The 57,671-nt window shown below is 74.0% G+C and carries 49 protein-coding genes and 1 tRNA gene (2 of these 50 running past the window's edge); 24 read left to right on the top strand and 26 right to left on the bottom strand.

Translation table 11 applies throughout. From position 1 onward, the window contains the following. The 4 genes in view from J7523_RS03135 to J7523_RS03120 are tightly spaced (at most 48 nt apart) and all read right to left on the bottom strand, a layout consistent with a single transcriptional unit that may run on beyond the window. Positions 1-4,173, bottom strand: partial view of an amino acid adenylation domain-containing protein gene (locus tag J7523_RS03135; protein ID WP_291882120.1) — the 5' portion only. 264 nt of this gene lie to the left of the window's left edge; 4,173 of the gene's 4,437 nt are visible here — the first part of the coding sequence; it begins with the start codon at positions 4,171-4,173; the stop codon falls past the left edge of the window. Then, positions 4,170-7,526 carry an amino acid adenylation domain-containing protein gene (locus tag J7523_RS03130; RefSeq protein ID WP_291882117.1) on the bottom strand — a complete coding sequence of 1,119 codons (3,357 nt, stop codon included), beginning with the start codon at positions 7,524-7,526 and terminating at the stop codon, positions 4,170-4,172. The genes J7523_RS03135 and J7523_RS03130 overlap by 4 nt, the downstream gene beginning before the upstream one ends. 48 nt (positions 7,527-7,574) lie before the next feature. Then, positions 7,575-8,141, bottom strand: coding sequence for a hypothetical protein (locus J7523_RS03125; RefSeq protein WP_291882113.1), 567 nt, complete (start codon positions 8,139-8,141; stop codon positions 7,575-7,577). Next, the gene (locus J7523_RS03120; RefSeq protein ID WP_291882110.1) at positions 8,138-10,222 is read right to left on the bottom strand and encodes a S53 family peptidase; all 2,085 of its coding nucleotides are present in this window, start codon (positions 10,220-10,222) and stop codon (positions 8,138-8,140) included. The genes J7523_RS03125 and J7523_RS03120 overlap by 4 nt, the downstream gene beginning before the upstream one ends. Before the next feature lie 249 nt (positions 10,223-10,471). On the opposite strand from J7523_RS03120, the gene J7523_RS03115 reads away from it, so the two are divergent. After that, positions 10,472-10,813 (top strand): YtxH domain-containing protein, encoded by a 342-nt coding sequence (locus J7523_RS03115; protein WP_291882107.1) that lies wholly within the window; start codon positions 10,472-10,474, stop codon positions 10,811-10,813. Between the two features lie 6 nt (positions 10,814-10,819). Here J7523_RS03115 and J7523_RS03110 read toward each other — a convergent pair whose 3' ends face one another. Next, positions 10,820-11,395, bottom strand: coding sequence for a gluconokinase (locus J7523_RS03110; RefSeq protein ID WP_363266398.1), 576 nt, complete (start codon positions 11,393-11,395; stop codon positions 10,820-10,822). A 178-nt stretch (positions 11,396-11,573) separates the two neighbouring features. Here J7523_RS03110 and J7523_RS03105 point away from each other — a divergent pair, with 178 nt between their 5' ends. Together J7523_RS03105 and J7523_RS03100 are read left to right on the top strand one after the other, a co-directional pair. Then, the gene (locus J7523_RS03105) at positions 11,574-12,281 is read left to right on the top strand and encodes a 3'-5' exonuclease (RefSeq protein WP_291882104.1); all 708 of its coding nucleotides are present in this window, start codon (positions 11,574-11,576) and stop codon (positions 12,279-12,281) included. An 84-nt stretch (positions 12,282-12,365) separates the two neighbouring features. Continuing rightward, positions 12,366-13,646, top strand: coding sequence for an MFS transporter (locus tag J7523_RS03100; RefSeq protein WP_291882101.1), 1,281 nt, complete (start codon positions 12,366-12,368; stop codon positions 13,644-13,646). Between the two features lie 4 nt (positions 13,647-13,650). Here J7523_RS03100 and J7523_RS03095 read toward each other — a convergent pair whose 3' ends face one another. From J7523_RS03095 to J7523_RS03080, 4 genes are all read right to left on the bottom strand, one after another. Next, a complete protein-coding gene (locus J7523_RS03095) occupies positions 13,651-15,426 on the bottom strand; it encodes a pyruvate dehydrogenase (protein ID WP_291882098.1) in 1,776 nt (591 codons plus the stop codon). A gap of 97 nt (positions 15,427-15,523) precedes the next feature. After that, positions 15,524-16,234, bottom strand: a complete 711-nt coding sequence (locus tag J7523_RS03090; RefSeq protein ID WP_291882095.1) for an SRPBCC domain-containing protein — start codon at positions 16,232-16,234, stop codon at positions 15,524-15,526. A 17-nt stretch (positions 16,235-16,251) separates the two neighbouring features. Continuing rightward, positions 16,252-17,256, bottom strand: a complete 1,005-nt coding sequence (locus J7523_RS03085; RefSeq protein ID WP_291882092.1) for a phosphotransferase — start codon at positions 17,254-17,256, stop codon at positions 16,252-16,254. A 93-nt stretch (positions 17,257-17,349) separates the two neighbouring features. Beyond that, positions 17,350-18,636, bottom strand: coding sequence for an MFS transporter (locus tag J7523_RS03080; protein WP_291882090.1), 1,287 nt, complete (start codon positions 18,634-18,636; stop codon positions 17,350-17,352). Between the two features lie 78 nt (positions 18,637-18,714). On the opposite strand from J7523_RS03080, the gene J7523_RS03075 reads away from it, so the two are divergent. Further along, the gene (locus J7523_RS03075; RefSeq protein WP_291882086.1) at positions 18,715-19,014 is read left to right on the top strand and encodes a GNAT family N-acetyltransferase; all 300 of its coding nucleotides are present in this window, start codon (positions 18,715-18,717) and stop codon (positions 19,012-19,014) included. Positions 19,015-19,046: 32 nt separating this feature from the next. On the opposite strand, the gene J7523_RS03070 is transcribed toward J7523_RS03075, so the two are convergent. Both J7523_RS03070 and pgm read right to left on the bottom strand, forming a co-directional pair. Then, entirely contained in the window at positions 19,047-20,498 is a 1,452-nt protein-coding gene (locus J7523_RS03070; RefSeq protein WP_291882083.1) for a hypothetical protein, read from the bottom strand. Between the two features lie 161 nt (positions 20,499-20,659). Beyond that, the gene (pgm, locus tag J7523_RS03065; RefSeq protein WP_291882081.1) at positions 20,660-22,333 is read right to left on the bottom strand and encodes a phosphoglucomutase (alpha-D-glucose-1,6-bisphosphate-dependent); all 1,674 of its coding nucleotides are present in this window, start codon (positions 22,331-22,333) and stop codon (positions 20,660-20,662) included. Between the two features lie 102 nt (positions 22,334-22,435). Between pgm and J7523_RS03060 the strand changes: the two genes are divergently transcribed. Together J7523_RS03060 and J7523_RS03055 are read left to right on the top strand one after the other, a co-directional pair. Continuing rightward, complete coding sequence (locus tag J7523_RS03060; RefSeq protein WP_291882078.1) at positions 22,436-23,260, top strand: DUF5926 family protein; 825 nt, start codon at positions 22,436-22,438, stop codon at positions 23,258-23,260. 233 nt (positions 23,261-23,493) lie between these two features. Next, complete coding sequence (locus J7523_RS03055) at positions 23,494-24,270, top strand: glycosyltransferase family 2 protein (RefSeq protein WP_291882310.1); 777 nt, start codon at positions 23,494-23,496, stop codon at positions 24,268-24,270. Between the two features lie 153 nt (positions 24,271-24,423). Here J7523_RS03055 and J7523_RS03050 read toward each other — a convergent pair whose 3' ends face one another. Then, the gene (locus tag J7523_RS03050) at positions 24,424-26,925 is read right to left on the bottom strand and encodes a hypothetical protein (protein WP_291882075.1); all 2,502 of its coding nucleotides are present in this window, start codon (positions 26,923-26,925) and stop codon (positions 24,424-24,426) included. A 135-nt stretch (positions 26,926-27,060) separates the two neighbouring features. Between J7523_RS03050 and pheA the strand changes: the two genes are divergently transcribed. Further along, positions 27,061-28,020 carry a prephenate dehydratase gene (pheA, locus tag J7523_RS03045; RefSeq protein WP_291882073.1) on the top strand — a complete coding sequence of 320 codons (960 nt, stop codon included), beginning with the start codon at positions 27,061-27,063 and terminating at the stop codon, positions 28,018-28,020. 30 nt (positions 28,021-28,050) lie between these two features. On the opposite strand, the gene J7523_RS03040 is transcribed toward pheA, so the two are convergent. Continuing rightward, entirely contained in the window at positions 28,051-28,752 is a 702-nt protein-coding gene (locus tag J7523_RS03040) for a GntR family transcriptional regulator (protein WP_291882071.1), read from the bottom strand. A gap of 133 nt (positions 28,753-28,885) precedes the next feature. Next, positions 28,886-30,043 (bottom strand): diacylglycerol kinase family protein, encoded by a 1,158-nt coding sequence (locus J7523_RS03035; protein ID WP_291882068.1) that lies wholly within the window; start codon positions 30,041-30,043, stop codon positions 28,886-28,888. A 110-nt stretch (positions 30,044-30,153) separates the two neighbouring features. Between J7523_RS03035 and serS the strand changes: the two genes are divergently transcribed. The 5 genes from serS to J7523_RS03010 all read left to right on the top strand — a co-directional run bounded on the left by serS (position 30,154) and on the right by J7523_RS03010 (position 35,882). Then, positions 30,154-31,431 carry a serine--tRNA ligase gene (gene serS, locus J7523_RS03030; RefSeq protein ID WP_291882066.1) on the top strand — a complete coding sequence of 426 codons (1,278 nt, stop codon included), beginning with the start codon at positions 30,154-30,156 and terminating at the stop codon, positions 31,429-31,431. Beyond that, complete coding sequence (locus J7523_RS03025) at positions 31,428-32,225, top strand: HAD family hydrolase (RefSeq protein ID WP_291882064.1); 798 nt, start codon at positions 31,428-31,430, stop codon at positions 32,223-32,225. The genes serS and J7523_RS03025 overlap by 4 nt, the downstream gene beginning before the upstream one ends. Before the next feature lie 206 nt (positions 32,226-32,431). After that, the gene (locus tag J7523_RS03020; protein WP_291882062.1) at positions 32,432-33,805 is read left to right on the top strand and encodes an ABC transporter substrate-binding protein; all 1,374 of its coding nucleotides are present in this window, start codon (positions 32,432-32,434) and stop codon (positions 33,803-33,805) included. A 149-nt stretch (positions 33,806-33,954) separates the two neighbouring features. Further along, a complete protein-coding gene (locus J7523_RS03015) occupies positions 33,955-34,944 on the top strand; it encodes a sugar ABC transporter permease (protein WP_291882059.1) in 990 nt (329 codons plus the stop codon). Then, positions 34,941-35,882, top strand: a complete 942-nt coding sequence (locus J7523_RS03010; protein ID WP_291882057.1) for a carbohydrate ABC transporter permease — start codon at positions 34,941-34,943, stop codon at positions 35,880-35,882. Before J7523_RS03015 ends, J7523_RS03010 begins: the two co-directional genes overlap by 4 nt. A gap of 81 nt (positions 35,883-35,963) precedes the next feature. On the opposite strand, the gene J7523_RS03005 is transcribed toward J7523_RS03010, so the two are convergent. Next, complete coding sequence (locus tag J7523_RS03005; protein ID WP_291882055.1) at positions 35,964-36,341, bottom strand: helix-turn-helix domain-containing protein; 378 nt, start codon at positions 36,339-36,341, stop codon at positions 35,964-35,966. A gap of 144 nt (positions 36,342-36,485) precedes the next feature. Here J7523_RS03005 and J7523_RS03000 point away from each other — a divergent pair, with 144 nt between their 5' ends. Together J7523_RS03000 and J7523_RS02995 are read left to right on the top strand one after the other, a co-directional pair. Continuing rightward, positions 36,486-37,343, top strand: a complete 858-nt coding sequence (locus J7523_RS03000) for an SDR family oxidoreductase (protein ID WP_291882053.1) — start codon at positions 36,486-36,488, stop codon at positions 37,341-37,343. A 41-nt stretch (positions 37,344-37,384) separates the two neighbouring features. Then, positions 37,385-38,236: an EamA family transporter gene (locus J7523_RS02995; protein ID WP_291882050.1), complete on the top strand. Its 852-nt coding sequence runs from the start codon at positions 37,385-37,387 to the stop codon at positions 38,234-38,236. Positions 38,237-38,240: 4 nt separating this feature from the next. Here the strand turns inward: J7523_RS02995 and J7523_RS02990 are convergent, their stop codons facing one another. Further along, on the bottom strand, positions 38,241-38,753 hold the full coding sequence (locus J7523_RS02990) for a bacterial proteasome activator family protein (RefSeq protein WP_291882308.1): 513 nt from the start codon (positions 38,751-38,753) through the stop codon (positions 38,241-38,243). 121 nt (positions 38,754-38,874) lie between these two features. Between J7523_RS02990 and J7523_RS02985 the strand changes: the two genes are divergently transcribed. Next, a complete protein-coding gene (locus J7523_RS02985; RefSeq protein ID WP_291882048.1) occupies positions 38,875-40,107 on the top strand; it encodes an AGE family epimerase/isomerase in 1,233 nt (410 codons plus the stop codon). Positions 40,108-40,114: 7 nt separating this feature from the next. Here J7523_RS02985 and J7523_RS02980 read toward each other — a convergent pair whose 3' ends face one another. Then, positions 40,115-41,098: an NAD(P)H-quinone oxidoreductase gene (locus J7523_RS02980; protein ID WP_291882046.1), complete on the bottom strand. Its 984-nt coding sequence runs from the start codon at positions 41,096-41,098 to the stop codon at positions 40,115-40,117. Between the two features lie 213 nt (positions 41,099-41,311). On the opposite strand from J7523_RS02980, the gene J7523_RS02975 reads away from it, so the two are divergent. The 7 genes from J7523_RS02975 to J7523_RS02945 all read left to right on the top strand — a co-directional run bounded on the left by J7523_RS02975 (position 41,312) and on the right by J7523_RS02945 (position 49,732). Beyond that, positions 41,312-45,949: an ATP-binding protein gene (locus tag J7523_RS02975; RefSeq protein WP_291882043.1), complete on the top strand. Its 4,638-nt coding sequence runs from the start codon at positions 41,312-41,314 to the stop codon at positions 45,947-45,949. Between the two features lie 85 nt (positions 45,950-46,034). Continuing rightward, positions 46,035-46,484, top strand: a complete 450-nt coding sequence (locus J7523_RS02970) for a roadblock/LC7 domain-containing protein (protein ID WP_203758243.1) — start codon at positions 46,035-46,037, stop codon at positions 46,482-46,484. Between the two features lie 17 nt (positions 46,485-46,501). Next, on the top strand, positions 46,502-46,879 hold the full coding sequence (locus tag J7523_RS02965; protein ID WP_203758244.1) for a DUF742 domain-containing protein: 378 nt from the start codon (positions 46,502-46,504) through the stop codon (positions 46,877-46,879). Beyond that, positions 46,860-47,471 (top strand): ATP/GTP-binding protein, encoded by a 612-nt coding sequence (locus J7523_RS02960; protein WP_291882034.1) that lies wholly within the window; start codon positions 46,860-46,862, stop codon positions 47,469-47,471. The genes J7523_RS02965 and J7523_RS02960 overlap by 20 nt, the downstream gene beginning before the upstream one ends. A gap of 117 nt (positions 47,472-47,588) precedes the next feature. Next, entirely contained in the window at positions 47,589-48,104 is a 516-nt protein-coding gene (locus tag J7523_RS02955; protein ID WP_291882031.1) for a hypothetical protein, read from the top strand. Between the two features lie 40 nt (positions 48,105-48,144). Beyond that, positions 48,145-49,539, top strand: a complete 1,395-nt coding sequence (locus J7523_RS02950; RefSeq protein WP_291882028.1) for a DUF2252 domain-containing protein — start codon at positions 48,145-48,147, stop codon at positions 49,537-49,539. Positions 49,540-49,640: 101 nt separating this feature from the next. After that, a tRNA-Ser gene (locus J7523_RS02945) sits at positions 49,641-49,732 on the top strand. A gap of 9 nt (positions 49,733-49,741) precedes the next feature. Here the strand turns inward: J7523_RS02945 and J7523_RS02940 are convergent. Next, the gene (locus J7523_RS02940) at positions 49,742-49,975 is read right to left on the bottom strand and encodes a helix-turn-helix transcriptional regulator (RefSeq protein ID WP_291882025.1); all 234 of its coding nucleotides are present in this window, start codon (positions 49,973-49,975) and stop codon (positions 49,742-49,744) included. Positions 49,976-50,237: 262 nt separating this feature from the next. Here J7523_RS02940 and J7523_RS02935 point away from each other — a divergent pair, with 262 nt between their 5' ends. Next, entirely contained in the window at positions 50,238-50,555 is a 318-nt protein-coding gene (locus tag J7523_RS02935; RefSeq protein WP_291882023.1) for a hypothetical protein, read from the top strand. A gap of 39 nt (positions 50,556-50,594) precedes the next feature. Here the strand turns inward: J7523_RS02935 and J7523_RS02930 are convergent, their stop codons facing one another. The 8 genes from J7523_RS02930 to J7523_RS02895 all read right to left on the bottom strand — a co-directional run bounded on the left by J7523_RS02930 (position 50,595) and on the right by J7523_RS02895 (position 57,252). After that, entirely contained in the window at positions 50,595-51,548 is a 954-nt protein-coding gene (locus J7523_RS02930) for a diacylglycerol kinase family protein (protein WP_291882020.1), read from the bottom strand. Next, positions 51,545-52,273 carry a phosphatase PAP2 family protein gene (locus J7523_RS02925; RefSeq protein ID WP_291882018.1) on the bottom strand — a complete coding sequence of 243 codons (729 nt, stop codon included), beginning with the start codon at positions 52,271-52,273 and terminating at the stop codon, positions 51,545-51,547. Before J7523_RS02925 ends, J7523_RS02930 begins: the two co-directional genes overlap by 4 nt. Beyond that, positions 52,270-52,947: a phosphatase PAP2 family protein gene (locus J7523_RS02920; protein WP_291882015.1), complete on the bottom strand. Its 678-nt coding sequence runs from the start codon at positions 52,945-52,947 to the stop codon at positions 52,270-52,272. Before J7523_RS02920 ends, J7523_RS02925 begins: the two co-directional genes overlap by 4 nt. Positions 52,948-53,021: 74 nt before the next feature. After that, on the bottom strand, positions 53,022-53,693 hold the full coding sequence (locus J7523_RS02915; RefSeq protein WP_291882013.1) for a DUF6766 family protein: 672 nt from the start codon (positions 53,691-53,693) through the stop codon (positions 53,022-53,024). Between the two features lie 82 nt (positions 53,694-53,775). Further along, on the bottom strand, positions 53,776-54,192 hold the full coding sequence (locus J7523_RS02910) for a hypothetical protein (RefSeq protein WP_291882010.1): 417 nt from the start codon (positions 54,190-54,192) through the stop codon (positions 53,776-53,778). Then, positions 54,189-54,896, bottom strand: coding sequence for a glycosyltransferase family A protein (locus J7523_RS02905; protein ID WP_291882007.1), 708 nt, complete (start codon positions 54,894-54,896; stop codon positions 54,189-54,191). Before J7523_RS02905 ends, J7523_RS02910 begins: the two co-directional genes overlap by 4 nt. Next, entirely contained in the window at positions 54,893-56,245 is a 1,353-nt protein-coding gene (locus J7523_RS02900) for a bifunctional PIG-L family deacetylase/class I SAM-dependent methyltransferase (protein ID WP_291882004.1), read from the bottom strand. Before J7523_RS02900 ends, J7523_RS02905 begins: the two co-directional genes overlap by 4 nt. Then, the gene (locus J7523_RS02895; RefSeq protein ID WP_291882001.1) at positions 56,239-57,252 is read right to left on the bottom strand and encodes an acyl-CoA dehydrogenase; all 1,014 of its coding nucleotides are present in this window, start codon (positions 57,250-57,252) and stop codon (positions 56,239-56,241) included. The genes J7523_RS02900 and J7523_RS02895 overlap by 7 nt, the downstream gene beginning before the upstream one ends. Before the next feature lie 232 nt (positions 57,253-57,484). Between J7523_RS02895 and J7523_RS02890 the strand changes: the two genes are divergently transcribed. After that, a protein-coding gene (locus J7523_RS02890) for an RNB domain-containing ribonuclease (protein ID WP_291881998.1) crosses the window boundary here: on the top strand, positions 57,485-57,671 show its start. The gene runs 1,277 nt beyond the window's last position; 187 of the gene's 1,464 nt are visible here — the first part of the coding sequence; its start codon is at positions 57,485-57,487; the stop codon falls past the right edge of the window.

Here is a 57,671-nt window from a genome sequence, read left to right as displayed (position 1 = left end):
GTCGACGCCCAGCACCTGCGACCAGATGTCGGCGACGGCGACCTCCAGGGTCGTCGACGGCGCGAGGTACGCGGTGCCGACGTCGGGCCTGCCCGAGTCGGGGCGGGGGAGCGAACGGCGGTCGACCTTGCCGCTGGGCCGCCGGGGGACCGCGTCGAGCAGCAGGATCGCGCTGGGCAGCATCGACTCGGGCAGCCGGTCCTCGAGCAACGACCGCAGCTGCGGCACGAGCCGCTGCCGCAGGCTGCCGCGCAGGGGGTCGTTGACGAGCTCCTGCCAGGTCAGGCCGCCGTCCACCGCGCCTGCGAGCGGCCAGGTCGGGGGCGGGTCCACGCCGACGGCGACGTCGAGGGCGAGCCCGGTGACGTCGAGCTGCACGTCGGCGCCGAGGCGCCAGACGTCCTCGGGCTCCACCCCGTGCTCCGCTCCGGAGTAGCCGGCGAGCAGGTCCGCGACCGTCGCGTCGTCGGGCTGGTCGGCGACGCGACCGTGCGGACCGTCGAGCCGGGCGTTCGGCAGGCCGGTGACGAGGGCCGGACCGGTCGCGTCCCGCACGTCGGACAGGTCACGTCCGGGGGCGGTCGGCAGTCCGTCCGGCGACGGCGCCGCAGCGCGGCCCAGCACCACGTCGTACCGGAACCGCGACAGCTCGTTGTCGTACGTGCCGCGCTTCGGGCGGACGGCGAGCGACCGCAGCGCGGGCGTCCGGTCGACCAGCAGCCGGAACAGCGCGGGGTGCACGACGAGCTCCTGCTCGGACTCGCGACGGCGGCGCACGCGGTCGCGCAGGCTCGTCAGGGGCAGCGCACCGGCGGCCCGCCCGAGCTCGACGTCGGTCGCGAGCGCGTCCAGGGCCGGCAGGCTGCGCACGTCGCCCACGAACACGGACCCGTCGGCCCGCAGCGCCCCGACGGCGAGGCGCAGCACGTCGACCAGGTAGTCCGCGTCGGGGAAGTACTGCACGACGGAGTTGAGGACGACGACGTCGAACGCCTCCGGCTCGTAGGGCGCGGAGTCGTGCGCGGCGCACACCCGGGTCTCGACGCCGTGCAGCCCTGCGCGGGCGACGTGCGCGCGCAGCAGGTCGACGGCGGTCGACGACAGGTCCGTCGCGACGTAGCGCTCGCAGTGCGGCGCGACCCGGGACACGAGCAGCCCCGACCCGGCGCCGATCTCGAGGACGTGCCGCGGGTGCAGGTCGAGGATCCGTTGCGCGGTCGTGTCGGCCCACGCGCGCATCTCGTCGGCCGGCAGCGGCGCGCCCGTGTAGGTGCTGTCCCAGCCGGCGATGTCGAACCACTCCCCGACCGGAGCTGCCGCGTCGCGGGCGTACGCGGTGTCGTACAGCGCGCGCCAGTGCTCGACCTGCGCGGCGGCCTGGTCGGACGAGCGCTCCGCCTCGGGCACCACGTAGGCGACGAGCCGGCTGCTCCCTCGGTCGTCCTCCTGGTCGACGACCACCGCGTCCCGCACGCCGTCGTGCGACGTCAGCACCGCCTCGATCTCGCCGAGCTCGATGCGCACGCCGCGCACCTTGACCTGGGTGTCGACGCGCCCGACGAAGTCGAGCTGCCCGTCCGCCCGCCGCCGCACCAGGTCACCGGTGCGGTACAGGCGGCCGTCGAACCCGTCGACGAACCGTTCCGCGGTGAGGTCCGGCCGCCCCACGTACCCGCGCGCCAGCCCGATCCCGCCGAGCCACAGCTCGCCGACGACCCCGACCGGGACCTGCTGCTGCGCGGCGTCGAGCACGTGGCACCGGACGTTCGCGATCGGCCGGCCGATGGGCGGCCGACCCGTGCCCGGCGCGCACTCCGCGGCGGTCGCCCAGATCGTCGTCTCGGTCGGCCCGTACAGGTTGAGCATCCGCCGCCCGCCCGTCGCCCACCGGTCCACGAGGTGCGCGGGGCACGCCTCGCCCGCGACGGTGACGACCCGGAGCGCGGGCACGTCGTCGGGGTCGAGGGTCGCGAGCACGGACGGCGTGAGCGTGACGACGCTGACGTCGTGCCGCTGCAGGAACCGGGTGAGCGCGGGCCCGGGGTCGAGGGCCTCGCGCGGGCCGAGGCACAGCGCGGCGCCGGTGCACAGGCCCATCACGGTCTCGAACGTCGCGGCGTCGAAGCTCAGCGACGCGAACTGCAGCACGCGGTCGCCCGGCCCGACGCCGATCAGCCGTTGCTGCTCCTGGACGAGGTTGGTCAGTCCGCGGCGCGTGACCTCGACACCCTTGGGCCGGCCCGTCGAGCCCGACGTGTAGATGACGTACGCAAGGTGGTCGGCCGTCGCGGTGCGCGCCGGCGGCGTGTCGGGGTGGCCCGTGACGTCGAGGGCGTCGAGGTCGAGCGTCGGGACGGACGTCGCCGTCGGCAGGGTCCGGTGCAGGTGCGTCTCGGTGAGCACGAGGGAGGGGCGCGCGTCGGCGAGGATGTCGCGCAGCCGCGCCGGCGGGTAGGTCGGGTCGAGCGGCAGGTAGGCGCCGCCGGCCTTGAGGACCGCGAACAGGGCGACGGGCAGGTGCGCGGTGCGCTCGGCGCACACCGCGACCAGGGTGTCCGGGCCGACACCGAGCGCGCGGAGGTGGTGCGCGAGCCGGTTCGACTCCGTCTCGACCCACCCGTACGTCCACGTGCCCTCGTCGGTGACGAGCGCGGTCGCGTCGGGCGCCGCGGCGGCGTGCGCGCTGAGCAGTGCACCCACCGGCATCGTCGGCACCGGCACCGCGGTGTCGTTCCAGGACGCGAGGGCGTCACGCTCGCCGTCCGACAGCAGGTCCAGGGTGCTCAACGGACGGTCGGGGTGGGTCGTCGCGGCCGTGAGCACGGTCGACAGGTGCAGGATCAGGCGGTCGATCGTGGCGTGGTCGAACAGGTCGGTGTTGAACTCGATGCGCCCGGCGACGGTGTCGTCGTCGTCCCAGGTCGTCACCACGAGGTCGAACACGGCCGTGCCGCGCTCGACCTGCAACGTGTCCGCCGCGGTCCCCCCGGGCGTCGTCCCGCCGTGGGTCGCCGGGTCGGAGAACAGCTGGAACGCGAGGGACGCGAGCGGGTTGCGGGACAGGTCGCGTGGCGGGGCGAGGGTCTCGACGAGCTTCTCGAACGGGACGTCCTGGTGGGCGTACGCGTCGAGCGCGGTGCGGCGGGTGCGGGCGAGGGCCTCGGTGAACGTCGGGTCGCCGGACAGGTCGAGGCGCAGCACGAGGGTGTTGACGAAGAACCCGATGAGCGGTTCGAGCTCCACGCGCGTGCGTCCGGCGATGGGTGCGCCGACCACGACGTCGTCCGCACCGGTGTAGCGGGCGAGCAGCGCACCGAACACCGTGAGCAGACCCATGAACGGCGTCGCCCCCGCGGCAGTCGCGAGGGACCGCAGGGCCGCGACCGCCGGGGCGGGCAGCGAGAACGGGGTCGTCGCGCCCGCGAACGTCTGGACGGGCGGGCGGGGCCGGTCGGCGGGGAGGTCGGTCACGGGCAGGTCGGCGAGCTGCTGCGTCCAGTAGCCGAGGTGCTCGTCGAGCCGCTCGCCCGTGAGGTGCTCGCGCTGCCACAGGGCGTAGTCGGGGTACTGGATCGCGAGGTCGGGCAGGTGCGCGTCCTGCCCGCGGGCGTGCGCCGAGTACAGGGCAGCGATCTCGGAGAACAGCACGCGCGTCGACCACCCGTCGGCCACGATGTGGTGCACCGCGACCGCGAGCACCCACCGGGACGACGCGAGCCGCACGAGGGTCACCCGGAGCAGCGGCCCGGTGCGCAGGTCGAACGGCGTGCGGGCCTGGTCCGTCGCGACGCGCACCGCCGCAGCCTGCGGGTCGGGCTCGTCGGCGACGTCGACCACCACGACCGGCACGGGCACGTGCGCCGACACCACCTGGACCGGCTGGTCGCCGCGGGTCTCGAACGTCGTCCGCAGCGCCTCGTGCCGCGCGACGAGGTCGTCGACCGCCCGCTGCATCAGCCCCGGGTCCACCGCGAAGTCCAGCCGCAGCGCCACGTCGATCGTGTAGAACACGTTGCCCGGGTGCAACTGGTCGAGGAACCACAGCCGCGCCTGCGGGAACGACAGCGGGAACTCCCGGCGCCCGCCCGTGCGTGTCCGCAGCAGCGCGGCGAGCGCCCGCCGCCTCTCGTCGTCGGGCCGTACCCCGGCCTCCGCCTCGCGCACGTCCGTCACGTGGGCTCCCCCCTGCTCAGCTCGCGCAGCGCATCCTCGACCTCGTCGTCCGTGAGCGTGTCGATCCGGTCGAGCAGGTCGGCGGCCGCGTCGGGGTCGCTGCGCCGGGTGATCCGTGCGTCGCCGCCCCCCGCGTCGCGCAGCGCGTCGACCCGGCGGGCCAGCGCCGCGACCGTCGGCGACTCGAAGAGCTGCACGAGCGGCAGGTCGACGCCGAGGTCGTACTGCAGCCGGGCGACCACCTGGGTCGCGAGCAGCGAGTGGCCGCCGAGGTCGAAGAAGTTGTCGTCCACGCCGATCACGGGCCGGTGCAGCACGTCCTGCCAGATGCCGAGCACGCGCTCCTCGGTGGGCGTGCTCGGGCCGGCCGACGACGGCCGTGCCGCGCCGTCCGGGTCGGGCAGCGCGCGGCGGTCCAGCTTGCCGGAGCGCGTCAGCGGGAGCGAGGGGACGCCGACGACGGCGGTCGGCAGGAACGCGTCGGGCAGCCTGACGGCGAGCCTCGAGCGCAGGTCCGAGGCGCTCGGCAGCTCGTCGCCGGACCGGAGCACGAGGTACGCGACGAGCGTCGTCTGCCCGTCGGCCCCCGGCCGCGCGTCGACCGCGCACGCCTCGGCGACCCCGAGGTCGTCGATCGCGGCCACCACCTCGCCGAGCTCGATCCGCACGCCCCGGACCTTGACCTGCTCGTCGGCCCGCCCCAGGTACTCGAGCACACCGGCGGCCGTCCACCGCGCGCGGTCCCCGGTGAGGTACACGCGCCCGTCGGGCGCCCCGCCCAGCGGGTGCTCGACGAACCGCTCGGCGGTGAGGTCCGGCCGCCCGACGTACCCGCGCGCCAGGCACACGCCCGCGAGCGCGAGCTGCCCCGGCACGCCGACCGGAGTCTCCTCCAGGTGCTCGTCGAGCACGTGGCACCGCACGTTCGCGATCGGCCGACCCAGCGGGACCACGTGCGTGTCCTGCCGCGTGACCCGCCACGCGGTGACGTCGATCGACGCCTCGGTGGGGCCGTAGAGGTTGTCGAGCTCGACGTCGAGGGTCGCGAGCAGCCGCTGCGCGAGGCCCGCGCCCAGCGCCTCGCCGCTGCACACGACCCGGCGCAGGCTGCGCGCCGACGCGACGTCGCGGTGCTCCAGGAAGCGCTGCAGGACGGACGGCACGAAGTGCACGGTCGTGACGCCCGTGCGCCGCACCAGGTCGACGAGGTACGCGGGGTCGGCGCCCCGGCCGGGTGCGGCGAGCACCATGGCGGCCCCGGCGGCGGTGGGCCAGACGAGCTCCCACACCGAGACGTCGAAGCCGATGGACGTCTTGTGCAGCACGCGGTCGGCGGGCGTGAGGCGGTAGGCGTCCTGCATCCACGCGATCCGGTTGGTGAGGCCCCGGCGGGGGATCTCGACGCCCTTCGGCCGGCCCGTCGAGCCGGACGTGTAGATCACGTAGGCGAGGTCGTCATCGGTCGCGGTCTGCTCCGGCGGGGTGTCCGGGTGGGTGTCGAGGTCGATCGTCGCGAGGTCGAGGGTCGGGACGTCGGTGGGCGGCACGGCCGGTGCGTCGGCCAGGACGAGCGCCGGGCGGGCGTCGTCGAGGATGTCGCGGAGCCGGTCGGGCGGGTAGGTCGGGTCCAGCGGGAGGTACGCGCCGCCGGCCTTGAGGATCGCGAGGACCGCCGCCGGCAGGTGCGGGCTCCGCTCGGCGCACACCCCGACGAGCGTGCCCGGGCCGACGCCGAGGCCGCGCAGGTGGTGGGCGAGCCGGTTGGTCCGCTCCTCGAGCCGGCGGTACGTCCACGTCTCGCCGTCGGTGACCAGCGCCGTCGCGTCCGGGGTCGTCGCCGCGTGCGCGGAGAGCAGAGCCTCGACCGGGGTCGTCGGCAGCGCGGTCGCCGTGTCGTTCCAGGCGCGCAGCTGCACCCGCTCGGCGGCCGTGCGCAGGTCGAGCCGGCTCAGCGGGCGGTCGGGGTGGGTCGTCGCCTCGGTGAGCAGGGTCGACAGGTGCGCGATGAGCCGGTCGACCGTCGCGGCGTCGAACAGGTCGGTGTTGAACTCGATCCGCCCGGAGATCGTGCCGTCGTCGTCCCACGTCGTCACGACGAGGTCGAACACCGCGGTCCCGCGCTCGACCTGCAGCGTGTCCGGCGTCGGTCCGCCCGCGGGGGCCGCGTGCTGCTGGTGCGGGTCGCTGAACAGGTGGAACGCGACGCTGGCCAGCGGGTTGCGGGACAGGTCACGCGGCGGCTTGAGGGTCTCGACGAGCTTCTCGAACGGGACGTCCTGGTGGGCGTACGCGTCGAGCGCGGTCCGCCGGGTGCGGGCCAGCGCCTCCGAGAACGTCGGGTCGCCGGACAGGTCGAGGCGCAGCACGAGCGTGTTGACGAAGAACCCGATGAGCGGCTCGAGCTCCACACGCGTCCGGCCCGCGATGGGCGCGCCGATCACCACGTCGTCCGTGCCCGCATACCTCCCCAGCAGCGCCCCGAACACCGTGAGCAGACCCATGAACGGCGTCGCACCCGCCGCCGTCGTGAGGGACCGCAGGGCCGCGACCGCCGGTGCGGGCAGCGTGAACGTCGTCGTCGCGCCCGTGAACGTCTGGACGGGCGGGCGCGGCCGGTCAGTCGGCAGGTCCAGCACCGGAAGGGCGGCGAGCTGCTGCGTCCAATAGTCGAGCTGACCGTCGAGGTGCGTGCCCAGCCGGTCCCGCTGCCACACGGCGTAGTCGGGGTACTGCACGGTCAGGTCGACGAGCGCGGGCTCCTGACGTCGTGCGTGCGCCGAGTACAGCGCGGCGATCTCCGCGAACAGCACGCGCATCGACCACCCGTCGGCCACGATGTGGTGCACCGCGACCGCGAGCACCCACCGGGCCGGTGCGAGCCGCACGAGCGTGACCCGCATCAACGGCCCGGTCCGCAGGTCGAACGGCGTCCTGGCCTGCGCCGTCGCGACCCCGACCGCGGCGGCCTGCGGGTCGGGCGCGTCGCCCACGTCGACCAGCGCGACCCGGACCGGCAGGGCTGCGTGCACCACCTGCACCGGCTCGTCCTGCCGCGTCTCGAACGTCGTCCGCAGCGCCTCGTGCCGCGCGACCACCTCGTCGACGCACCGCTGCAGGAGCACCGGGTCGACGGAGAAGTCGAGCCGCAGCGCGACGTCGATCGTGTAGAACACGTTGCCCGGGTGCAGCCGGTCCAGGAACCACAGCCGCGCCTGCGCGAACGAGAGCGGGAACACCCGCCGCCCGTCCGTCCGCACGGGGATCGCGTCGGACCGGACGTCCAGGCCCTCGGTGGTCAGGCGTCGGCGCAGCAGCGCCTCACGTTCCCGACTCAGGCCCGTCGGAAGGCCCATCGGATGTGACGGCGGCATGGTCCCCCCGGCGACACTGCGATTCCCGGATCACTCCAGGACGGATGTCGGTCCCCAGCCGGCGATCTCGCCCGGCGGCTCTTCGTCGGTCGCGCCGGTCGCCTCGACGCTCCCGGCGGCGTTCCCGTTGACGGCGTTCCCGTGCACGGGGGTGCCGGCCGTGGCCGTCGTGGACCAGCCGGCCCCCCAGCCCGCTGCGCCCCCGTCGGCGGGGTGCGGCTGCCCGGCGGCGTGCGTCGGGTCACCGTCGGTCGACACCCACGCGACCCACGCGGCGGCGTGCAGCGCGTCCGCCAGCGCGGCGACGTCCTCGGGTGCTGCTCCGTCCCGTGGCCACGCGTCGCCGACGGCCCTCAGGAACCGGGTGAAGGCGTCCTGCACGCCGGCGCGCGCCGAGTCGGACCCGACGGTGCGCGCGAGCAGGTCCCGGTACTCGTCGAACGCGGCCGGTGCCCGAGCGGGGTCCTGCTGCGCGACCTCACCCAGGCGTGCGTACGCGTCGGCGACCCGCTTCGTCGCGGCGTCGTCCCCGACCGCGCCCGCGGTGCGCTCCGTGAAGGCCGCGTAGGCGACCTCGACCTGGTCCCGGAGCGTCATCGTGCCTGCCGTCGGTCGGGCGGGCCCAGCGCAAGGAAGGTCGCCGCACCCGCGCCGGCGAGGGTCCTGCCGATCACGTCGAGGCTGACCGCGTCGAGCTCCGCGGGCCGCAGCTGCGCCCACTGCTGCTTGACGGCGCCGGCGTACTCCAGGAACGCGGCGTTGGCGGCGTGCTGGAAGCTCGCGTGGTCGGCCACGCCCACGTCGTCGCCCGGCGGGTGCGCGGTCGCCCACGCCTCGTGGAACGCGGTGACGAGCCGCTCGGTGGCGTCGACGAACGGCTGGGCCGTGGCGGGCAGGCCTGGCGGCGAGCCCGACGGCTGAGCCGGAGGGCCGCCCGGCGGCGTCGTCCCGTCGGGCGCACCCGCCGTGGGCACGTCGCCGCCCGGTGCGTCGGCCGCGTGCGGCACGCCCGGCGCCTGCGCGATGACCGTTCGGATCGCCGCGAGCAGCCGCGTCCCGTCGGGGCTGCCCAGCCCGGTGCAGGCGTCCCACCCGGGTCCTGCGGCGTAGGCGCCGTTGTTGCCGTGCACGATGTCACGCAGCACCGGGAAGTGCAGGAACCGGTACAGCAGCGGATTGAGGAAGCCGAGCGGCGTCTGCAGCGCCTGGTTCAGCCGCGCGACCAGGGAGGACCACAGCGGTGCCGTGAGGCTCGTCCCGCCGATGACCGCGAGGTGCTGACCGTCGAGCGTCGCGATCGCGACGCCCGTCTCGGGGTCCGCCAGGCCGGACACGTCGGGCACCCCACGGCCCACGTGCCGGTCGGGGTTCGCCGACGGCGGCACGCCCGCGTGCTGCTGGTAGCGCGGCACGGGGAAGATCCGGCTCACGCCGCCGCCCGTCGCGCTGCCCGGCCCGTTGTTCCAGGTCAGCTCGAACAGCGGGACGCCCTGGGGCGCGACGATCCGGGTGCCGCCGCACGCCAGCACGTACGGGCTCGACGCGGGGAAGTCGGCGTGCGCGCGGCCGTCGTTCGCCTGGTCCCGCGAACCGTCGTCGCCCGACGCGCAGCAGATCGTGATGCCCTTGGCGGCCGCGGCCCGGAAGGCCTCGTTGACCTTGAGGATCGCGGCGGCCGTCCACGCGCTGCGCGGGTCGTCCTCCGGGTTGCCGTAGCTCACCGAGATGACGCTCGGCCGGTGCGTGGTGTCCGTGATGATCGCGTTGACCGCGTCGACCCAGCCGCGCTCGGTGAACTCGGTGAAGTACATGACGATGTCGGCGCCGGGCGCGCACGAGCCGACGACCTGCAGGTCGAGCATGATCTCGCCGCTCGAGTCGAACGGGTCGCTGCCGTCGTCGGTGCCCGGGTCGTTGCCGGGGCCGTGGACCACCACGTCGGTGATCGTCGGCACCGGGATCTGCAGCACCTGCTGGAAGTAGGTCCGCACCGCGTCGATCGAGTAGCCGCCGTGGCTCTGCGCATCGTTGAAGGCGAGGATCGCGATGCTCTGCCCCGTCCCGTCCGTGCCGGCGGGGTAGCGGTAGATGTCGGCGACCTGCGGCGGCAGGAACGTGTTGGGCGGCAGCCCGGACGCCCGGACGGTGCTCAGCCCGAGTCCGGTCGGCAGCAGGTTCGACCGCCGCAGCCGGGGCTTGCCCACCTGCCGGTCGTCGAGGCCGAACACCGACTCGACGACGTCGCCGAGCTCGGCGGGGATCGTCACCGGCCCCTCGCGTCCGCGGAACGTCTGCCCCTCGCTGCGGTACCGGGCGAGCTTGACGCCGAACGCGTCCTGGACGGCCTTGCTCGGGCCGCGGAGCCGGACGCTGCGCGTGTCCGGGCTCGACTCGACGATCTCGAGCTTGTGCGCCTTCGCGAACTCCTCGACGCGCGCGATGTCGGCGGGGTCCGCGCCGTACCGTCGGGCGAACTCCTCGTCGTCGACCGCGCGGCCCGTGAGCCCGGGCAGCGCGCCGAGGTCCTCCGGGTCGGGGAGGTCGGGCTGGTCGGTGCGCCGTCTGACGTAGACGGTGACGCCGACCATCTCGTCGGCGGGGATCGCCTCGACCTTCTCGGCGTCCACCGGGAGGGTGCGTTCGGTGAGCGGGATCGCGACTCGTCTGGTCGTCGCCATGACGGTTGGCCCCCTTCGGCCAGCGCTGCGGGTATCGCTGCAATGCCCGATTTCTCCCGATGCTGCTCCTGTCGGGGGGCCGTGTCCAGGGTCCTGACCTGTGCGGTCCGCCGTCGTGCCCGACCCGCCCGCGGCCGCGGCGGCGGCCGTGCGCGCGGGACGCGGACGCTGCCCGCTCGACGCGCGGCCTCGCGGATCGCTGCCTACGCTCGGACCTTCCGACGACCCGAACGGCTCCCGGGAGGTCCCATGAAGGGCAAGGTCGCGTTCGCCATCGGCGCAGGTGTCGGCTACGTGCTGGGCACCCGTGCCGGTCGCGGACAGTTCGAGAAGATCAAGGGCTGGGCCAACGACGCCTGGCACGACCCGCGCGTGCAGGGGTACGTGCAGGAGGCCGAGACGCAGGCGGCGCAGTTCGCGAAGCAGCAGGGCGCGGCGCTCAAGGACAAGGCCGTCGAGGTCGCGAAGTCGGCGGTGTCCGGCAAGACGGCGGACGGCAAGTGGTCGTCGACGCCGGAAGCCGACGACCCCGCTGTCGACGTGCAGGCCGGCGAGCCCGTCGTCGACGGCTGGGACCGCGAGCGCCCCTGAGACCCGCTAGGGCCTCGGCCCGTCGGCGCGTGCCGTCGACGGGCCGAGCAGCGCGGCGAGCACCGCGCGGGCCGTCGCGTACGGGACGACCGCCGCGGCGACGACCACGCCGTCCTCGTCGGACCCCAGCGGCTCGAGCGTGGCGAGCTGCGACGCCAGCAGCGTCGCGGGCATGAAGTGCCCGCGCCTGGAGGCCATGCGCCGTGCGAGCTCGTCGCCGGGGACGTCGACGTGCACCATGCGCACCCGGCCCTCGGCCTCGCGCAGCACGTCGCGGTAGGACCGCCGCAGCGCCGAGCACGCGACCACCGCCGACCGGCCGGCGCGGGCGTGCTCGGTCATCGCGTCGCGCACGAGCCGCAGCCACGGGCCGCGGTCGTCGTCGGTCAGCGGGACCCCCGCGTGCATCTTCTCGACGTTCGCGGGCGGGTGCAGGTCGTCGCCCTCGACGAACGGGCGACCGAGCCGCTCCGCGACCATGGTGCCGATCGTCGACTTCCCGGTCCCCGACACCCCCATCACGACCAGGTGCTCGACGCTCGCCGCCTCGGCGCCGACCGTGGGGTCGATGTCCTCGTGCACCCTGCTCGCTCCGCCCGACGTCGGTGTCCCGGCGCCCTGGTCGTCCGGCCGGACGGCCCACTCTGCCACGGAGGCCTACAGCCGGCGGCGACGCTGCCGATGGGTCGGGAGGACGTCGTGCGAAGGAGCGCGGCCGGAGCCGCCACGCAACGGCGCGGGGCGGGCGAGGGGGAGTGCCATGGGGAACGTCTGGTGGGAGGGTCCGCTCGCCGGGATCCGGCTCGAGACCACGGGGACCGACGTCGAGACCGCCCGGATCGTCACGGCCGAGGTCGCCGTGCACCACGCGAACCACCAGGTCCGGATCGACCAGGTCCTCGTCGACCCGGGTGTCGACATCCCCGACGACGCGGCCCGCGAGCTCGGCATCACCACCGCCGTGGCCCGGTCGTCCGGCATGCCCGCCCGGGACGGTGTGGCCATGGTCCTGCGGCTGCTGGCCGAGCACGCCGACCTGCCGCTGGTCGTGTCGCAGGGGGTCCTCGACCTCACCGTGCTCGACCGTGAGCTCCGCCGGCACGGGTGCGGCGAGCTGCCGCAGCGCGCGGTGATCGACCCGATGGTGCTCGACAAGCACCTCGACCCCGGCGCGCCCGGGCGGCGCTCGTTCGGCGCGGTCGCCCGCGAACGTGGCGTGCGGCTGGACCTCGCCCGCACGGGCGACGTCGGCGCGATGCCGGCGATCCGGCTCGCCCGAGCCCTCGGCCGCACGGGCCGGCTGCCCGCGGACGCCCACGAGCTGCACCGTCGCCAGGTGCGGTGGCACTCCGAGCAGGTGCTCCTGGAGCAGTACGTGTCGTCGCGCGCGTGCTGGCGTGGCGAGGTGTCCCGGCAGTGGCCGGTGCTCGACGTGCCCCTCGCGTGGACGCGGGCGCGCACGGCCTGACGCTCCACCGCGCTGGTCGGGCCGCCGGCGGGGGCTGCACCCCGTCCGGCGGGGATCGTGACCTTAGGCAACTACACTCGCTCGGTGCCCTCCCTCGTCGTCGACACGACACCCCTGCGCGTCAGCCCTCAGTTCCGGCGGCTGTGGTGGGGCCTGTCGATCTCGAACCTCGGCACGCAGCTCACGGTCGTCGCGGTCGGCCTGCAGGTCTACCACCTGACGGGGTCCACGTTCTCGGTCGGCATCCTCGGCCTGTTCGCGCTCGTCCCGCTCGTGGTGTTCGGCCTGTACGGCGGCGCGATCGTCGACCACTACGACCGCCGCACCGTCGCGCTCGCCGCCTCCTGCGTCAGCTGGGCGGTCACGATCACGCTGGCCGTCCAGGCGTGGGCCGGGAACGAGTCGGTCGGCCTGCTGTTCGCGCTCGTCGCGGTCCAGTCCGGGGCCGGTGCGGTGAACAGCCCGGCCCGCTCCGCCATCATCCCGAGGTTGCTCGAGCCGAAGCTCATCCCGGCGGCCAACGCGCTGCAGACCATCGGGTTCAGCGTCGCGCTCACCGTCGGTCCCCTGGCGGGTGCGGCGCTCGCGGGCGTCGACTTCGGCCTCGCCTACACCGTCGACGCGCTCCTGTTCACGGCGGCGCTCGCGGCGCTCCTGCGGCTCCCGCCCGTGCCGCCGGAGGCGTCGTCGACCCGGCGCAGCCGCGTCGGTGTCGGGTCGGTCGTCGACGGCCTGCGCTACCTCGGCACGCAGCGCAACGTCCGCATGACGTTCGCGGTCGACCTCGTCGCGATGGTGACCGCGATGCCCCGCGTGGTGTTCCCGGCCGTCGGTCTGCTGTACCTGGGCGGCGGTGCGACGACGACCGGTGCGCTGACGGCGGCGATCGCGGTCGGGTCGGTGCTCGCCGGGCTGTTCTCGGGCGGGCTGACGCGCGTGCGGTGGCAGGGCCGGGTCATCGCGCTGGCCATCACGGTGTGGGGCGTCGCGGTCGTCGGGTTCGGGCTCGTGCTCGTCGGCGTCGGCTCGACGTCGCCCGACCACGTCCTGTGGGTCGCGCTCGGGCTCGCGTTCCTCACGCTCGTCGTCGCGGGCGGCGCCGACGCGATCAGTGCGGTGTTCCGCCAGACCATCCTGCAGACCGCCACGCCCGACGACATGCGCGGGCGGCTGCAAGGCGTGTTCATCGTGGTCGTCGCGGGCGGCCCGCGGCTCGGCGACCTGTGGATCGGCACGTTGTCGCAGCGCATCGGGGAGGCGTGGGCGGTCGTCGTCGGCGGTCTGCTGTGCGTCGTGCTCCTGTGGATCCTGGTGCGCGCGCAGCGCAGCTTCTGGGACTACGACTCCCACCACCCCGTGCCGTAGCCGGCTAGGGGCGCGGCACGTTGCGCAGGTTCGAGCGGGCCATCGCCATGACCTCGCCCAGGCCTCCGCCCAGCACCTCCTTGCTCATCGCGGCCGTGAACCCGGTGACCTGCTTGCGCGTGATCTTCGGCGGCAGCGACAGCGCGCGCGGGTCGGTGACGAGGTCGACGAGCGCGGGCCCGTCGTGCGCGAACGCCTCGCGCAGGGCCGGCCGGATGCCTGCGGGGTCCTCGACGCGCACCGCCGGGATGCCGACCGCCGCGGCGATCGCGGCGTAGTCGACGCTCGGGGAGTCCGTGCCGTACGACGGCAGCCCGTCGACGAGCATCTCGAGGCGGACCATGCCGAGCGTCGCGTTGTCGAACACCACGACCGTGACCGGCAGGTCGAGCGCGCGCAGCGTGATGAGCTCGCCGAGCAGCATCGACAGGCCGCCGTCGCCCGCCAGCGCGACGACGCGACGCCCGCCGCTGCCGCCTGCCCCCCGCCCGGCCATCGACGCGCCGATCGCGTGCGGCACGGCGTTCGCCATCGACCCGTGCAGGAACGACCCGATGACGCGCCGCCGCCCGTTCGGGGTCAGGTACCGGGCGGCCCACACGTTGCACATGCCCGTGTCGACCGTGAACACGGCGTCGTCGGCCGCCTCCTCGTCGAGCACCACGGCGGCGTACTCGGGGTGGATGGGCCGGGTCGTCTCGACGTCCTTCGTGTACGCCCCGACGACGCCGCTCATCGCCTTGTGGTGGCGGGCGAGCATCTTGTCGAGGAAGCGCCGGCTGCCCTTGCGCCTCACGAGCGGCAGCAGCATCCGCAGCGTCTCGCCGACGTCCCCGAGCACGACGAGGTCGTTGCGCGTGCGCCGCCCGAGCCGCTCCGCGGCGACGTCCACCTGGGCCGTCCGGACGTCGGCGGGCAGGAACTGGTCGTAGGGGAAGTCGGTGCCGAGCAGCAGCAACAGGTCGGCGCCCTCCATCGCGGCGGTGCACGCGCCGTACCCGAGCAGCCCGCTCATGCCGACGTCGAACGGGTTGTCGTACTGGATGTGCTCCTTGCCGCGCAGGGAGTGCCCGACGGGCGCGTGCAGCGCGTGCGCGAGCGCCAGCACCTCGGTCCGTGCGTGCCTGACTCCCGCCCCGGCGAAGATCGTCACGGCCCCCGCCTCGTCGATCGCCCGGGCGAGAGCCCGCACGGCGCCCTCGTCGGGGACGACCCGCGGCGGCGGGGGCGGCGTGAGCACGTCGACGGCCGCCGGTGCCGCGTCGAGGTCGGCGACGTCGCCCGGCAGCGTCAGGACCGCGACGCCCGGACCGGCGTACGCGTGGTGGATGGCGGACCGGACGACGCGCGACGCCTGCGCCGCCGACGACACGAGCTCGGAGTACACCGAGCACTCCATGAACAGCCGGTCGGGGTGCGTCTCCTGGAAGAACTGCGTGCCGACCTGCGCCGACGGGATGTGCGACGCGATGGCCAGGACGGGCACGCGCGACCGGTTGGCGTCGTAGAGCCCGTTGATCAGGTGCAGGTTCCCCGGCCCGCACGAGCCCGCGCACACGGCCAGCCGCCCGGTGACCTCCGCCTCGGCGGCCGCCGCGAACGCCGCGGACTCCTCGTGCCGCACGTGCACCCACGCGATGTCCGCGCCGCCGTCGCGGGCCCGCCGGATCGCGTCGACCACGGGGTTGAGGCTGTCGCCGACGATGCCGTACACGTGCCGCGCGCCGGCCGCGACGAGCTGCGCGACGAGCTGGTCGGCGACGGTCTCCCGACGGGCCACGGTCGACCTCCAGACGACGGCGGAGCGGTCCGACCATCGTCGGCCCGCCCTCGGTCACCTGCATCCGCTCAGCTCCGCGCCGACGCGCGACGCCCGCTCAGGCGTAGACCGCGGCGAGCCACTCCGTCCACCGCGAGGTCGTCGCGTCGGCGTCGGCCCCCTCGGCGAAGTCGTGCACCGACACCCCGACGGGCGACCCGTACGCGTTGCGCCCGAACAGCCGGACCAGCGAGTGGTCGGTGCGCAGCCCGACGAAGTTCGGCCGCGCGTAGTCGACCTCGACCCGCTCCACGCGCGTGACGAGCGTCGTCACGGTCGCGTCGCCGACGCCGAGCCCGCTCACCCCGAGCCTGCGCAGCAGCCACTCGAGGGCGCCCGGGTTGTTCGACACGGCCGGCGCGTCGACCGACGAGTACGCGACCGGCCGCCCGCGGAAGTGCGCCAGGTACTCGCCGAGCGTGTGCAGGTAGAGGTCGGTGTGCTCCTCGGCGGACTCGCGCTGCCGCTCGGCGTCCTCCGCGAGCACGCCCGTGTGCTCCCAGCGCAGGCGCGACCGGTCGCCGTCGAGCGGCGTGATCGTCTCCGAGACCTCGTTGAACCAGCTGTCCGGTCCCTCGTGCCGCCCGGTGACCTGGTGCGGCGGGTCCCACGCGAGGACCGTCCCGCCGCCCGTCACCGCGCCGCCGACGCGCGGCTCGAACGCGAGCGGCCAGAACCACGCAGCGGTCGCGGTCGTGACGGCGTCCCAGACGTCGTGCGGTGGCGCGTCGAGGTCGACCTCGCGCACGATCTCGAGCTCGCGTGCCATGTCCGTGCTCCTTGCCGTCAGGGTGCGCTCCGCCCGAGGCGCTCGACGAACGCGTGCAGGTTGGCCCACAGCGTCTGCCGGTACTCCACCAGCCAGTCGCCCTCGAACTGCCGCGGGTTGATCTCGGTGATGATGATGAGCGTGACCATCAGGCGGTACAGCGTCTGACGGACCACCGCGTTGTCGCTCGTGACGTCGAGCGGGACCCCCGCCGCCTCCACGTAGCCGGCGAGCACGCGCGGGTTCAGCTCGGGGCCCTGCACCATGCAGTCCGCGCCCACGAAGTCGTACAGCGGGTCGGCCCAGATCGACCGCTCGGTGTCGATGACCCCGACGATCTCGCCGGTCTCCGGCTCGACGAACAGGTTGCCCGGCCACAGGTCCGTGTGCACCAGCACGGGCCGGTCCACGACGTCGAGGGCCGGCAGGTTCCGGGCGACGGCAGCGCGGATCTCGTCGGCGGGGAAGTCCGTCCCGGTCCGCGCAGCGTCGGCGAGCACCGCCTCGACCATCCGTCCGAACGCCTCGCGCCACGTGCCGCCGACCAGGCCGTTCGCCTCGTTCGGGTACCCGAACCGCTCGCCGGTCAGCGTGTGCATGCGGGCCATGAACCTGCCCAGCTCGTGCTCCGCCCGGGCGGCCCGCGGGTCCTCGTCGGGCGGGCCGAAGCCGGCGTCGACCAGCGGCACGCCGTCGAGGTGGCTGACGACCACGACGTCGGACGGCAGCACGGTCCGCGAGAAGTCGGTGAGCAGCACGGTCGGCATGAGCAGGTCGCGGCCCTCGGCGAGCCGGTAGACGAGCGCCTCGGTGCGGATGAGGTCGTGCTCGTACGTGAGCAGCCGGTGCGTCTCGGTCGGCGCCGTCTTGGCGATGACCCGCGTGCCGTCGTCGAGCGCGACGCGGTACGTCGTGGCGAACATGCCGCCCTTGAGCTGCTCGTACGACACCATCCGCCCGAGCGGGGCCACGAGGGTGCGCAGGGCCTCGTCGGTCGTCAGGGGCTGCTCTGCCACGGTCACGGCGTCGAGGGTACCGGCCGCCGCGCGCGGCCCCGTGGGCCGTGGGTCACCCGCCGCCGCACGCGGCGCTGCGTCACCGCCCGACGGCGGCCGTCACTCCTCGACGGCGTCCGCGACCTCGCACGCGGCGACGGCCGCACCTCCGGTCGCCGACGGGGAGCAGTCCTCGACGGCGCCCCGCACCCGGGCGGCGGCGTCGCCGCGCAGCGTCCGGTACGCCGCCAGGGTCGCGACCAGGGCGAACGCGGCCGACACGATGACGACGAGGTACCCGCCGTGCGACCCCTCACGGTCGATGAGCACGCCCGCGACGGACGACCCGACCGACACCCCGACGCCGAGCGACGTGCCCACCCAGGTGAGCCCCTCGGTCAGCCGGTTCGCCGGGACGAGCTGCTGCACGAGCCCGTTGCCGTTGATGAGGGTCGGTGCGATCGCGAACCCGGTGACGAACATGACCGCGGCGAGCACGGCGAGGTTGGTGACGAGGAAGAAGAAGCAGACGCCGACGGCCAGCGCGACGACCCCGAGCGCGAACCGCAGGTGCAGCGGCCGCCGCCAGTGCCGCGTGCCGTACAGCAGGCCCGAGATGAGCGACCCCGTCGCGAACACCGCGAGGATCACGCCGGCCAGCCCCTTGTTGCCCTGCTCCTCGGCGAACGCGACCGTCGACACGTCGGTCGCCCCGAAGATCGACCCCATCGCGACGAACACGACGGCGAGCACGATCATCCCCGCGTTCGCCAGCACGGAACCGCGCGGACGTGGTGCGCCGGCCGGTGCCGCGGGCGGCTCGGTGGTCCGCTGGGCGAGGAACCAGTACCCGCCGACGACCATCCCGACGAGCGCGACGACGAGCCCGGCCGACGGTTGCACGCCGGTCGCGAGCAGCGTCGCGAGCACCGGCCCGACGACGAACACGAGCTCGTCGACCGCCGACTCGAGCGAATAGGCCGTGTGGATCGTGCGGGGGTCTCCGCCGAGCGTCCGGTTCCACCGGGCCCGCACGAGCGACCCGAACGACCCGATCGCCGCCCCGGTGACCGCAGCCGACACGTAGAGCACGACCGTCGGGGCCTCGAGCAGCGAGGCGACGATCAGCGTGACGAGCCCGACCGTCGCGATCCCCACCGCTGGCCGCATGACGCGTGCCTGCCCGTGCCGGTCGACGAGCCGCGCGAGCTGCGGCGAGCACACCGCCTGCGCGATGACGTACACCGCGGACACCCGCCCGGCGAGCCCGTACGACCCGTACACGGCCGACACCATGAGCACGATCCCGATGCCCACCATCGACATCGGCAGCCGCGCGAGCGCCCCGGCCGCCGAGAAGGCGAGCGCCCCCGGACGCGACAGCACGTCACGGTAGGGCTGGAGCATGCCGCCAGTCTCACACGCGGCCCCGACACGTTCGCGTCGGGGCTGGCCCGGCGGGGCGGCGTCGCGCAGGATCGGGGGATGACGACTGTGCTGGTGGACGACGTGCCCGAGCTCGACCGCTTCGAGGCCCGCGACCCGCAGGGGGAGCTCCTGGGCTTCGCGGCCTACACGCTCGACGGATCCACCGTGGTGTTCATCCACACCGAGGTCGACCCCGAGCACGAGGGCCAGGGCGTCGCGTCCCAGCTCGTGCAGGGTGCGCTCGACCTCGTGCGGGCCCGCGGTGCCGACGTCGTCGCGCTCTGCCCCTACACGAAGGCGTGGATCCGGAAGCACCCGGACTACCAGGACCTGGTCCGCGCGACCCGCACGGCCTGACCCGCCGGACCACCCGCCGGGCCGCCCGGCGGTCAGGACGAGTGCCGCGGCGTCGGCGGTGCGACGAGCACCTTCGCGTCGCTGACGGCCTTGCCGAGCTTGCTGCTCGAGTCGGGGTTCACGACCTCCAGGAGCAGGAGGACCGCCGCGACCGCCAACGTGCCCGCGATCTCCTTCTGCTGCAGCGAGAACGCGACGAGGGCGCCGCCCGCCGCCACCGCGAGCACGAGCAGCCGCCGGGTCCACGTGAGCGCGCGGTCGCGGACGGGCACCGCCGGTGTCGCGTCGACGTCGACCTCGAGCAGCTCGGACCAGGCGCGGGCCGCGCCCGTGCAGGCCATGTCCCAGACCATCGCCGTCAGCCCGTCGACGGCACCCGCGGCGCCGAGCAGCACGTCGAGCTTCGAGCGGTGGAGCGCTGCGGCCTTCCGCCGGAACGCCGGGCCGACCTCCACGGCGCTCTGCGGGTCGAGCCGGCACAGGTGCGCGCCGACCGCGTGCTCCAGCACCTGGGCCATCCAGTCGGCCTCCCGCACGAGGTCGTCGCGGCGACGCCACGGCTGCGCACCCTCGTCGGACTGGTTCGCGAGCAACCACAGCGCGGACTGCACGAACTCCGGTTCCGGGATGCCGCGCAGGCGCGTCCAGATCTCCCACTTGATCGCGAGCTGGTTGAGGATCTCGACGGCGGCCACGGTCAGGCCGAGCACGGCGCCGACCGTGAGACCGGCCGAGGCCGCCCTGAGCAGCTCTGTCGGCAGGACGCCGAGATGCTCGTGCATGAGGTGCACCACGCCCTGCGGCACGTAGAGCGCGACGCAGTCCAGCACGACGACGAGCATCAGGCCGGGGAACAACGGCACGACCTTGAGGACGAGCCTGCCCAGCGCGAGCACGGACCAGGTGAGGACGCTCGCGACGAGCAGGGCGAGCGTGCGCCAGAGCATGCCGATGCCCGGCGGGAACGCGACCAGGACGACCAGGCACCCGCACCACATGAAGGCCGCGGCCGCCAGGACCTTCTCCGGCACGACGTCCTCGAACACCGCGAGCGCCACGAAGAGGAGCGCCACGCCCAGGAGGGCCCACGACGTCCAGGGTGCAAGGCCGTCCACCTGGGCGACGGCGACCGTGGCGGCGACGTACACGGCGGCGTCCGTGATCCACCGGACGGTGCTCGACGCGAAGTACGGGATCGTCCACATCACCGACGAGCGGCGGGTGGCGAGGACGACGTCCGCCCAGATCCGCCGCACCTCGTCGTCCGGGAGGTCGTGCGCCACCGCCTGTGCGCGCAGCTCGCCGCCGAGCCGGTCGCAGACGTCGTCGTACCTCCCGTTCAGCTGCCGGCGGACGAAGCCCGGCCACCCCTGCGTGAACCTGTGGGCCGCCCAGACGTCCCGGTCCAGGAGCGGGCCGGCCCGGTCCGCTGCCCCCGCGTCGGGGTCGAGCAGGTCCGCGTCCATCCCGATGCCCGTGCTCATGAGTCGTCCCTCCCACCGAGGCAGAGACGAGGTGAGGGGTCGTGATACGGCGACGAGCCCGGGGTCGGGCGGGGCACACCGGCGTGCCGGCCCGGGCACGGCGAAGGCCCCGGGGCCTGAACGCCGGCCGGGGCCCTCGTCGAACTCGTGGAGCGTGCGGGTCAGGACCCGAGGGCCTGCGCCACCACCTGCTTCGCCTCGGACTGTACCTGCGCGAGGTGCTCGGGGGACACGAACGACTCCGCGTAGATCTTGTAGACGTCCTCGGTGCCCGACGGCCGAGCGGCGAACCAGGCGTTCTCGGTCGTAACCTTGAGGCCGCCGATCGGCGCGTCGTTGCCGGGGGCGTTGGTCAGGCGGGCGGTGATCGGCTCGCCGGCCAGCTCCGTGGCCGTCACCTGGTCGGGGTGCAGCGCCGCGAGCGTCGCCTTCTCCGCACGCGAGGCCGGGGCGTCGACGCGGGCGTACCAGGACTCGCCGAACTCGGCGACGAGGTCCCGGTGGTGCTGCGACGGGCTCTTGCCGGTCGTGGCGAGGATTTCGGACGCGAGCAGCGCGGGGAGCATGCCGTCCTTGTCGGTGGTCCACACGGTGCCGTCCTTGCGCAGGAACGACGCGCCCGCGGACTCCTCGCCGCCGAACCCGACCGACCCGTCGACGAGCCCGGGCACGAACCACTTGAACCCGACGGGCACCTCGAGCAGCCGGCGCCCGAGCTTGGCCGCGACCCGGTCGATGAGGCTCGACGACACGAGCGTCTTGCCGATCGCCGTCCCGTCCGGCCAGCCGCCGCGGGCCCCGCCGTACAGGTAGGAGATCATCACCGCGATGTAGTGGTTCGGGTTCATGAGCCCGCCGTCCGGCGTGACGATGCCGTGCCGGTCGGAGTCGGCGTCGTTGCCGGTCGCGATGTCGAACGGCGCGTCGGCGCCCATGCGCGCCACGAGCGACGCCATCGCGTAGGGCGACGAGCAGTCCATCCGGATCTTGCCGTCCCAGTCGAGCGTCATGAACCCCCACTGCGGGTCCACCGTCGGGTTCACGACCGTGAGGTCCAGCCCGTACCGCTCGCCGATCGCGCCCCAGTACTCGACCGACGCGCCGCCGAGCGGGTCCGCGCCGATCCGCACGCCGGACGCCCGGATCGCCTCGACGTCGATGACGTTCGCGAGGTCGTCGACGTAGGCCGTGAGGAAGTCGTGCTTGCGGGTCGTGTCGGCCGCGAGCGCCTGCTCGACGCTCACGCGCGGCACGTCCCGCCACCCCGACGCGAGGATCTCGTTGGCCCGGTCCGCGATCCAGTTCGTGGCCTGCGAGCCCGCGGGACCGCCGTCCGGCGGGTTGTACTTGAAGCCGCCGTCGCGCGGCGGGTTGTGCGACGGGGTCACGACGATGCCGTCGGCCAGCCCCGGGCCCTGCGTCCGGACGCCCTCGGACGTGCCTGCGCCGTTGTGCCGCAGGATCGCGTGCGAGACGCCCGGGGTCGGCGTCCACGAGTCGCGCGCGTCGACGTGCACCTCGACCCCCGCCGCGGCCAGCACCTCGAGGGCGCTCTTCCACGCCGGCTCGGACAGGCCGTGCGTGTCGCGGCCGATGAACAGCGGGCCGTCGGTGCCCTGGCTGCGGCGGTACTCGACGATGGCCGACGTGATGGCGACGATGTGCGCCTCGTTGAACGCCGAGTCGAGCGCCGAGCCACGGTGGCCGCTCGTGCCGAACACGACCTTCTGGTTCGGGTCGTCGAGGTCGGGCTCGCGGTCGTAGTACGCACTCGTGAGGGCGTCGATGTCGACGAGGTCGGACGGCTGGGCGGGTGTTCCGGCGCGCGGGTCCATGTCGCGATCCTCCCCCACCGTCCGGACCTGCGCAGCCCCGGTCTACGTCACACCGTCGACGGCCCGGCGCTGGCTCACCCGGCGCCCGGTAGCCTTGCCCGCATGGCCAAGAACACGCCCGACTTCGTGCTGCGCCCGTTCGAGGGGCTGCCCGGTGAGCCCGACTGGGTCGCGCTCAAGGAGCTCGTCCCGGCGGCGACCGCGACCGCCCGCACCACGAAGGAGTACGGCGCGCGCGACGTGCTCGTGACGACCGTCCTGCCGACCGCGTGGCCCGCGCTGCACCGCGCCGACGGCGTCGTCCTGCTCGCGCTGCAGACCGTCGGCAGCTCCGGCGACACCAGCCGCGACCTGGCCGCCGCGCTGCTCGAGGCGCTCGACGTCGAGCCCGGCACGGCCGTCGAGACGGCAGGCCTGCCCGGTCCGGGCCCGCGCCTGCAGGACGTGCTCGACCTGAGCGTCCCGTTCGAGGTCACCGTGCTCGACTCGTTCGCGTACTGGCTCGCGCCGGACACCGAGCGCACGTCGGACCTGCAGGCCGCCATCGAGGAGGCCGACTCGGGCATCGTCGACACGGTCAAGCTCGCCGCCGCGGACTCCGCGTACTGGTGCCGCATGGGCGCACGCGAGTTCCTGCGGTGGGCGCAGCCGCACGACGAGCAGGTCGTGCTCGACGCCCTCGCGCGCCTGCACGCCCGCCGCGAGTCCGGCTTCGAAGGCGCCAAGTTCGTCGGCTACTTCCGCTCCAGCGGCCTCGTCGTCCCCGTGTGGGAGCTCGCGAAGGGCTCGGAGGCCGAGGACATCGAGGCGCCCGTCGCCGCGTTCCGGCCCAAGTTCGAGGCCGCGCTCGCCGACACGAGCCCGCTCGACGCGAACGAGCGCCGCGCACGTGCCGGCCTCGTCGCCCGGCAGGTCACGCTGCGCTGACCCGTCGGAGCGGCCGCGCACGTCGCGACACCGCCGACGACGCGCCGGACCTGCTGCCCGCACCGCCCGCCCTCGGGACCCCCGTCCGCCCCCGGACGAGTGAAGCCCGTGGGCGGGCGGTGCTGCGTCCGGCATCCTCCGCGCAGATCGATAGGCTGACGCCCGTGACGCGCAAGAGCGGGAAGTCCGCCGACGGCGAGACGGCCGCCGACGCCACCCACCAGCCCGACGAGGTGCGTGCGGCTGCCCAGCGGGCCCGGCAGCGGGTCGCCGTGATCATCCCGGCGAAGGACGAGTCCCGGCGGATCGCCGCGACCGTGCGCTCGGCCCGGGCCATCCCGTTCGTCGACCTCGTGCTGGTGGTCGACGACGGGTCCGAGGACAACACGCAGCACGTCGCCCGGGAGGCCGGCGCGGTCGTCGTCCGGCACTCGCACAACCGCGGCAAGGCCGCCGCGATGGAGACCGGCGCGGCCGTCGTCGCGATGCGGGACGCCCCCGACCGGGCACCGCGGATCCTGCTGTTCATCGACGGCGACCTCGGCGAGACGGCCGTGAACACGGCCCCGCTGGTGCCGCCGGTGGTCGAGGGGCACGCGGACCTGTCGATCGCGCTGCTGCCGCCGCAGCCCGGCGCCGGCGGGCGGGGCATCGTGGTCGGCGCCGCTCGTCGGGCCATCGCGTCGATGACGGGCTGGACGCCCACGCAGCCGCTGTCGGGCATGCGCTGCCTCACGCGCGAGGCGTTCGAGGCGGCCACGCCGCTCGCGCGCGGCTGGGGGGTCGAGACCGGCATGACGATCGACCTGCTCCGGCAGGGCTTCCGGGTGGTCGAGGTGCCGTGCGAGCTGCGCCACCGCCCGTCGGGCACGGACCTCAAGGGCCAGATGCACCGGGCCGCCCAGTACCGCGACGTGCAGCTCGCGGTGAACGCCCGCCGGGTCCGGTCCGCGGCGTCGAGCGTCAAGCACGCGGTCACCCCGACGAAGACCCCACCGACCCACCGCTGACGCCGGCACTCCCGCCCGCGACCGCGCATGCCCGCCGCGAGTCCGGTGGTTGTCGTCGAGTCCGGTGGTTGCAGGGCACGAACTCGACGAGAAGCCACGAACTCGACGGCAAGTCCAGGGGATCGGCGGGCCGGGTTCCGTCCGTCGGCGCCGTCAGGTGGGGGTCGGGGTGGTCTCCTGCGAGGTGAGGTCGCCCGTGGGGCCGTCGGACGACGAGCCCGCCGCCGGGCCGCTCGCCGCCGGGCGGGTCTCCGGGCCGGGCGACGCCCCGGTCGCCGCCGTGCCGCCTGACGACCCGCCGATCGTGTACGCCACGTCGTCGTCCTCGCCGGTCCACCCGTCGGGCGACCCGAGCCGCCACTGCGCGGCGGCCGCCACGAGGCACGGCACCGCGAGCGCGATCCCGGTGGCCGGCACGACGATGCCGGAGTCGTTGATGAGGAACCCGACGGTGAGCCCGGCGCCGATGGCCGCGACGGCGGGGCGCAGCAGCGGGACCGCGTGCCCGAGCCCGGCGAGCGGGCTCCCGCCGCCCATGAGGCCGCCGCGCCGCGGTCGGGCACCAGCGACGACGATCCAGGTGAGGGCCACGCCCGCGATCGCGAGCACGAGGTACCGCCAGGACGTGAGGACGCGCAGGTTGGCGGACAGCTTGCGCCCGAGCACGTCCCACAGGCCGCCGTCGAGCACGGTCGCGAAGAACCGGCCGAGGTGCGTGCGGTCGTCCGGCGGCCGCAGCCAGTCGAGCACGGCGAACCCGCCGACCACGAGCACACCGATCCCGCAGACGAGCGCGACCGTCCGCCAGCTCACGCGACGGCCGCTGACCACGATCGTGAGCAGCGCGAACGCGACGATGAGCGCGGGCGGCCCGCCGAAGTCGCTGCCGAGCCCGGGGGTGCCGTCGACGACGACGAGCAGCAGGCCGAGCGCGGCGACGGCCGCGGTGGCGAGCCCACGGCGGCCGCGGCGCAGCAGCGGGTCGGCGATCGCGACGGCGAGCAGCAGGCCACCGGCGGTGAGCAGTGCGAACGCCTGGTTGCTCATGCCGTAGAACCGGGCGGCGAGCAGCCGGTGGGCGCCCATCGGGGTGTCGATGACCAGGTTGGAGCCCGTGCACGCGTCGACGACGAGGACGGCGACGGTCACCCCGGCGACGAACCCGGCGGCCCCGAGCAGGTTGCGCCGCCACGGCCCGACGAGCGCGAGCGCCGTGATGAGCGCGACCCAGCCGAGCACCACCGCGTAGAACGCCTGCCGCGGGTCGCTTGCCCGCCACCACGGCACCAGGGCGGTGAGGAACGCGGAGATCGGGGCGGCCGCGAGCGCGAGCGACGCCACGCGCAGCACCCGCAGCGTGGGCCGCAGGGGTCGCCGGTCGGACCGGCCCTTGCGCGTGAGGATGATCGCGGCGGCGACGAACAGGGCCGCCTGGATCAGCACGAGCCGCGCGGAGAACCCGCCGCTGACGCGCGTGATCCAGGAGGCGTGCTGCTGGACGTCGAGGAGCGCGGAGACCCGGGCCGACGCGGTCGCGGGGCCGGCGACGGGCAGGATCGCGGAGCCGGTGAGGGAGGGTGCGGCGCCCGTGAGGCCGACGGAGTCGAGCAGCGTCGGCGTGACGTCGGGCGTGACGATCAGGCCCTTCTGCCGGGTCGACCCGGAGGTGAGGAAGGACTCGGAGTAGGTGTCGCCGTTGGGTGCGACACCGGTCGCGGCGGCGAGCTGCAGCACGGGCCGTGACGAGTCGGCGAGCGAGACGACGAGCACGGTCGCGCCGGACGCGCGGGCACCGTCGACGACCGCCCCGATGCGCTCGTCGAGCGTCTGCGCCTGCGACGACCGGGTGGGCTCGACGATCGCGTCGGGTGACGGCAGGTCGGGGGCGGTGGGGTCGGACAGGCCGGGCACGACGTCCTGGTCGGACTCCTCGGGCGGCTGCTCGGACGTCGTGCGCGGGCGGGTGGCGTACCCCGGGTCGCGGATCACGCCCGCGTCGACGACGACGAGCTGCGACTCGGTGAGCGCGGTGCGCACGGCACGCATGAGCCCGGAAGCCGACTCGGGGCGCGACAGATGGGTGCCGACCGGGATGCCGCCCGAGTCGGCGAGCGCGATCGCGGCGCCCGGGCCGATCCCGGTGGCGGGCACGTGCCCCGAGGCGAGCAGGTCGCCGAGCAGCCCGAGGTGCGCGCCGTACGACTCGGCGTCGGCCGCCTGCAGGTAGTCGTCCCACCCGGGCACGAGGCCGGACTCGCCGGGGTCGCGCAGCGTGCGGCACGTGCGGTCGTCGGCGGGCAGGTCGGCGGCGCGGGTGCCCGAGGACACCGCGAGCCACCCGTCGGCGGGGCAGGCCCGTGACGCGACGGACCGCGCCGCGACGTCGCCGACGGACCCCTCGCGGGACATGTTCCACAGCGCGGGCGTGGTGAGCGTGGCCACGTCGTCCCAGCGCAGCCCGGTGACGCCCACGAGCACGATCGGCGGGAGGGCGGCGCCGTCGTCGGAGGGCGTGGGCGTCGGCGTCGGGGCGGCGGCGGACGCGGGCGACCCGACCGTCAGCGCGACGAGCAGCCCGGCGGCGACGGCGACGAGGCCGCGCAGCACGCGGGTGCGGGTCCGGCGGGACGCGCGCGGACGGGCAGGGGTGGGCACCGAACCAGCCTACGTGCGCACTACCCTCGACCCCGGCGGGCCTGCCGCCCGAGCGGGGGACGTCCACGTGACCTGCACGGGTGGTGCACCCGCCGCCGCGGGCGAGGTGCGCCGGCGGTGGGGACGGGAGGGCTGATGTCGGCACGGCCGCGCTACGCGTACCTCGGGCCGGAGGGCACGTTCACGGAGGCGGCGCTGCGCCAGGTCGCGTCGCCCGACGAGGCGGAGTACCTGCCGCAGTCGGACGTCGCGTCCGCCATCGCCGCGGTGCGCTCGGGGGACGCGGACTTCGCGGTCGTCGCGATCGAGAGCACCGTCGAGGGCGGCGTCACGGCGACGCTCGACAGCCTCGCGACGGGCGCGCCGCTCGTGCTGCTGCGCGAGGTGCTCGTCCCCGTCCAGTTCACGCTCGCGGCGGCCCCCGGCGTACGCCTGCAGGACGTGCGTCGCATCTCGGCCCACCCGCACGCGTGGGTGCAGTGCCGCCGGTGGCTGGCGCACCATCTGCCACGCGTCGTGCACGTGCCCGCGACGTCGAACACCGCACCCGCCGCGCTCATCGCCCAGGCGCTGCGGGACGGCGCACCGGCCGACCTGGGCTTCGACGCGGCGCTCGTCCCGCCGCCCGCGGTGCAGACGTACGGGCTCGACGTGCTCGCGCAGGACGTCGCCGACAACGTCGCCGCCCTCACCCGGTTCGTGGTCGTCGGGCACCCGGGGGACGTGCCGCCCGCGACGGGCGCCGACAAGACGACCCTCGTGGTGCACCTGCCCGACAACGAGGCCGGTGCGCTGCTCGCGATGCTCGAGCAGTTCGCGGCGCGCGGCGTCAACCTGTCGCGCATCGAGTCGCGGCCCATCGGCGACGCGCTCGGCCGCTACTCGTTCTCGATCGACGCCGAGGGGCACATCACGGACGAGCGCGTCGGCGAGGCGATCATGGGCCTGCACCGGCGCTGCCCGTACGTGCGGTTCCTCGGTTCCTACCCGCGGGCCGACGCGGTCGAGCCGACCGTGCACGTCGGCACGGCCGACTCGGACTTCGTCGGCGCGCGCGAGTGGCTGCGGGCCGTGCGGGAGGGCCGGGCGACCTGACGGCGGCCGCGCGTCACGCGCCCCGGCGTGTCAGTGCGGGGGAGGGGCCGTCCGGCCGAGGTGCTGCGCGGCCTCGACGAGCAGGTTCTCGCTGAACCCCAGGAAGAACGACTGCACGAGCTGGTTCACGCGATCGGGTGAGCCCGTGTCGATCGCCTCGAGCAGCTCCGTGCCCTTCTCCTGGACCCACTCGCGGGGGATCACGTCCGACGTGAGCTTGCGGATCCGGGTCATGTGCGGCTGGAGCCGCCGGATCGCCTCGTCGAGCACGTCGTTGCCGCTGCGTTCGCGGAAGAGCTGGATGATCTGCTGGACCGCGGGGACCTCGACAGGGCCGGCGTTGAGGGGGTCGACCGGCGAGCCACCCGCCACCAGGTCGCGCATGTGCGCGAGGTCGTCCTCCGTGAGGTTCGGCAGCGCCAGACGCGCGGCCATGCCGTGCAGCGCCGCGAGCGTCTCGAAGATCATGCGGGCGCGCTCGAGGTCGATCTCGGCGACCCGGGTCCCGCGGTTCGGCCGGGCGACCGCGAGCCCCTGCTCGCGCAGCCGCGTGATCGCGTCGCGCACAGGGGTGCGGGAGACGTCCAGCCACGCCGCGATCTCCTCCTCGCGCAGCAGCTCCCCGGGGGCGAGGTCGCCCGCGATGACGAGCGTCAGCAGGTTGTCGTAGACGAGGTCGGGCAGCAGCGTCCGGGTGGACTCGGTGGCGCGGGACCGGGCGGGGACGGGCACGACAAAACTCCTGCATCGCGAGGGGGGCGGCCGGCGGCGCGTCTGACGCCGGTACGAGCAGACTCACACGGTAGCGGTGTCACGACGCCGGTGGGGCGTGTGTACGCATGTATACACGAACGGGCGACCCCGCTCACCCCGTTGCGACCCGGACCACCAGCGCGCCGTGGTCGACGCGCGCGGACAGCTCGGTGACACGCCCGACGACGTCGCCGTCCACCTGGACGTGCTCGCCGCCCTGCACGACGAGCCGGACCTCCTGCGCGCGGGTGTGGTCGATGCGGCCGATCTTCGCGGGCAGGTCGTTACGCACGCCGACCCCCTGCAGCACGACCTCGCCGAGCAGCTGCGCCCAGCCGGCGATCCCGGCGCGGGTGTCGATCGCGGCGATGTCGAGCCAGCCGTCGTCGAGCACCGCGTCGGGCAGCAGCGTGAGGCCGCCGGGGAGCCGCCCGCAGTTGCCGATGAGCAGGCTGCGCAGCCGGATGGTGGCGATGGGCTGGTCGTCGAGCCGCACGTGCACGCGGGTGCGCCGGCCGTGCAGGTGCCGCATGCCGGCGACGAAGTAGGCGATCCACCCGACGCGTCGCTTGAGCGTCGGGTCGGCGTCGGCGACCATCGCGGCGTCGAAGCCGAGGCCGGCGATGACGAGAAAGATGTGGTCGCGCGGCTGGTCGGGGTCGCGCCGCGTGCTGTCCGGCTCGGCGGCCTCGGCGACGTCGTCGTCGACCTGCGACTCCCACCGCAGCACCCGCAGCCAGCCGACGTCGATGGCGCGGTCGCGGCCCTGCAGCGCGATCTGCATCGCGGCGAGCGGGTCGTTGAGGGGGATGTCGAGGTTGCGCGCGAGCAGGTTGCCCGTGCCGAGCGGCATCAGGCCCATGGGGATCCCCGTGCCCACGAGCCCCTCGGCGACGGCCCGGACGGTCCCGTCGCCGCCGATCGCGACGACCACGTCCGCGCCGGCGTCGACGGCGGCCCGCGCCTGCCCGACCCCCGGGTCCTCGACCGTGGTCTCGAGCCACAGCGGCTCGGGCAGCCCGAGCTCCTCGCACGCTCGCAGGATCGACAGGTGCAGCGCGGCCACGTCGGGCTTCGACGGGTTCGCGACGAACGCGACGTGCTGCCCCTCGGCCCGCACCTCGCGCTGCAGCCGCAGCGCGCGCTCGTGGGCCCACGCGCGCGGGGACGTGATGCGCCGGCGCAGCTCGTTCTGCCGCACCCACAGGATCAGCACGAGCACGAGCGCCGTCGCGGCCACCGCGACCGCGACCCACGCCTGCCAGACCATGCCAGGCAATCTACGGCCCACCTGCCGACGACCGCCGTCCACCTGCCGGTACGCGCCGGTACGACGGAATGCGGCAGGGGTCGGTCGGTGCGGGTCGGTAGGCTCGGCGCGTGATCGATCTGCGGCTCCTGCGGGAGGACCCCGACCGTGTCCGGGCGAGCCAGGTGGCGCGCGGCGACTCCCCCCACCTGGTCGACGAGGTGCTCGACGCCGACGCCCGCCGCCGCTCCGCGCTCACCGAGTTCGAGATGCTGCGCGCCGAGCAGAAGGCCCACGGCAAGAAGGTCGCGGCCGCGCAGGGCGAGGAGAAGCAGCACCTGCTCGCGCACGGCAAGCGCCTCGCCGAGCAGGTCAAGGCGCTGCAGGCCGACGCGGACGCGGCCGAGCAGAAGGCCACGGAGCTGTCCCGGCGGATCGGCAACGTGGTCGAGGACGGCGTCCCCGAAGGCGGCGAGGACGACTACGTCGTGCTCGAGCACGTCGGCACGCCGCGCGACTTCGCCGCCGAGTACGGTGCGGACTTCGCGGTCCGCGACCACCTGGAGCTCGGGGAGCGCTTGCGCGCCATCGACACCGAGCGGGGCGCGAAGGTGTCGGGGGCGCGGTTCTACTACCTCACGGGCATCGGCGCGCGGCTCGAGCTCGCGCTGCTCAACGCGGCGGTCGACAAGGCGCTCGCGGTCGGGTTCACGCCGGTCATCACGCCGACGCTCGTCAAGCCCGAGGTCATGGCGGGCACCGGCTACCTCGGCGCGCACGCGGACGAGGTCTACCACCTGCCGGCCGACGACCTGTACCTCGTCGGCACGTCGGAGGTCGCCCTCGCGGGCTACCACTCCGGCGAGATCCTCGACCTGTCGTCGGGCCCGAAGCGCTACGCCGGGTGGAGCGCGTGCTACCGCCGGGAGGCCGGCTCGTACGGCAAGGACACCCGCGGGATCATCCGGGTGCACCAGTTCCACAAGGTCGAGGCGTTCAGCTACACGACGGTCGAGGACGCGGCCGACGAGCACCGGCGCATCCTCGGCTGGGAGAAGGAGATGCTCGCGCTCGTCGAGCTGCCCTTCCGCGTCATCGACACCGCCGCCGGCGACCTGGGGTCGAGCGCGGCCCGCAAGTTCGACTGCGAGGCGTGGCTGCCGAGCCAGGAACGCTGGCTCGAGCTCTCGTCGACGTCGAACTGCACCACGTTCCAGGCCCGCCGCCTGGGCGTGCGGGAGCGCACGGCCGACGGCCAGGTCCGCACGGTCGCGACGCTCAACGGGACGCTCGCGACGACCCGGTGGATCGTGGCCATCCTGGAGAACCACCAGCAGGCCGACGGGTCCGTGCGGGTGCCGGAGGGTCTGAGGCCGTACCTGGGTGGCCTGGAGGTGCTGGAGCCATGAGTCGCTGCGAGCTCGTCGCCCTGGACGTGGACGGCACGCTGATGTCGTACGACGGCATCGTGTCCGACGAGGTCCGGGAGGCGGTGCTCGCGGTGCGCGACTCGGGCCGGCACGTGGTCCTCGCGACGGGTCGCAGCGCGCACTCGGCGGTGCCCGTCGCGCGTGAGCTGGGGCTCACGGACGGCTGGCTCGTGGCGTCCAACGGCGCCGTGACGGTGCGCCTCGACCCCGACGTCGACGACGGGCACGAGATCCACAAGGTCGTGACGTTCGACGCCGGGCCGGCGATCCGCGCGATCGCGATGGAGCTCCCGGACGCGCTGTTCGCGGTCGAGGCGCTCGGCACGGGGTTCCGGGTGTCGGGCGACTTCCCGGACGGCGAGCTGTCCGGCCGGCTCGACGTCGTCCCGTTCGACGAGCTCGCGGCCACCCCGGCCACCCGTGTCGTCATCCGCGCGCCCGGTGCGAGCCCCGACCTGTTCCACGAGCTCGTCGAGCGTGTGGGTCTGCACGAGGTCGAGTACGCGGTCGGCTGGAGCGCGTGGCTCGACCTGACCCCGGGCGGGGTGTCGAAGGCGAGCGCGCTCGAGGAGATCCGGCAGGCGGTCGGCGTCGAGCCGTTCGCGACCGTGGCCGTGGGGGACGGCGGCAACGACGTCCAGATGCTCCGGTGGGCCGCGCGCGGGGTGGCGATGGGCCACGCCACGCAGCACGTCCGGGACTCCGCCGACGAGGTCACCGGCACGATCGAGGACGACGGCGCGGTCGCCGTCCTCCGGAGCTTGCTGGTCTGACCTGCGGCTTACTGACCTTTCAGGGTTTTGCGCAAGATCCGCATGATCATGCGGGTGCGGTCGAGCGCTGCCGCAAACGTGACCGGATCGTGACCGAGTTGTCCGGTCTTTGAGGTTGCAATGCGCCTGCCAGGCGACTTGCATCGCTGGGGAGGGCGCGTCCGGGGAGGTCGCGCCACATCGGTGCATGACGACGTGGAGGTCTCATGAACAGCCGCAAGCGCCGCGGGTACGCGGCAGCCGCAGCGACGGGCGCCAGCCTCGCCCTGGTCCTGACGGCATGCTCGGGGGGCGACGACAACGGCGGAGGCTCCGGCGCCTCCGCGAGCGCCGACTGCTCGGCCTACGAGCAGTACGGCGACCTGTCCGGCAAGACGGTCACGGTGTACACGTCGATCGTCGACCCGGAGTCGAAGCAGCAGACGGACTCGTACAAGCCGTTCGAGCAGTGCACGGGCGCCACCATCAAGTACGAGGGCTCGCGCGAGTTCGAGGCACAGCTACCGGTCCGCCTGCAGGCCGGCAACGCCCCGGACATCGCGTACATCCCGCAGCCCGGCTTCCTGAAGTCGATCGTCGCGGACTACCCGGACGTCGTCGTCCCGGCCCCGCAGGCCGTGCAGGACAACGCCAAGGAGTACTACACGCAGTCGTGGATCGACTACGGCTCGGTCGACGGCACGCTGTACGCGACGCCGCTCGGCGCCAACGTGAAGTCGTTCGTCTGGTACTCGCCGAGCGCGTTCGAGGAGAACGGCTACGAGATCCCCAAGACGTGGGACGACCTCATGACGCTCACGGACAAGATCGCGGCGGACCACCCCGAGGCGAAGCCGTGGTGCGCGGGCATCGAGTCCGGTGACGCGACCGGCTGGCCGGCCACCGACTGGCTCGAGGACGTCGTGCTCCGCACGGCCGGCCCCGAGGTCTACGACCAGTGGGTCAACCACGAGATCCCGTTCAACGACCCGCAGATCCTCGACGCCCTGAAGACCGTCGGCGGCATCCTCAAGAACGACAAGTACGTCAACGGCGGCCTCGGCGACGTCAAGACCATCGCCACCACCCCGTGGAACGAGGCGGCCAACGGCATCCCGGACGGCACCTGCTACCTGCACCGTGCGGCGAACTTCTACCAGGCCAACTGGGACCCGGACCTCAAGGTCGCGGAGGACGGCGACGTCTACGCGTTCTACCTGCCGGGCAAGACCGAGGACGACAAGCCGCTGCTCGGCGGTGGCGAGTTCGTGACGGCGTTCTCCGACCGTCCCGAGGTCGCCGCGTTCCAGGCGTTCCTGTCGAGCCCCGAGTGGGCCAACGAGAAGGCCAAGGTCACCGGCCAGGGCTGGTTCAGCGCCAACAGCGGCCTCGACCCGAGCCTGCTGCAGAACCCGCTCGACAAGCTGTCGTTCGACCTGCTCACCGACGACAGCTACACGTTCCGGTTCGACGGGTCCGACCAGATGCCCGGTGCCGTCGGTGCCGACTCCTTCTGGAAGCAGATGACCGCCTGGATCGGCGAGAACCAGTCCGACGAGCAGACGCTCGACAACATCGAGGCGAGCTGGCCGTCGTCCTGATCGGGCAGCTCTGATCGAGCACTGACGTGACCGTGGTGGGGGCCGCCGCATGACGGCTCCCACCACGTCCGTCTCGACACCGTCGTCGGGTGCTGGCTCCGGGACGCCCTCCGGAGGACGCTGACCTCGACGGCGAGGAAAGGGTCGGTATGGACTGGTTGCTCCACCCCGAGTCCACGGGGCAGAAGTTCACGCTCATGATCATCGCGATCCTGCTGTTCGTGGTGGTCATGGGCGTCATCCTGTTCGGCATCGACCGGATCAAGCGGGCGCCCGTGTGGCTCATCGTCACGGCGTTCCTCGGTCCGACGCTGCTGTTCGTCGCGTTCGGCCTCGTGTACCCCGGGATCCGCACGATCCGGACGTCGTTCTACAACGCCAAGGGAACGGCGTTCGTCGGCTTCGACAACTACGTCAAGGCGTTCACCGACGACCAGTTCCAGACGGTGCTGCGCAACACCGTGCTGTGGGTCGTCATCGTCCCGATCGCCGCGACGTTCATCGGGCTCGTCTACGCCGTCCTCATCGATCGCACCCGGTTCGAGTCGTTCGCGAAGACGCTGATCTTCCTGCCGATGGCCATCTCGCTCGTCGGCGCGTCGATCATCTGGAAGTTCGTCTACGAGTTCCGGCCGGACATCGGCAACATCCAGCAGATTGGCCTGCTCAACCAGCTGCTCGTCTGGCTCGGGCTTCCCCCGCAGCAGTTCCTGCTCAACCAGCCGTGGAACACGCTGTTCCTCATCGCGGTCATGGTGTGGATCCAGGCCGGGTTCGCGATGACGGTGCTGTCCGCGGCGATCAAGGCCATCCCCGACGACATCGTCGAGGCCGCCCGCCTCGACGGCCTGCACGGCATCGGGATGTTCCGGTTCATCACCGTCCCGAGCATCCGGCCGGCCCTCATCGTCGTCATCACGACCATCGCCATGGCGACGCTCAAGGTCTTCGACATCGTCCGGACCATGACGGGCGGCAACTTCAACACGTCGGTCGTCGCGTACGAGTTCTACACGCAGTCGTTCCGCGCGCAGAACGCCGGGATCGGTGCCGCGCTCGCGGTGATCCTGTTCGTGCTCGTCATCCCGATCGTCGTCTACAACGTCCGGCAGCTGAGGCTCGCGGAGGAGATCCGATGACCGTCATCCCGCCGACGAGCCTCATCGACGAGGACGAGGGCCCCGTCCGCGCCGCCCCCCGCAAGCTGTCCCGCACCGAGCAGCGAGCCCTCGCCGCGAAGGGCAGGCTCAGCTCCCCGTGGGCGTCGGGCCTCGCGATCATCATCGCGATCCTGTGGACCGTGCCGACGTTCGGGCTGTTCGTGACGTCGTTCCGGCCGCGGTCCGAGATCCGCACCTCCGGCTGGTGGACCCTCCCGTTCAACTGGGAGGTGACGCTCGACAACTACCAGCAGGCCCTGTTCGGCTCTTCGACGAGCCTGTCGACGTACTTCGTCAACTCGATCGTCATCACGCTGCCGGCCGTGGTCATCCCGATCTCGCTCGCGCTCCTGGCGGCCTACGCGTTCGCGTGGGTCGACTTCAAGGGCCGGGGGATCCTGTTCGTCGCGATCTTCGCGCTGCAGGTCGTCCCGATCCAGATCACGCTCATCCCGCTGCTCTCGCAGTACGTGCAGTGGGGGCTCGCGGGATCGTTCTGGGTGGTGTGGCTGTCGCACTCGATCTTCGCGCTGCCGCTGGCCATCTACCTGCTGCACAACTTCATGAAGGAGATCCCGGCGTCGCTCGTCGAGGCGGCCCGGGTCGACGGCGCCGGGCACGTGAAGATCTTCTTCCAGGTGCTCCTGCCGCTGCTCACCCCGGCGATCGCGTCGTTCGCGATCTTCCAGTTCCTGTGGGTGTGGAACGACCTGCTCGTCGCGCTCGTGTTCGTCGGCGGCACCCCGGACGTGGCACCGCTGACGGTGCGCGTCGCGGAGCTGTCCGGTACGCGCGGGACGGCGTGGCAGCTGCTGTCGGCGGGGGCGTTCATCGCGCTCGCGGTGCCGCTCGTGGTGTTCCTCGCGCTGCAGCGGTTCTTCGTCCGCGGTCTGCTCGCGGGGTCCGTCAAGGGCTGACGGCCCGGCCCGGCCTCATGGTGAAGGGTTCGTCGCGCGTGACGTGACGAACCCTTCACCATGTCCGGCCGGTGCCCGTCGTCAGGCGCGGGCGCCCACGATGTCGTCGGCGTTGTCCGCGATCCACTCCATGAGAGGGAGCAGCCGCGCGACGAGCTCGGTGCCGCGCTCGGTGAGCGAGTAGTCGACGCGCGGCGGGATGCTCGCGGTCACCTCGCGGTGCACGAGGCCGTCGGACTCGAGCGTCCGCAGCGTCTGCGCGAGCATCTTCTCGCTGATGCCCTCGACGAGCCGCCGCAGCTCGCCCCAGCGCAGCGTCCGCTCGGACAGCGCGACGAGCAGCAGCACGCCCCAGCGGCTCGTCACGTGGTCCAGGACGATGCGCGTGGGGCACGCCGCGGGCAGGATCCCGTCGGTCAGGAGCCGCTGCAGCGGGCTGACCTCGTTGCTTACCGTCACGTCCGTACCTTACGACGAAGTGGGTACCCGCAGCCGGGAAGGTGGCGGACCGCACGACGGTTGGCACGGACGACACCGCACGCCGGACCGCACTGCCCGCCCGGGCCGTGCAGGCCCGGACCCGCACCCCTGGAGGAACCGCTCATGTCCGTCGTCGTCACCGGAGCCACGGGCCACCTCGGCCGTCTCGTCGTCGAGCACCTGCTCGCAGGCGGCCTGCCCGCCGACCAGGTCACCGCCGTCGGGCGGAACGCCGACCGGCTCGCGGAGCTCACGTCGCGCGGCGTGCGCGCCGTCGCCGCCGACTACGCCGACGGGCCCGCGCTCGAGGCCGCCTTCGCCGGCGCCGACTCCGTGCTGCTCGTCTCCGGCAGCGAGGTCGGCCGGCGCGTCGACCAGCACCGCCAGGTCATCGACTCCGCCCGCGCCGCCGGGGTCCGCCGCGTCGTCTACACGAGCGCCCCCCACGCCGACACCACCGAGCTCGTGCTGGCGCCCGACCACAAGGCGACCGAGGAGCTCCTGCGCGCGTCGGGCCTCGCCTGGACCATCCTCCGCAACAACTGGTACACGGAGAACTACGTCCCGTCCGTCGAGCAGGCGCGCGCCACCGGCACGATCGTCACCAGCGCCGGCGAGGGCCGCGTCGCGAGCGCACCGCGCACCGACTACGCCGCGGGTGCCGCCGCCGTGCTGCGCGGCGGTGACCACGACGGGCGGGTGTACGAGCTGAGCGGCGACGTCGCGTGGACGTTCGACGAGCTCGCCGCCGCCGCGTCCGAGGTGCTCGGCACGCCGGTGACCGTGCAGAACGTCTCCGACGACGAGTACCGCGAGATCCTCGTGGGCGCCGGGCTCGACGCCGGCACCGCCGGGTTCGTCGTCGCGCTCGACGAGGGCACCCGCCGTGGCGACCTCGCCGACGCCACCGCCGACCTCCGCACCCTCATCGGCCGCCCGACGACACCGTTGGTCGACGCCCTCCGGTCCGCCCTGGCCTGACGCCCGCCGGCCGCGGATCGCGCGTCGCCTAGCCTGACGACGTGCCTGCGCCCCTGCTGTTCGTCGTCTCGGGCGTCACGCTGTACGTCGGGGCTGCGCTCGCGGTCGGGCTGTTCGACGAGCTCCCGCCGGCCACCGTCGCGTGGCTGCGGCTCGCCGTCGCGGCCGTCGTGCTGGTGCTGTGGGGCCGCCCGTGGCGCGACCGGGCGCTGTGGAGCCGGCGGGCGCTGCTCGTCACGGTCGCGTTCGGCCTGGTCCTCGGTCTGATGAACGCGTCGTTCTACGTCGCGATCGACCACCTGCCGCTCGGCACGGCGGTCGCGCTCGAGTTCACCGGACCCGTCGCCGTCGCGGCGATCACGGGCAAGGGCTGGCGCGACCGGGTCGCGATCGCGGTGGCCGCCGCCGGCGTCGTGCTGCTCGCGGGCGTGACGCTCGAGGGAACGCCCGACGCCGTCGTCGGCCTGGTCGCCGTCGGTGCGGCCGCCGCGTGCTGGGCGGGGTACATCCTGCTCGGTCGGCGGGTCGCGACCGCGGCGAGCAGCGGTGTCGCCGGCCTCTCGATCGCCATGGCCGCGGGTGCGCTGCTGCTCGGGCCGTTCCTTGCGGGGGCCGCCGGCCGGGTGCTCACCGACGCGCGGCTCGCGGCGCTCGTGCTCGGCGTCGCCGTGTTCTCGTCGGTGATCCCCTACGCGATCGACCAGGTCGTGCTGCGTCGGCTGCGACCCGCGACGTTCGCGGTGCTGCTGGCGCTGCTGCCCGCGACCGCCACGCTCGTCGGGGCCGTGACCCTGCGGCAGGTGCCGCACGGGTGGGAGGTCGTCGGGCTGCTGCTGGTGTCCGGCGCGATCGCGCTGACCGCTCGCGCCGACGAGGAGCCACCGCCCGCCTGAGGGACTAGAGGTACTGCCCCGTCCCACGCTCGCCAGCGTCCCCCGCGGGCCCCTCGCCCGGCAGGACGATCCCCGGTGCCGCGCCCGGCGGCCGGTGCCCGGGCGGGAGCTGGCGGCGCATCCCCGACAGCTGCGCCTGCGTCGCCATCTGCTGCGCCACGAGCGCCGTCTGGATGCCGTGGAACAGCCCCTCGAGCCAACCGACGAGCTGCGCCTGCGCGATGCGCAGCTCGGCGTCGGACGGCGGCGTCTCGTCGTCGACGAACGGCAGCGTGATCCGGTGCAGCTCGGCGACCAGCTCGGGGGACAGGCCGTCCTCGAGCTCGTGCAGCGAGCGCTCGTGCACCTCGGCGAGCCGGGCGCGCGCGGCGTCGTCGAGCGGCGCGCTGCGGACCTCGTCGAGCAGCTGCTTGATCATCGTGCCGATCCGCATGACCTTGGCGGGCTCGCCGACCATGCCGCCGATGTCCTCGGGGCGGCGCTCGCCGTCCTCGTCGCGCGGCGGGTCGACCACCACGACCTCGGGCTCGTCCTGGTTCGTCGTCGTCCGCGCGTCGTCCACCCGGGCATTCTGCCTGGATCGACCCGGCCCCGCAGCCGTGCGTCGCGGGTTCGTGGCGCGTCGCTAGGGTGGGCGGATGGCCTGGCTGACCACACCTGCCCACGCGCGCTGGCTCGAGGCCGAGACGGACCGCCTGCTCGACTTCGGCCGGGCGTCCGCGTTGCCCACCGGCGGCTTCGCCCGCCAGGACGACGCCGGACGGCCCACCGACGGGCCGCTCGAGCTGTGGATCGCGTGCCGCATGACGCACGTCTACGCGATCGGCCACCTGCTGGGCCGCCCGGGCTCCGCCGCGCTGGTCGACCACGGGCTCGCCGCGATCACGGGCGTGTTCCACGACGACGAGCACGGCGGCTGGTTCGCGGAGGTCGAGCGCGACGGCACCCCGCGCGACACGGACAAGGCCGCCTACCCGCACGCGTTCGTCGTGCTCGCGGCGTCGAGCGCGACCGCCGCGGGCCGCGCGGGGGCGCGCGCGCTGCTCGACGAGGCGCTCGCCGTGCAGGAGCAGCGGTTCTGGGACGACGAGGCCGGCATGGCCGTCGAGCAGTGGGACCGGTCGTTCGGCACGCTCGACACCTATCGCGGCGTCAACGCCAACATGCACACCGTCGAGGCGTACCTCGCGGCCGCGGACGTCACGGGCGACCGCGTGTGGCTCGACCGGGCGCTGCGCATCGTCGAGCGCGTGGTCCACGGGCTCGCCCGCGGCAACGACTGGCGGATCCCCGAGCACTTCGACGAGCGGTGGACACCGGACCTCGAGTACAACGTCGACGAGCCGGCGCACCCCTTCCGTCCCTACGGCGCGACCATCGGGCACTGGTTCGAGTGGGCCCGTCTGACGCTGCACGCGCGCGCCGCGGTCACCGCGCACGGCGACGTCGCACCCGCGTGGATGCTCGAGGACGCCGTCGCGCTGTTCGACGCAGGCGTCCGCGAGGGCTGGGCGGTCGACGGCGCGGACGGGTTCGTCTACACGGTGAACTGGTCCGGCGAGCCCGTCGTGCGCGAGCGCATGCACTGGGTCGCCGCGGAGGCCGTCGCCGCCGCCGCCGCGCTGCACGCAGCGACGGGCGAGCCGCGGTTCGACGAGCGGTACGCGCAGTGGTGGGAGTACATCGGCTCGTACGTCCTGGATCGCGAGGGCGGCTCGTGGTGGCACGAGCTCGGCACCGACAACACGGTGTCCCGCACGGTGTGGGCCGGCAAGGCCGACCTCTACCACGCGGTGCAGGCCACGCTGATCCCGCGGCTGCCGCTGACGCCGGTCATCGTGCCGGCGCTCGCGGTGGGTCTGCTCGACTGAGGTCGAGTCAGGGGACGAGCACGACCTTCCCGAACGCCTCGCCGGACTCGAGCAGCCGGTGCGCGTCGGCGGCCCGGTCGAACGGCAGCCGCGCGTGCACCACGGGCCGCACCTCGCCGGAGGCCACGAGCGGCCAGACGTGCCGGCGCACGCCGTCCATGATCGCGACCTTCTGGTCGAGCGGGCGGCTGCGCAGCATCGTGCCGACGATGCTGGCCCGCTTGGACAGGAGCGTGCCGAGGTCGAGCTCGCCGCGCCGGCCGCGCTGCATCCCGATCACGACGAGCCGCCCGCCGTCCGCGAGCATCGCGAGGTTGTCCGCGAGCCCGCCGGCGCCCAGCACGTCGAGGATCACGTCGACCCCGCGACCGTCCGTCGCGGCACGCACCTGCGCGACGACGTCCCCGGCGCGGTGGTCGACGACGACGTCCGCGCCGAGCTCACGCACTCGGGCGGCGCGCTCGGGGCCACCCGCGGTCGCGAGCACCCGCGCGCCGAGCGCGGCCGCGAGCTGCACGGCCGCCGTGCCGACGCCGCCGGACCCGCCCTGCACCAGCAACGTCTGACCAGGCTCCAGCCGGGCGGCCCGCAGGTTCGACCACACCGTCGCGAGCGCCTCGGGCAGGGCGGCCGCATCCACCAGAGGCAACGCGTCGGGCACGCGCAGCACGAGACCCGCCGGGACGGCGACCCGCTCGGCGTACCCGCCGCCCGCGAGCAGCGCCGCGACGCGGTCACCGACCTGCCAGCCGGCGGCGGCCGGGACGTCCGCACCCACCGCGGCGACCGTGCCGGCGACCTCGAGACCGGGCCAGACGGGTGATCCCTCCGGCGCGTCGTAGTGACCCGCGCGCTGCAGCAGGTCGGCGCGGTTGACGCCCGCGCCGGCCACGTCGACGAGCAGCTCGGTCGCCCCGAGATCGGGCTCGGGGACGTCCGCCACGCTCAGGACGTCCGGATCGCCCGGACTCTGGACCACGACGGCGCGCACAACCGGCACACTAGCCGGATGGTCGAGCGTAGCCGCGACTGGTGCGGCCTGCCCGTATCCCAGCGGGTGAGGTCCGTGGCAAACTCTGCCGCGGGCTAATGGTCCGCTGTCCAGGAGCCGATGAGGCGAACGGAAGTCGTCATATGGCGACGGCACGACAGTTCGGCACGGCCCCGATGGTGACGCCCGAGTCGGGTGAACGAAAGGATCGACATGCTGCGACGGCTTGGCATCCGCGCCAAGGTGATGGCTGTCCTCGCCGTGCCCATGCTCGTCCTGTTCGGCGCCGGTGCCTACATCTCGGTCGACGCGCTGCGCGAGGCCAAGCAGGTCCGTGCCGCCGAGGGCGTCATGGCCGCACTGCAGGCGTACGCCCCGCTGTCGGGCGCCATCGAGGCCGAGCGCATGCTCTCCCTCAACGGCGGCACGCCGGAGCAGATCAACGCCGCACGCATCGCCTCGGACGACGCGCTGCGCGACGTCTTCCCGCTGACCCGGGCCCTCGACCTCGACGCGTTCCCGGCGAACGTCGTCTCGCAGTTCAAGGACGTCCAGTTCGCGCACAACGAGATGCTGCCGTCGGCGCGTCACCTCGTGGACATCAACGGTCACCGCGAGGAGATCGCGCGGTACTACAACACGATCATCACGGGCCAGATCGCCCTGATGGAGTCGGTCGCCAACGCGCTGCCCAACCGTGACCTGGCCCGGTACGTGACCGCCTACCGCGAGGTCGCCACCACGAGCGACGGCCTCGTCAGCGAGCTCATCGACGCCATCGCCCTCATCAAGACCCGCGTGTCGCTGCAGACCGCCGCGCTGGCCTACGCCAACGAGACCGCCGCCAACGAGCTGTCCCGCCACCGCGCGCGCGACGCCGTCGAGGGCCTCGGGATCGCGGGCCTCGAGCTCAACCCGGACGACCCGTCGTACAACTTCACGAACATCCGGTCGGACCTGTCGCAGGGCAACGCGAACGCCTTCCAGTCCGTCGACATGCAGGCGTACGCCAAGGACATCCAGGACCAGCTCCTGTCGCTGTCCTCGGTCAACGACAAGATCCTCGAGACGGCCCACGGCATCGCCACGAAGGCCGCCGACGACGCCCAGAACCGCGCGTTCCTGACGATCGGCCTGGCCATCGCCGCCGGTGTCGCGTCGCTGTTCTTCGCCGTCGTCATCGCCCGCGGGATCGTCACGCCGCTCCGCCGCCTCACCGCTGCCGCCGCGAACGTCCGCGAGCAGCTGCCGAAGCTCGTCGAGCAGGTGGCCGTCCCCGGTGAGGGTCCGGAGATCACGCTCGAGCCCATCCCCGTCACCACCCGTGACGAGGTCGGCGAGCTCGCCCAGGCCTTCAACTCCGTGAACGCCACGACCGTCCAGGTCGCCCAGGAGCAGGCCGCCCTGCGTGGGTCGATCGCGGAGATGTTCGTCAACGTCGCCCGCCGCGACCAGGTGCTCCTCAACCGCCAGCTGTCGTTCATCGACTCGCTCGAGCGTGCGGAGGAGGACCCGTCGACCCTGGCGAACCTGTTCCGCCTCGACCACCTCGCCACCCGGATGCGCCGGAACGCCGAGTCGCTCCTCGTGCTCGCCGGCATCGACTCGGGTCGTCGTCTGCGCGACGCGATGCCGCTGTCGGACGTCATCCGTACCGCCTCGTCCGAGATCGAGCAGTACGACCGCGTCGAGCTCGACCTGCAGGTCGACCCGGCCATGCTCGGCTTCAACGCCCTCGGCGCCGCCCACATGCTCGCCGAGCTCCTCGAGAACGCCACGGTCTTCTCCGAGCCCGAGACGCCTGTCATCGTCACCACCGGTGTCGTCGGCCAGTTCGTCGTGGTCCGCGTGCTCGACCAGGGCCTCGGCATGAGCGACCAGGAGCTCGAGACCGCGAACGCGCGGATCAAGTCGACGGGTGCGAGCGACGCGCTCGGCGCCCAGCGCCTCGGCCTCTTCGTGGTCGGCCGGCTGGCCCAGCGCCTCGGCGCCGACGTGTACCTCGGCAAGAGCCCGCGCGGCACCGGCACCGAGACGATCGTCCGGTTCCCCGCGTCGCTGTTCGCCGCCAACGAGCAGTCGCTGTACGGCACCCCGATGCCGGCCGCGTCGTCGGCTCCCAGCATCGCCGCCGACGCGTTCACGCCGCCTGTCGTCGAGGAGGTCAACCTCGCCGCGCTGACCGACGGCTCGACCGCGCTCGGTCTGCCGCGTCGCCGCCGCGGTGACGACGCCGGCGAGACCGACACGAACGCCGACGGCATCCCGGGCGTCGCCCCGGTGCTGGGCCGCAGCGAGCTCCCCGCGCGCCCGAGCAAGACGTTCGACCTCGACAAGATCGTCCTGCCCGAGGCCCCGTCCGGGAACATCTCGGCGGACCTCACGACCGAGTCCACCGAGTGGAAGCCTCCGACGATCGCGGCCGAGCCGCTCAAGAGCGCCGGTGGCCTGCCGAGCCGCACCCGTGCCGCGACGGCCGCGTGGGCGACCCCCGCCGAGGAGACCCCGGCCGCCAGCGCTCCGGCGCCGGCCGCACGTGCCGGCCTGTTCTCGGGCTTCCGCGGTCGCGGTGACCTGGTCCCCGGCACCCCCGCCGCCGGCACGCCCATCCCGGGCCTGGCGCCCGAGGACGACCGTCCGGCCTCCGCCCCCGACGCCGTGCGTGCGCCGTGGATGAGCCTGGGCGCTCACGCGGCGACCCCGGAGCCGATCGTCGTGCCGTCCCTCGTGGAGGACGACGAGCCGGCCTGGCAGCCCGAGCAGCCGACGGACGTCGTCGAGGAGACCCCCGCGGTCGCCGAGCAGGCGCCGGCCGAGACCGAGGCCGACGCCGACGCGTGGGCTCCGGCGCAGGCCGCCGAGACGACCGAGCCGTGGGCTCCGACGCCCGCGGCCGACGTGGACGAGGCATGGGCCCCGACGCCCGCCGCCGAGGTGGCCGAGGCGTGGGCCCCGCAGGCCGCCGAGACGACCGAGCCGTGGGCTCCGACGCCCGCCGCCGAGGTCGACGAGCCCGCGTGGACCCCGACCGCGCCCGAGCAGCACGAGGTGGCCACGGCTGCCGCTGCTGTCGCCGACGAGCCGTGGGCCCCGGTCGAGGACTGGGCCGCCCCGGCACAGCCCGAGGAGCCCGCCTGGGCCCCGCAGGCCGCCGCCGAGCCCGCCGACGAGCCGTGGGCCCCGCAGGCCGCCGAGCCGGTCGACGAGCCCGCCGTGGCCGAGCTGCCGTCCCGCGTGTCGCCGCTCGACGACTCGCCGATGTTCGACACCGTGCTGCACGAGGCTGCGGCCGAGCAGGTCGCCGAGCCCGTCGTCGAGCCCGCCGCCGAGGTGGCGCCGGTGCTCCCGACGCGCCGCTCGGTCGCCGCCGACGCCCCGGTGGCCGACGCGCCCGCCGCGTTCACGTCGTACAGCGGCTACTCGGGCTGGGCCGGCGCTGCCGCCCGTGCCGCGCAGGCGCAGCAGAGCGCAGCACCGCAGGCCCCGTTCGAGCGGACGCTCGACGAGGCGCGCGCCTGGCACACCGGCGCCATGCCGATCGTCCCGGAGGCCCCGGCAGCGACGGCCGACGTCCAGGAGCCGGCCGGGGACGCGTGGCCGACACCCGCGTGGGAGGCACCCGCGTGGCAGCCGCCGACGTGGCAGGCGCCCGCGGACGAGGCCGTCGAGGCGACCAACGCCCGTACGGACGAGACCGCGACCATCGCGCCGGTGATCCCCGAGCTCGAGCCCGAGACCTGGGACGCGCCGGTCGCCGAGGCGTGGCCGACGCTCGAGCCCGACCCGCAGCCCGTCGCCGAGGTCGTCGAGGAGCACGCGCCCGTCGAGGCGCCGTACGCCCCGGCGCCGTACGCGCAGGCCCCGGAGCAGTACGCGCCCGCACCGGAGCCGTACGCGCCGGCCGGGTTCGCCCAGGCCCCGGCCCCGTTCGCGCCCGCTCCCGCGCCGTTCGCGCCGCCCCCGGCGCCGTACGCGCAGGCTCCCGCTCCGTTCGCCCAGGCGCCCGCACCGGCACCGTTCGCTCCGGCAACGGCTCCTGCTCCGGCGCCGTTCGCCCAGGCTCCGGCTCCCGCGCCCGTCGTCCCGGCAGCTCCGGCTCCGGTGCAGCAGCCGTGGGCCGCCGCGCCGGCTCCCGAGCAGGCGTTCTCGGAGCTGGTCCAGGGTGACGACGAGTCCCGCCCGAAGCGTCGCTGGGGCGGCCTGTTCGGCAAGCGCAAGGGTGACGACACCGCCTCGGCGGGCACGCCGTCCGTCGCGCAGGCCGCTGCAGAGCCGGTGTCCCCGCCCCGCACGTCCGCGTGGTCGGCGGAGCAGCCCGCCCCGGTCGCCGAGCAGTCGGCGCCGAGCTGGTCGGCTCCGTCGTGGTCGGCGCCCGCCGCGCCGGTCGCGAGCACGCCGGCCCCGGTTCCCGCCGCCCCCGCCCCTCTGGAGCAGCGGTCCGCCGGCTCGTGGTCGCCGCCGGAGTGGGCCGCGCGCCCGCCGGCCGCCGGTGCTCCCGTGTCGACGGTGCCCCACCCGAACGTCCCGCCGTCCGTCGCACCGCGGATCGGGACCCTGGACGACGAGGTCGCGGCCATGCTCGCACTGCGTTCCGACATCCAGGAGCAGGCGCTGTCGGAGCTGAGCCAGCTCTCGGCCTACCGGCCGAGCGCGGTCGGTGGCTCGGGCGAGCAGCTCACCCGGCGTGTGCCGTCGGCCGTCCCGACGACGCCCGCGCAGGCCGACGAGGGCAAGCCCGTGCAGCGTGACGCGGACGAGCTCCGCTCGCGTCTGTCGAGCTTCCAGTCCGGGACGTCCCGCGGCCGCCGCGCCTCCGGTGACGCCTCCACCCAGCAGAACGGCCCTGCCTGATGACTCCGACCGCACCCACCCACGTCGTCGCCGCCTCGGTGACGCGCAACCCCGCAGTCGTCGACTGCACCAGCAAGGAGGAAGTGTGACCGCGCTCAGCACCGAGGCAGCCAACTTCGGCTGGCTCCTGGACAACTTCGTCCGGACCGTGCCCGGCACTCGCCACACGCTCGTGGTGTCGGCCGACGGTCTTCTCATGGCGATGTCGGAGCAGCTCGACCGCACCAGCGGCGACCAGCTCGCGGCCATCGTCTCGGGTATGTCGAGCCTGACCCGTGGCGCGTCGCGCCAGCTGCGTGCGGGGGAGGTGCGTCAGGCGATCATCGAGATGGACCAGCTGTTCCTCTTCCTGATGAGCGTCTCGAACGGCTCCGTCCTCGCCGTGGTGGCGGAGTCGAGCTGCGACGTCGGGCTCATCGGCTACGAGATGGCGATGCTCGTCTCGCGGACCGAGGCGACCCTGACGCCCCAGCTCATCTCCGAGATGCGCGGCCAGCTCCCCGTCGACGGCGCCACGCGCGCGCCGGTGGCCTGAGGCCAGGAGTACGACGGATGAGCGAGCACATCGAGTACGAGGCGCGAACGGTCCGGCCCTACGCCGTGACCGGCGGCCGCGTGCGCTCGGCGCGCTCCGACCTGCCGCTCGAGGCGCTGGTCGAGGTGATGCCGGGTGCCGTGTCCGGCCAGGGTCTCCCGCCGGAGAAGCGGGCGATCATCCAGCACGCCGCGCACAACTACATCTCCGTGGCCGAGCTCTCGGCCCTTCTGCACCTGCCGCTCGGCGTGGTCCGGATCCTCGTGTCCGACCTGGCCGACCAGCAGTACGTGCGCGTCCACACCTCGCAGCCGGTCGACGTGAACACCGGTGAGTCCCCCGCCCTGTCCCTGAGCGTGCTGGAGAGTGTTCTCAATGGCATTTCCGCCCTCTGACGCCGCCGTGGCCGCTCCGGCCGGAACGGCGGGGTCCATCGCCCCCACCGTCGTCAAGATCGTCGTCGCAGGCGGCTTCGCCGTCGGCAAGACGACCTTCATCGGGTCCATCTCGGACATCGAGCCCCTCAACACCGAGGCCGCGATGACCGAGCACTCCGTCGGCGTCGATGACGCCGGTGGCGTCTCGGACCGCAAGACCACCACCACGGTCGCCATGGACTTCGGTCGCATCGCCCTGCCGGGGTCGCTGTGGCTGTACCTGTTCGGCACGCCGGGCCAGGACCGCTTCCTGTTCATGTGGGACGACCTGGTCCGCGGCGCGATCGGCGCCGTGGTGCTCGTGGACACCGACCGCCTGGACCAGTGCTTCCCGGCCGTCGACTACTTCGAGAGCCGCGGCATCCCGTTCGTCGTGGGCGTGAACTGCTTCGACGGCGTCGCCAAGCACCAGCTCGACGACGTCCGCGAGGCGCTCGCGATCCCGGCGCACGTGCCGGTGCTGTACACGGACGCGCGTTCGCGTGCCGCGACCAAGCAGGCCCTCATCTCGCTCGTGCAGCTCGCGATGGAGCGTCTGCGCGCACGGTGATCCTGGTCTGACGCACGACGGCCGGTCCCCTCAGGGGCCGGCCGTCGGCGTCTCCGCGCGGCAGGCGACGGGACGTCCGTCTCGTCGGGACCCAGCCGGGTGCGTGATCATGGACGGGTGCCCGCCGACGCACCCGTCCTCCCGCGTGGGGCAGGTCTGCGTCTCGTGCCGCAGCCGCGTCCTGCGCCGGACGACGCGGTCCCGGTCCGGCGGCGGGTGTACGCCGACGGCTCGGCGCTCGCCCGGTACCTCGTGGGCGAGCCCTGGCGCGCGGAGTGGCTCGTGTGGACGGCGGCGCACGAGGCGGACCTCGTGACGACGCCGCTCGGCCTGTCGGAGCTGCGCCGGCTCGCGCTGGCCGGCGGGCCCGAGGCGCACGGCGTCCTGCACGACGTCGCCGCCCGCGTCGAGGTCGTGCGGTTCTCCGACCAGACGTTGCGGGCGGCGAGCCACGTCGCGGGGGTGCTCCCGCCGTTCGCCGCGCTGCACGTCGGCGCCGCGATCGCGCACCCCGACGTGCGCGCGGTCGCGACGTACGACCTGCAGCTCGCGCGGGTCGCGACGCTGTACGCGCTCGACGTGGTGAGTCCCGGGATGCCGGCGCGCTGGTGGGAGGACGGGTCGTCCGCCTGACGGGTGGGCGTGGCGCCCGTGGCGGTCGTAGGTTCGGACCGTGAGCACCCCGGTGGAGCGTCTGAGCCGTGACGAGAGGGTGCAGCGCGGCAAGGCGGCCCGCACGGCGCTGCCGCTGGACGCCCTCGCGGACACCGGTCCCACCGACGGTCGGCCCGACCCGCTGGACCTGCTGGAGCAGCAGGCGACGATCCGCGTGCCCGAGCTGATCCCGCTGCGGTACGGGCGGATGTCGGACTCGGCGTTCGCGTTCTACCGGGGGTCGGCGCTGGTCATGGCGCACGACCTCGCGACGACGCCCGACACGGGCCTGCGCGTGCAGCTGTGCGGTGACGCGCACCTGAGCAACTTCGGGGTGTTCGGCTCGCCCGAGCGGCGGCTGCTGTTCGACCTGAACGACTTCGACGAGACGCTGCCCGGCCCGTTCGAGTGGGACGTCAAGCGGCTGCTCGCGAGCGTGGAGCTCGCCGGTCGCGCGAACGACTTCTCCCGCAAGGAACGCCGGCAGGCGGTGCTCGGTGCGGCGCGCGCGTACCGGGAGGCGGTGCGGGAGTTCGCGGGGCAGGCGTCCCTGGCCGTCTGGTACGCGCACGCGTCCGTCGACGACATGATCGACGAGCTGCTGACGTCCCTGCCGGGGCGTTCGGTGCGCCGCACGCGCGCGACGATCTCGAAGGCCCGGTCGAGCGACCACCTCAAGGCCGTCGGCAAGCTCACCGAGCTCGTCGACGGTCGACGCCGCTTCGTCGCGGACCCGCCGCTGCTCGTCCCGCTGCGGGACCTCATGGACGAGAACCACGCTGCCCTGCGGTTCCACGACCTGCTCGTCGCGTACCGCACGTCCCTGCAGGACGACCGCCGGCACCTGCTCGAGCAGTACCGGCTCGTCGACATGGCGCGCAAGGTCGTCGGGGTCGGCAGCGTCGGCACGCGCGCGTGGGTCATCCTGCTGCAGGGCACCGACGAGAACGACCTCATCGTCCTGCAGGCGAAAGAGGCGCAGGCGTCGGTCCTCGAGGAGTTCGCCGGCGCGAGCGACTACGGCAACCACGCGCAGCGGGTCGTCGAGGGGCAGCGACTCATGCAGGCCGCCAGCGACATCTTCCTCGGCTGGCAGCGTGTCACGGGCGTCGACGACGTCGAGCGCGACTTCTACGTCCGTCAGCTCCGCGACTGGAAGGGATCCCTGCCGGTCGAGGAGGCCATCCCCGCGGGGATGGCGCGCTACGCCGAGCTGTGCGGGTGGAGCCTCGCGCGGGCGCACTCACGGTCGGGCGACCGGGTGGCGATCGCCGCGTACCTCGGCTCGTCGGAGCGCGCCGACGAGGCGCTCACCGAGTACGCCGTCGGCTACGCGGACCGCATCGAGGGCGACCACACCCGGCTCGTCGAGGCGATCGACAGCGGACGGCTGCCCGCGACGAAGGGCGTCTGAACCCGCACCCGGACGGGCTGTGGGAGACTCGTGCACGCTCCGCGGAGCGGGCCGCGGCCGGACGACGACGTCACGACGCCACCGGTCCGGGTCGCGGGCCGGGAGGGCTGTCTGAGCGGCCGAAAGAGACGGTCTTGAAAACCGTTGGGGCGGGACAACCCCGTCCTCGTGGGTTCGAATCCCACGCCCTCCGCGTGTGGTGTCAGACGCGGTGCGCGCGTGCCCAGGCGACCGCCTCGGCCCGCGTCGAGACGCCGATCTTCTTGTAGATGGACCGCACCTGGGACTTCACCGTGTTCCGGGTCACCCACAGGTGGCGGGCGATCTCCTCGAGCGTGATGTCCTGACGCAGCTCGGCGAGGACGACGCGCTCACGGGTGGTCAGCGTCACGACGTCGTCGTCGGTGCGCGGCTCGGTGGCGATGGTCATGGTCATGGTGTTCCCTCCCCCTGGAGGCGGCGTCTTGCGGACCCCTGGACGACTTCTTCGTCCGACACGGGCGACGACGCTCCGGTACACGATTCATCGGCACCTCGCGGGCCGTTGATGACCGTTTCACCCGTCGCATCGGGTGAAGTTCGTGTGACGGTTGTGCTGAGAACGGTGCAGGGGCCCGGTCGGTTCACCGGTCGCGGTCTGCGGGCCCCGACGTACGCTCGACGGGTCGTGGGTCGACGAGGACGTCGAGGAGGACCGCATGGACACGCAGAGCGAGCGCACCCCGGACGAGCGGTTCGAGAGCGAACGGTTCGAGGACAAACGGTTCGAGACCGAGGGTGAGCGGATCCGGTCGGAGGGGGTGCCGGGCGAGCGTCCCGACGTCGACACGGAGACCGAGGGTGAGCGGATCCGCGCTGCGGGGCTGCCGGGCGACCCGATCGACCCCGTGGCGGAGGCCGAGGCGGCGACGACGGAGGCCCACAAGATCCGCGCGGCGGACCTGCCCGGCGGCGAGGTCGGCGACCTCGTCGACGAGACGACGGACGCGGAGAAGATCCGGCCGGACGGGCTGTAGGTCACCCGTCCGGTCGGGAGGTGCGTCGTCGGGTCGGGCCTACTCGCCCTCGGCGAGGTCCTCGGTCGTGTCGGGCTGGTGCACGCAGACCCACAGGGCGCCGGGCCGGACGTTCGCGACGAGCGTGTCGGACGGGTCGATGACGTCGCCGTCAAGCTGACGCGGCTGCGGGCGGGTGGAGCGGACCCTGATCCGCGAACCGCGCAGTACCTCCATGCGCGGCACGCGCTCGCGGCGCAGGACGACGGCGACGGCGAGCTGCACCCAGTGGCCGAGGTTGCGCGGCGCGATGATGGCGACGTCCATCTCGCCGTTGTCGGCCTCGGCCTCGGGCAGCAGCCGGACACCGCCCTGGAGCCGGCCGACGTTGCCGACGAGCACGCTGCGCGCGTGCCGGCGGACGGGCGGGTGGTCGTCGACGCGGACCTCGACGTGCATCTCGTCGTCGGCGAGGTGCCGGAGCGCGGAGACCACGTACGCGACGGAGCCCGCCTTGGCCTTGAGGCCCGTCGGGGCGTCGTCGACCATCTTGGCGTCGAAGCCCATGCCGGCCATGACGGCGAACGCCTGCCCGTCGACCTCGCCGATGTCGACCTGGCGCCGGCCGCGGGCCAGGGCCGTCGCGATGCCGTCGGGCACGTTGGTGGGGATGTCGAGGTTGGCCGCGAGCAGGTTGCCCGTGCCGCCCGGGAGGACGGCGAGCGCGACGTCGGACCCCGCGAGCCCCTCGACGACCGCACGCACGGTCCCGTCGCCGCCGCACACGAACACGACGTCGACGCCGTCCTCGACGGCCTGGCGGGTCTGGCCGAGGCCGGGGTCCTCCGCGGTCGTCTCGAGCCATGCCGGCTCGGGCCAGCCGGCCTCGACGAGCTGCTCGGTGATGGCGGACCGCAGCTCGTCCGCGCCCTCGACGCGGTTCGCGTTGATGACGACCGCGGACCGCAGCGGGCCGTCGTGGTGCCGCTGCTCGGCGGCGGGGACGCGGCTCACACGTCCCGCCGCAGGTAGCGCCACGCGAGGAACGCGCAGACGAGCCCGTTCGCCATGCCGACGAGCACGTCGGTGAGGTGGTGCATGCCGCGGTACAGGCGCGCGGTCCCGACCAGGAACGGGACGAGGAGGCAGAGGACCGTCAGGCCCCAGCGCAGCCACGGCCGCGTGATCCGCTGGCACATCATCGCGAGCGTCACGTAGAACGCGGTGGACGCGCTCGTGTGACCGCTCGGGAACGCGGTGGTCGGCGGGGAGTTGTCGAGGAGCTCGACCTCGGGACGTTCCCGCCCGACGAGCAGCGACGACGTGAGGAACAGGATCGCCTGCATGCCGATCGCGATCGCCGGGACCACGGCGACCCACCACTGCTTGGTTCGCCACCAGAACAGCGCCACGAACAGCACGCACGCGCCGATGATCGACTCGGTCATGCCGATGTCGGACAGCGCGAGGGTCACGTTGTTGAGCGTCGCGGTGCGCTGCCCCGCGAACCACTCGTTGACGGCGGACTCCGCGGGAAGGTCGTGGAGGGGTCCGACGATGAGCAGGCCGATCCCGACGACGGCGAGCCACCACACGACGGCGGGCAGCACGGCGCGGCGTGCGAGGTCGCGACAGGCCGACCCGAACGTGGGGGCCGACGTGTCGAGCTCGTAGCGGTGCACGAACGTGTGCACCGAGGAGCGGCGGCGGTGGTCCGCCTGGAGCGCGAGCGGGGTCACGGGATCCTCTCCGGCGAGGGCTCCGCGGACCAGCCGCGGTAGCCGATGTACGAGGCGCCGGCCATCGCGGTGCCGAACAGCATGCCGGCGACCACGTCGGACGGGTAGTGCACGCCGAGGAACACGCGGTCCAGAGCGGTGATCAGGGTGACGGTGCCCGCGACGACGGGGACCGCGACGCGTCCACGCCGACCGAGCAGCGGCCACACGAGCAGCGTCAGCGTCACGGCCGCGGCAGCCGTGTTCGTCGCGTGGCCCGACGGGAAGCTCGAGCCCGGCGCGTGCTCGAGCGCGTCCTCGACGACCGGGCGCGCCCGCTGGACCAGACCCTTCGCGGCGAGCTGCAGCACCCATGCCGCCATGAGCGTGCAGAACGCCCACAGCGCGCGGGTCGCGAGGCCGTGCTTGCGCCAGACCCACAGGCACAGCAGCGCGCCCGCGAGGTTGACCCACTTGGCCTGCAGGAGCTGCTGCCACACCACGAGCGCCCGCAGGAACGCGGGGTGCTCGCGCGTGAACGTCGTCGCCGCGACGATCGCCTGCTGGTCGAGCCGGACCAGCCCGGGCGCCTCCGCCCGGACCAGGTACGCGAGCACGAACACCGGCACGGACACGCCCAGGCCGAATGCGGCGGCCCGCAGGAGGGCGCGCTTCCGGACGGTCGTCGCAGGCATGCTGGGAGGGTAGGAGGCGGCCGGACGTTCCGCGCGGCGAGCGGGCGGCTCGTGGCGGACGTCACCCGACGGGGTCAGCCCTCCACCCCCGTCGCCTCGTGCGACACCCCGACCGGCTTCGACTCGGGGGAGCCGCGCTCGCGGAGGTAGATCGACAGCACCACCATGCTCGCGACGGCGAGGAACTCCGACTGCCAGTTCTGCAGCGTGCGGCTCCAGAAGTCGGGCAGCGCGAGGTACTGGGTCCACGAGACGGGGTCGGCGAAGTTGCGCATCTGGTCCTCGGAGTACGCGACGGCACCGGCCAGCGACTGCACGAACCAGCTGAGCACGAAGATCGTGCCCATCACGAGCCCGAGCGAGTGCGAGTAGACGGACAGCCGCCACCCACGGACGCGCGCCCACGGCGGCGAGTCCGGGCGGGAGAACTCGGCGACCTTCTGGTCCTCGTCGCTCTCGCGGCCGGCCTCGTCGAGCGGCTTCGACTCGGGCGACCCGCGCTGCAGCAGCCACACGGTCGCCAGGATGTAGAGCAGGAACTGCAGGAACTCCGACTGCCAGTTCTCGGTGACGTCGACGGCGAACTGCGACGTCGTGACGTACTCGGCGAGCGTGATCGGCGTCAGCCCGGCCTCGATCTGCTCCCGGTTGACGAGCGCGACGCCACTGATCGCCTGCCCGGCGAGCGCGGCGAGGAAGATCGCGCCGAAGAAGAGCGTCAGGCCGTGGTTCTTCAGGCGGCTCATCGGTGCAGCACCGCCAGGGTCGCGAAGTACGCCAGGCCCAGCAGGATGCCGCCGAGCACGATGACGAACAGCGTCCGCATCGTCAGCCCCCTTCGATCACACAGTCGTAGGGACGCTCCGGCCGGGCGTCGCAGCCGGCGGCGGTGAGCCGCCACGTGTCGCCGTCGACCGTGAGGAACACGACGTCGTCGGGCAGCACCACCTGCGCGGCGCGCCCGGCCACGTGGACCGACGTCGCGGGCCCGTCGGGCACGCGCTCGGTGAGCGTCGCGCCCACGTCGCCGTCGAGCACCGCCTCCGCGCACGGCTCGTCGCTGTCGGACTCGAGGTTCTCGAGCGCGGACGGTGCGAGCAGCGCGCACGCGGCGTCGCCGTCCTCGTGGGCGACCGCGGCGTAGAAGGCGTGGGCGACGGCGTCCGCGTCGGTGCCGTCCGGTCGCGCCGCGCACCCCGCGAGGAGGGCGACCACCGCGACGACGACGAGCACCGGCGTCCTCATGCCCCGGCGCCCACCGGGAACCGTTCCTGCAGGTAACCGGCGTACCCACCAGGCGTGCGGCCGACGCGGCGACCGGACGTGAGCACGTCGACCGCGTCCGACGGGACCACTCGCGCACCGGTCGCCCGCAGCGACGCGACGAGCGTGACGTCCTCGTGCTCGGTGCGGCGGGGGAAGCCGCCCGCGCGGACGTACGACGACACCCGCACGGCCAGGTTGGCGCCGTGCACGTGGCCGTTCGGCTTGCCGGGCACGCGGGTCGCCGACCAGGCGTCGAGGTCGTCCGCGTCGAGGTCGTCCGGGTCGGGCCGCACGGTGCCGACGACGACGTCGGCACCCGCGTCGGCGAGGCGCACGTGCTCCAGCAGCCACCAGGGCGGCACCTGCGAGTCGGCGTCCGTGCAGGCCAGCAGCACCTCGGTGGGGTCGAGGTCCAGCCCGACGAGCGCGTGCGACACCCCGAGCGCGCGGGCGGCGCCGACATTGCCGATCTCCGTGGTGACGACCTGCACGCCGGCGCCGACGTCGTCGCCGATCGCGTCCGCGACGGCCGCCGCGGTGCCGTCCGTGCACGCGTCGAGCACCACGACCAGCGACGTCGGCACGGGCGACTCCCGCCGCGCCTCGGCGATCGACCGCAGGCAGCGGCCGACGAGCTCCTCCTCGTCGCGGGCGGGGACCACGACGGCGACGTGCCGGATCATGCGAGCCCCGTCCGCCGGGCGACGGACCGCGGGTCCGGCGAGTACACCTCGAGCACCATGTCCTCCTCCGTGTGCACTGCGAGACGCGTGAGCCCGCGCGTGCGGGCCAGGTTGCGGTGCACATCGTCACCGGTCAGCGGGTACGCCGCCACCGGATGGCGCCAGTGGCAGGCGAGCAAGGTGCCGCCAGGGGAGAGCCGGTCGCGCAGCCCGTCGAGCACGCCGCGCAGCGTGGGGCGGGTGAGGTAGTACCCGACCTCCGACAGGACGACGAGGTCGAACGGGCCGTCGGGCATGTCGCGCGCGACGTCACCCGTCATCACGCGGACGTGCGGCCGGTCGGCGAGGCGCTCGCGGGCGCGGGCGACCGCGAGCGGGGAGACGTCGAGCGCGACCAGGTCGTCGCAGCGACCCGCGAGGTCCGCGGTCAGGACGCCGATGGAGCAGCCGATCTCGATCGCCCGGCCGTACCTCTCGTCGGGGAGCGCAGCAAGCGTCAGGGCGCGCTTGCGGGCCTCGTACCAGCGGTCGGTGTAGCCCCACGGGTCGTCGTGTCGGGTGTAGGTGCCGTCGAAGAAGTCCTGGCCGAGGTCGCGGGACTCGCTCGCGGCTCCCACGACGAGCACCTCGACGTCCCGGTCGAAGCCGCGCAGGAACCGGGGGTGCAGCGTCGCGGCGTCGCGGGGGTCGCCCGACAGTGGCCGGACCTGCGTCGCGTGCTCGTCGACGGCCCGGCGCTTGCGCAGCGCCGCGTCGGGGTCGAGGTCGAGCGCACGCAGCCGGTCCCAGGGCACGCGGTCGTCGTCGGGCGTCGCCCAGTGCCACAGCCAGAGCGGGTACTCGACGAGCGGGCAGCCGAGCGCGTCGGCGACCTGCGCGGCGACCTCGCCGACGACCCGGTGGTCGCGGTGGCCGTCGCCGCGCCACGGTGCGACGAGCAGGGCCGGCGTCGGGCCGGCGCACACACGGCGGAAGTCGCGGAGCACCTCGGCGCGGACCTCGCGCAGGCCGCCGTCGGGGTGGCCGAGCAGCGTCACGGGGGACTGCGGCGACAGCGTGCGGACCGCCGCGACGACCTCGGCGCGCCGCCGGACGGCGAGCGCCTGGGGGTCGAGCGTCGGGGAGCCGGGGTGGGACCCGGAGCCGTCGGACACGACGACGACCTCCGGCGGCAGCCCTCGGGCGGCCAGCGTGGCGATCAGCCCGCCCGCGCCCAGGGTCTCGTCGTCGGGATGCGCGGCCACGACGACGGTCCGGCCGGTCGGCAGCGCCAGCGCGTGCAGGTCGTCGAACCGGGCGGTCCAGACGGCCGGGTCGGTGCCCGGTGCGCGGCCGTCGAACGTCACCACGGGCGGTCCTCACGCCCCGCCCACGCCGAGCCGAGCGACGCCGCGTCCCGCTCGGCGTGGTGCTGCCGCACGTAGACCTGCAGGTCGGCGACGCGCTTGGCGTGGTCCGGCTCGAAGGCCAGCGGTGCCGGTCCGAGCGCGTGCGCGGCCGTCGTGAGCATGTCCTCGCAGGTCCGGGCGACCGTGCCCCGCACGCGCTTCGCGAGCACGCGCCCGTCGGCGGCGTCCAGCGTGCCGGCGTCGACGAGGTCCGCGGCCTCCGCGAGCGCCCGGCGCGCGGACTCCAGCGACTCGTCGACCGTCCCCAGATGCATCGCGAGCAGCCGGTCGTCGTCCCGCCTGCGGGCCTCGGCGAGCACGCGACGCCCGACGCCGACGGCGCCGCCGAACCAGCACGCCGCGACCCCGATCCCGCCCCACCAGAACCCCGGCCGCTCCAGGTACCAGCCGGGTGCGCCGACCGGGACCGCCGGCACGTCGTCGAACCGCACCGGCACCGACGGGATCTCCGCCAGGCCACGCGCCGCCCACGGCGTGCTGAGCACCGTGATGTCGTCACCCCGCAGGTCGACCGCGAACAGCCCGCGGCCGCCGTCCTCCAGGTGGGCCGTCACCAGCGCGGTGTCGAGCCGGGCCGCGAGCGAGCACCACGGCTTGGTGCCGGTCAGGTGCCACACGTCGCCCGCGCCCGTGGGCCGCGCGTCGAGCCGGACGTCGGGCGCCTCCGCCGCGAACACGCCCCACGTCGTGCTGCCCGCGGGAATGCCTGCCTGCGCGAGGATCGCACGGGCGTCGAGGTGCGGCTCCACCGCACGCGCGACCGCCAGGTCGGACGCGGCCAGCGTCGCGAGCAGCTCCCACAGCGCGCGCGTGCCGCCCGCGCCCGGCACGAGCGTGTCCGGCCAGTCGACCGCGACGCGCAACGCCTCCCCGACGTCCTCCGGGACGTCCGTGGTGCCGCGCTCGGCGAACGGCGCCAGCCGGACCTCGTCGACCTCGTGCCGCATCCCGACCTCCGCACTCCCGGGGACCTGTTCGGCGGGCGCCCGCACCCGTCGGCCGCCGGACGCCCTCACCGGTCGGCCGCCGGACGCGCGGCGGGCGAGGCGCCCGGTGCACCGGCGCCCGGCGCGTCTGCGTCCGCCCGACGGCTCCGTGATCATGACCACGCGCCCGCCGAACCGCGACCGGAGCGCAGATCCCTGGGCGCGACGGACCGCGCCGACCTAGGCTCACGGCGTGCCCCGACGCCGCGTCCACCTCGCCGCCCCGCCCGCTGTCGCGGGTGCCGAGGACGTCGACGCCGCCGTCCGCGGCGGGCTGCGGGCGCTGCGCGACGAGCTGGCGATCCCCGACGGCTTCCCGGCGGACGTCCTCGCCGAGGCGCTCAGCGCAGCGGGCCGGCCCGTGGCGGCACCGCTCGACG

The organism is Cellulomonas sp., assembly GCF_017744555.1.
Taxonomy (GTDB): Bacteria; Actinomycetota; Actinomycetes; order Actinomycetales; family Cellulomonadaceae; genus Cellulomonas.
The sequence above is the reverse complement of the archived record's forward strand: the minus strand, read 5'-3'. Positions and strand labels throughout refer to the sequence as shown.

Coding starts and splice junctions, on each gene's coding strand:
- J7523_RS03130 (WP_291882117.1), bottom strand. CDS start 7,526: ATGGGCCTTCCGACGGGCCTGAGTCGGGAACGTGAGGCGCTGCTGCGC.
- J7523_RS03125 (WP_291882113.1), bottom strand. CDS start 8,141: ATGACGCTCCGGGACCAGGTCGAGGTCGCCTACGCGGCCTTCACGGAG.
- J7523_RS03120 (WP_291882110.1), bottom strand. CDS start 10,222: ATGGCGACGACCAGACGAGTCGCGATCCCGCTCACCGAACGCACCCTC.
- J7523_RS03115 (WP_291882107.1), top strand. CDS start 10,472: ATGAAGGGCAAGGTCGCGTTCGCCATCGGCGCAGGTGTCGGCTACGTG.
- J7523_RS03105 (WP_291882104.1), top strand. CDS start 11,574: ATGGGGAACGTCTGGTGGGAGGGTCCGCTCGCCGGGATCCGGCTCGAG.
- J7523_RS03090 (WP_291882095.1), bottom strand. CDS start 16,234: ATGGCACGCGAGCTCGAGATCGTGCGCGAGGTCGACCTCGACGCGCCA.
- J7523_RS03080 (WP_291882090.1), bottom strand. CDS start 18,636: ATGCTCCAGCCCTACCGTGACGTGCTGTCGCGTCCGGGGGCGCTCGCC.
- J7523_RS03075 (WP_291882086.1), top strand. CDS start 18,715: ATGACGACTGTGCTGGTGGACGACGTGCCCGAGCTCGACCGCTTCGAG.
- J7523_RS03070 (WP_291882083.1), bottom strand. CDS start 20,498: ATGAGCACGGGCATCGGGATGGACGCGGACCTGCTCGACCCCGACGCG.
- pgm (WP_291882081.1), bottom strand. CDS start 22,333: ATGGACCCGCGCGCCGGAACACCCGCCCAGCCGTCCGACCTCGTCGAC.
- J7523_RS03060 (WP_291882078.1), top strand. CDS start 22,436: ATGGCCAAGAACACGCCCGACTTCGTGCTGCGCCCGTTCGAGGGGCTG.
- pheA (WP_291882073.1), top strand. CDS start 27,061: ATGTCGGCACGGCCGCGCTACGCGTACCTCGGGCCGGAGGGCACGTTC.
- J7523_RS03035 (WP_291882068.1), bottom strand. CDS start 30,043: ATGGTCTGGCAGGCGTGGGTCGCGGTCGCGGTGGCCGCGACGGCGCTC.
- J7523_RS03025 (WP_291882064.1), top strand. CDS start 31,428: ATGAGTCGCTGCGAGCTCGTCGCCCTGGACGTGGACGGCACGCTGATG.
- J7523_RS03020 (WP_291882062.1), top strand. CDS start 32,432: ATGAACAGCCGCAAGCGCCGCGGGTACGCGGCAGCCGCAGCGACGGGC.
- J7523_RS03015 (WP_291882059.1), top strand. CDS start 33,955: ATGGACTGGTTGCTCCACCCCGAGTCCACGGGGCAGAAGTTCACGCTC.
- J7523_RS03010 (WP_291882057.1), top strand. CDS start 34,941: ATGACCGTCATCCCGCCGACGAGCCTCATCGACGAGGACGAGGGCCCC.
- J7523_RS03000 (WP_291882053.1), top strand. CDS start 36,486: ATGTCCGTCGTCGTCACCGGAGCCACGGGCCACCTCGGCCGTCTCGTC.
- J7523_RS02985 (WP_291882048.1), top strand. CDS start 38,875: ATGGCCTGGCTGACCACACCTGCCCACGCGCGCTGGCTCGAGGCCGAG.
- J7523_RS02975 (WP_291882043.1), top strand. CDS start 41,312: ATGCTGCGACGGCTTGGCATCCGCGCCAAGGTGATGGCTGTCCTCGCC.
- J7523_RS02965 (WP_203758244.1), top strand. CDS start 46,502: ATGAGCGAGCACATCGAGTACGAGGCGCGAACGGTCCGGCCCTACGCC.
- J7523_RS02960 (WP_291882034.1), top strand. CDS start 46,860: ATGGCATTTCCGCCCTCTGACGCCGCCGTGGCCGCTCCGGCCGGAACG.
- J7523_RS02940 (WP_291882025.1), bottom strand. CDS start 49,975: ATGACCATGACCATCGCCACCGAGCCGCGCACCGACGACGACGTCGTG.
- J7523_RS02935 (WP_291882023.1), top strand. CDS start 50,238: ATGGACACGCAGAGCGAGCGCACCCCGGACGAGCGGTTCGAGAGCGAA.
- J7523_RS02920 (WP_291882015.1), bottom strand. CDS start 52,947: ATGCCTGCGACGACCGTCCGGAAGCGCGCCCTCCTGCGGGCCGCCGCA.
- J7523_RS02915 (WP_291882013.1), bottom strand. CDS start 53,693: ATGAGCCGCCTGAAGAACCACGGCCTGACGCTCTTCTTCGGCGCGATC.
- J7523_RS02910 (WP_291882010.1), bottom strand. CDS start 54,192: ATGAGGACGCCGGTGCTCGTCGTCGTCGCGGTGGTCGCCCTCCTCGCG.
- J7523_RS02905 (WP_291882007.1), bottom strand. CDS start 54,896: ATGATCCGGCACGTCGCCGTCGTGGTCCCCGCCCGCGACGAGGAGGAG.
- J7523_RS02895 (WP_291882001.1), bottom strand. CDS start 57,252: ATGCGGCACGAGGTCGACGAGGTCCGGCTGGCGCCGTTCGCCGAGCGC.